Raw genomic sequence first — 51,426 nt, 5'->3', positions numbered from 1 at the left:
AGAGACGATCAGGTTGATAGGTCAGAGGTGGAAGCGTGGTGACACGTGGAGCTGACTGATACTAATCGGTCGAGGACTTAACTAACAAGTTTGATGATGACATTATCTAGTTTTGAAGGTACAAAAATTATTATAAAAAAACTTCAAAAAAGTTATTGACTTTTAAATGAAATTTGATATAATAATTAGTGTCCTAAAGAAAATGAATCAAGTGATGATAGCGAAGAGGTCACACCCGTTCCCATACCGAACACGGCAGTTAAGCTCTTCAGCGTCGATGGTAGTTGGGGGTTTCCCCCTGTGAGAGTAGAACGTCGCTTGGTTTGATGGAGGATTAGCTCAGCTGGGAGAGCACCTGCCTTACAAGCAGGGGGTCGGCGGTTCGAGCCCGTCATCCTCCACCATATGCCGACTTAGCTCAATTGGTAGAGCAACTGACTTGTAATCAGTAGGTTGGGGGTTCAAGTCCTCTAGTCGGCACTCTTTTGAGCCATTAGCTCAGTAGGTAGAGCATCTGACTTTTAATCAGAGGGTCGAAGGTTCGAATCCTTCATGGCTCACCATTTTCTCAAAAGAGAATATTGCGGGTGTGGCGGAATTGGCAGACGCGCTAGACTTAGGATCTAGTACTTCGGTGTGGGGGTTCGAGTCCCTTCACCCGCACCATTTAAATTTATAAGTTAAAGCAGTATACGCGGAAGTAGTTCAGTGGTAGAATACAACCTTGCCAAGGTTGGGGTCGCGGGTTCGAGCCCCGTCTTCCGCTCCACATATGCTGCCGGGGTGGTGGAATGGCAGACACACAGGACTTAAAATCCTGCGGGGGTTGACCCCGTGCCGGTTCGAGTCCGGCCCTCGGTACCATTTATAATATGCGCCCGTAGCTCAATTGGATAGAGCGTTTGACTACGGATCAAAAGGTTATGGGTTCGAGTCCTTTCGGGCGCGCCATATTATTTCACCTGTTATTCTGAACGGGAAGTGGCTCAGCTTGGTAGAGCACCTGGTTTGGGACCAGGGGGTCGCAGGTTCAAATCCTGTCTTCCCGACCATTTAAAACATGGGGCCTTAGCTCAGCTGGGAGAGCGCCTGCCTTGCACGCAGGAGGTCAGCGGTTCGATCCCGCTAGGCTCCACTTAAAGAAACTTAAATTAACTTATTATGGCGGTGTAGCTCAGCTGGCTAGAGCGTACGGTTCATACCCGTGAGGTCGTGGGTTCGACTCCCTCCGCCGCTACTTATTTAAGGACCTTTAGCTCAGCTGGTTAGAGCAGACGGCTCATAACCGTCCGGTCGTAGGTTCGAGTCCTACAAGGTCCACCACTTATAATGGAGTAATACCCAAGTCTGGCTGAAGGGATCGGTCTTGAAAACCGACAGGGGTGTAACAGCCCGCGGGGGTTCGAATCCCTCTTACTCCTCCATTTTTATTAAATTTCATATAACTTTCATGGAACTATATTAAATAGTATCCTCATTATCGCGGGGTGGAGCAGTCTGGTAGCTCGTCGGGCTCATAACCCGAAGGTCGCAGGTTCAAATCCTGTCCCCGCAACCAAAATGGTCCCGTGGTGTAGCGGTTAACATGCCTGCCTGTCACGCAGGAGATCGCCGGTTCGATCCCGGTCGGGACCGCCATTTAAGATGGCTCGGTAGCTCAGTCGGTAGAGCAGAGGACTGAAAATCCTCGTGTCGGCGGTTCGATTCCGTCCCGAGCCACCATCTTAAATTAAAAATGATTATTATAGTAGAGCAAATTATATAAGTAATAAAACTAATTGATTTAGTTAAGTTAATAATATGCCGACTTAGCTCAATTGGTAGAGCAACTGACTTGTAATCAGTAGGTTGGGGGTTCAAGTCCTCTAGTCGGCACTCTTTATGGCGGTCGTGGCGAAGTGGTTAACGCATCGGATTGTGGTTCCGACACTCGTGGGTTCGATTCCCATCGGTCGCCCCATATTATGCGGGTGTAGTTTAATGGTAAAATAGAAGCCTTCCAAGCTTCGGTCGTGGGTTCGATTCCCATCACCCGCTTTTTTATAAAATTTAATGGGCCTATAGCTCAGCTGGTTAGAGCGCACGCCTGATAAGCGTGAGGTCGATGGTTCGAGTCCATTTAGGCCCACCATTAAATTTAAAATTAATTTTTCCGCAGTAGCTCAGTGGTAGAGCACTCGGCTGTTAACCGAGTGGTCGTAGGTTCGAATCCTACCTGCGGAGCCATATGATAGAGAAGTACCCAAGTGGCTCAAGGGGCGCCCCTGCTAAGGGTGTAGATCGGGTAACCGGTGCGAGGGTTCGAATCCCTTCTTCTCTGCCATATTTTTTTTTGGCCCGTTGGTCAAGCGGTTAAGACACCGCCCTTTCACGGCGGTAACACGGGTTCGAGTCCCGTACGGGTCATAACTAAAGCTCAGTTATTTGTGATAACACAGGTAACTGAGTTTTTTATTTGTCTTTTTTATGATTTTAGTGAAAGGGCTTTAATTGAATACGTCTTTTCTTCATTATATTAGAGTATTCTTTGTACGTTTTAGGATTTACAGAGAGTTAACTCTCATAGATTCAATATGGCTTCTGTCTATTTACAAATAAAGTAATGGAAACAGCACATCTCAGTCTTAGTTCTCCACAATCTCGCCCTTCTCCTTTTCCATTAATCTTCATTCGGATCAATATTCTTCATTATCAAAACTTAAAGTCTTTTTCACTCATTTTAAATTCCAACATCATTTTATCCTCACCCTTTAGTTAAAATGTGGTTTAAATCCATTTTTTTAAAGTGTTCTTCAAATAATAAATATTACAAGACCAAAGAAATTAGAAAGCAAGAAATTGAAAGCAAGCGCATGATCTTAGTGTTAAAATGTGAATAGCTAAAGATGAGGTGATTAAATGAACGGATTAAATAATCAGGTCATGTGGGATGCAGTTGAATCATGCGATGAAAACTACGATGGAGTGTTTATTTATGCAGTTAAGTCCACTGGAATCTGTTGTAAACCTTCTTGTAAGTCAAGAACCCCATTAAAAGAAAATGTGTCATATTATCCGTCATTTTCTTTGGCAATTAAAGATGGGTACCGTCCATGTAAAAGATGTCGTCCTGATTTACTTCACTCAAATGAGGAGGATATTATTTTATCTGCCAAACATTTTATTGAAAAAGAATATCGAAATAGTTTAACACTGGATCGGTTAGCAATTGAAGTTGGAGTAAGTAAATTTCATTTGCAAAGATTATTTAAAAAATCCACAGGTTTATCTCCGTTAGAATACGCAACTAGGTTAAGAATGATTGAAGCTTTGAGATTATTACGAGATACTGAGAAAACCATAACTGAAATAGCTCATAATCTTGGTTTTAAAGGTTCTGCACATTTTTCAAGCATGTTTCGTCATCATTTTAATTACACTCCAACTACATTCAGAAAGGGGCTGAATAAATGAAGTTAAAAGATGGAATAGCTTTATTGAGTCTAGCTGCATTATGGGGAGCTTCATTTTTATTTATTCGGATTGCTTCACCTGTTTTTGGACCGATTTTAACAATAGAGGGAAGAGTTACAATTGCTGCGTTTGCTCTGGTGCTATATTTGGTTATTACTAAAAAGTCTTTACACTTTAAAGAGAGATGGAGACAATATTTAATAATAGGGGGATTAAATGGAGCAATTCCATTTACATTAATTGCTACATCAGCATTATATTTGCCAGCCTCAATGTCGTCAATTCTAAACTCTTTGACGCCATTATTTACAGCTCTGGTTGTTTTTTTATGGACGAAAGAAAGGTTGAGTATTCGCAAGTTAACTGGAATAATAGTGGGAGTAATAGGAGTGATCTTGTTAGTAGGATGGAGTTCAATTCCCTTTACTTATGATGTTAAAATAGCAATTGGACTAGCAGTTTTATCGACTATTTCATATGGAATTGCGGGTGTTTATGCAAAGAAGGCATTTGCCTTAGTACCACCACTTTCACTTGCAGCTGGTCAACAAATTGGTGCTGCAATTTTACTTTTACCTTTTACATTTTTAAATTTCACTGAGTCTACAGATAACGTATCAGGAGTTGCGATACTGGCAGTTCTAGGATTAGCATTATTTTGTACTGCTATAGCATATTTATTGTATTTTTATCTTATCGAAAGTGTTGGTCCTACCAAAACATTAAGTGTTACTTTTTTAATTCCAGTGTTTGGAATAATATGGGGTATTCTTATTTTGAAAGAACATATTACATTAGGGATGTTGTTTGGTTTTCTTGTCATTTTATGTGGCGTTTTCCTGATTTCAGATATTCGTTTACGTGTAATAACATCAAATAAGCGAATGCAAGCCTAATAAGCTTTTAAATAATAAGACAAAAAAGGATTTTCGTAAAAACGAAGATCCTTTTTACTATATTACGATTGTTATTTTATTGAGTTAATAATAGGACCTACCTAAGTAGGTAAATATACCCAAGCTTTAGTAACTTTGAAGCGAATCTATATGAATCTCAATAATTTTTGTTGAATTGCCTAAAATGTAAGTCAGGTAATTTAAATTCACTTTTTTGATCAATATGCATTGTTGCATGCTCTTCGATATTACCAAATAAATTGAATTCGGTTTAAAGATTTTTTTATTTTTCATCTAAATTTCCAAATAATTTGCTAATGATTTCTAAATATTTTTCAAAAAAAACTCTCCCCCATAATCCGACAATTTTCTACAATTCTTTTTAAAAATAAAGTTTATATGTTATAAAAGTGTGAAATATGTATGAAATTTTATGAAAAATCAAAAATTTACAAATTGTTACAAGGGAATTTCGAAATACAGTGTATAAATATACATCAATATTCGTTCGACAAATTCGACATTTTTACGACAAACGCAATAATGACAACGGTTTCATGAATGGTTATTCATTTTACGAAAAAAGTTTTTGAATTTTTTTTGCATAAAAACAAGGTGAATAGATATATTTGTAGAATATTAAGAGATAGAAGAATTTAAGAGATTGTAATGAGGTGAGGATGTTGCTTTTGACACGGCCAACTGAGTTTGATGTGCATTTATTCCATGAGGGAAGTTTATTCCATAGCCATGAATGCTTTGGGGCACATGTTGTAAAAAAAGGGAATAAAGTTGGAACTACTTTTACAGTGTGGGCTCCACATGCGAAAGGTGTCTCAGTTGTTGGGGACTTTAATACTTGGAATGGTTCTGAACATAAAATGGAAAAGTTGAACGATCAAGGGATTTGGACGATATATATCCCCGAAATTGGTCATGGGACGATATACAAATATGAAATTTCGACCAAACGTGGTGAAGTTTTATTAAAAAGTGATCCTTTTGCTTTCTATAGTGAACTAAGACCAAGCACAGCTTCGATCGTTTATGATCTTTCTGGGTATAAATGGAAAGATGCAAAATATCGTAAGCAGAAATTTAAAAAGTCTGTTTATGAAGAACCTGTTTTAATTTATGAAGTACATTTAGGGTCTTGGAAAAAGAAGAAAAACGGTGATTTCTACACTTATGCAGAATTAGCGACAGAACTAATTCCATATGTAAAAGATCATGGTTTTACACATATTGAAATCTTACCATTAGTCGAACATCCATATGATCGTTCTTGGGGGTATCAAGGAGTAGGATATTTTTCTACTACTAGTCGATATGGAAATCCTCATGAACTAATGAGCTTTATAGACGAATGTCACCAGAACGGATTAGGAGTCATTATGGATTGGGTGCCTGGTCACTTTTGTAAGGATTCTCATGGATTATACATGTTTGATGGTGAACCGACATATGAATATGAAGGTTATGATGCTAGAGAAAATGAAGTATGGGGAACAGCGAATTTTGATTTATCAAAACCAGAAGTAAAATCATTCCTTATTTCAAACGCCTTATATTGGATGGAGTATTTTCATATTGATGGTTTCAGGGTAGATGCTGTTGCAAATATATTATATTGGAAAAATAGAAATGAAGAGAATCCTTTTGCAACTCAGTTTTTAAGAAAATTAAATGAAGCGGTATTTGAACATGATCCGCAAGTATTAATGATTGCAGAAGATTCTACTGATTGGCCATTAGTTACTGCACCTACATACGAAGGTGGATTAGGTTTTAATTTTAAGTGGAATATGGGTTGGATGAATGATGTTTTGACTTATATGGAGACTCACCCAACGGAAAGAAAGCATCATCATAATAAGATGACTTTCTCGTTTTTATATGCCTTCTCAGAAAATTTTGTTTTACCTTTTTCACATGATGAAGTAGTACATGGTAAGAAATCTTTGTTAAATAAAATGCCAGGTACATATGAGGAAAAGTTTGCTCAATTAAGAGTACTATTTGGTTATTATTTATCTCATCCAGGTAAGAAGCTCCTATTTATGGGTAGTGAATTTGGGCAATTTGATGAGTGGAAGGATTTAGAGCAAGTAGATTGGATGATTAAAGATTATGAATATCATTCCAAAATGAACAAATATTTCAAAGAATTATTATCGATTTATAAAAAAAATAAATCACTTTATGAAGTTGATAATCATTGGGATGGATTTTCATGGATTGATGCAAATAATGCAGATCAAAGTGTATTTTCATTTATCCGTAAAGGAAAAAACAAAGAGGATTATGTCATCGTAATCTGTAATTTTAGAGAAATTTCTTATGACACATATCGAATTGGAGTACCTGCAAAGCATCGATATAAAGAATTGCTCTCAAGTGACTATGTACAATTTGGTGGAGATAGTAAAATAAATCGTTCTGCCATTGAATCAGAAGAAATACCATACCATGGTTTACCATACAGTATTGAAATAGCATTACCTGCCTTTAGTTTTACAATCATTCGTCCAGTTAAAATGCGAAAGGGGATTAGCAGCAATGGTTCAGAAAAAATGCGTAGCAATGTTACTAGCAGGGGGAAAAGGGAGTAGATTAAGTTCTTTAACAAAAGAACTAGCAAAACCAGCCGTAGCTTTCGGAGGTAAATATCGAATAATAGATTTTACTTTAAGTAATTGCACAAATTCAGGTATTGATACTGTTGGGGTGCTAACTCAATATCAGCCACTAGTACTAAACTCATATATTGGTATAGGAAGTGCATGGGATTTAGATCGCTTAAATGGTGGGGTAACTGTTTTACCACCATATTCAGAAGCATCTGGAGTTAAATGGTATACAGGTACTGCAAGTGCAATTTATCAAAACTTAAATTATATAAAGCAATATCAGCCTGAATTTGTTTTGATTCTTTCAGGTGATCATATTTATAAGATGGATTATAGTAAAATGCTAGACTATCACATTGAAAAAGAGGCAGATGTATCGATTTCAGTTATCGAAGTTCCGATTGATGAAGCTAGCCGTTTCGGAATTATGAATACAAATGATGAAATGGATATTATAGAATTTGAAGAAAAACCTCAATATCCGAAGAGTAATTTAGCATCAATGGGAATTTATATTTTTAAATGGAATGTATTAAAAGAGTTTTTAGAGATGGATGATCGTAATCCAGAATCAAGTAATGACTTTGGTAAAGATGTTATTCCGCTTTTATTAGAAGAAAAGAAAAAAGTAGTTGCATATCCTTTCAAAGGTTATTGGAAAGATGTTGGTACAGTAAAAAGCTTATGGGAAGCAAATATGGATTTGTTAAATGAAGATAGTGAACTAAATATTTATGACCGAGATTGGCGCATATATTCAGTTAATCCAAATCAACCCCCACAATATATTGCACCTACAGCAATCGTTGAAGACTCTCTAATTAATGAGGGATGTGTTGTTGAAGGATATATATCACATTCTGTATTATTCCAAGGTGTAACAATCGGAGAAGGCAGTATGATAAAAGATTCTGTCGTTATGCCAGGTTGTGTTATTGGAAAAGATGTTCGAATTGAGAGTGCTGTAGTAGCTCCTGGAATGGTTATTCCTGATGGAAGCCTGTTAGGTCCAGAGAAAGATTATGAAGAGGTAATTCTAGTAACAAGCGAAGAATAAGAGGTGGCTCATTCCTCAAATAGAAAAATAGATTGAGAGGGTTATTTGATGAAACATACTATGCTAGGAATAATTGAGGCGTCAACACATTTTGAATCTTTAAAGCCGTTAACACAGCATCGACCATTAGCAACACTTCCTTATGCAGGTCGATATCGTTTGATCGATTTTATGTTAAGTAATATGGTGAACTCTGGTATTACGAGTGTTGCTGTATTTCCTGATCAACCTTATCGATCAATTATTGATCACTTAGGCTCCGGTAAACATTGGGACTTAAATCGTAAAAAGGATGGATTATTTATTTTTACGCCAGAACCAACTGATGGAGCTTTTGGTACATTCGATTTCATCGAAAAGCATATTCAATTTTTACAACGCTCTACTCAAAAGTATGTAGTAGTAGCAAATACTTATACGATTTGCTCTGTGGATTTTAGACCAGTTTTAAAGAGACATATCGAAACAAATGCACAAATTACTGAGCTAAAGCAGTTCGGTAAATCTTTAAATATCTATATCCTTGAAAAAGAGTTATTGTTAAAGCTTTTTGAAAACTTCCACGAAAAAGGCTATGAAACAATTATGGACGTTGTACGCGATCAAAATAATGAGGTTGAACTAAGTGCGTATGAAATACCTCAACAAGTTTCAATCATTCAAACAATTGAGGATTATTTCGAGCAAAGTATGAAATTATTAAATCCTGAGATATGGAATCAATTATTCTTAAAATCTTATCCTGTCTTTACTAAGGTTAAAGATGAGCCACCAACAAAATATTCAAAAGAAGCAATTGTAAAAAATTCAATTGTAGCTAATGGATGTGAAATTGAGGGAACGGTTGAAAATAGTATTATTTCAAGAGCTGTGAAAATTGGAAAAAATACAATTATTCGAAATTGTGTTGTTATGCAAAAATCAAACATTGGAGATAATTGTATATTAGATGGCGTTATATTAGATAAAGATGTTCGAATAGAAGATGGTGTTGAAATAAAAGGAAGCTTAAGTGAGCCAGTAGTGCTTCAAAAAGGTTCAGTCCAAGGAGCGTTGATTCAGTGGTAAATGTTTTATATATTGTTTCAGAATGTGTACCTTTTGTTAAATCGGGAGGGCTTGCAGATGTTGCAGGCGCTCTCCCTAAGTATTTAAATAAACTAAATACGAATGTAAGAGTAATGCTTCCATTCTACTCGTTAATTCCCGCTAAATATAGAGATGAAGCTAAGCTAGTAAAAGAGCTATCTATAAATCTAGGCTGGAGAAAACAGTATTGTGGTTTATTTGAATTGAAAGTAGAAGGAACAACTTATTATTTTATCGATAACGAGTACTATTTTAATCGTGATAAGTTGTATGGTCATTTTGATGATGGAGAGCGTTTTGCATTCTTTTCACTAGCTGCAATTGAGTGTATTAAAGAATTAGGCTTTAAACCTGATGTCATTCACTGTCATGACTGGCATACTGCAATGATCCCATTTTTCATGAAAGAGTATGGCGCATTAAAAGATATTAATCCAAAAATAAAATCTGTATTTACAATCCATAACCTTCAATTCCAAGGCGTATTTTCAAAAGAAGTAATGGACGATATGTTAGGAATTGATGAACAATATTTTCGCGATGACTATTTAAAATTTTACGATTGTATCAACTTTATGAAAGCCGGAATCATTTCAAGTGATTTCGTAACAACTGTTAGTCCAACATATAAAGAAGAAATTAAGCATGAATTTTTTGGAGAGCAATTAGATGGACTATTACGTGAGCAAGATCACAAACTTTTTGGGATTGTAAACGGAATTGATGAAACAATTTATAATCCAGCTACTGATCGGAAAATACACTCTAATTACGATGAATTTACAATCGAAAATAAGACAGAAAATAAATTGAAATTGCAGGAGTCACTTGAATTAAAAATTGATGAGAATATTCCTATTATTGCAATGGTTTCCCGATTAACAAGTCAAAAAGGTATTGATCTTATTCAACACGTTTTCCCTCAAATTATGGATCATAATGTCCAAGTAGTAATTTTAGGATCTGGCGATGAAGAATTCGAAAACTTTTTTAAAGCAATGGAGCATAACTACTACGATAAAGTTAGAGCTTACATTGGATTTGATGAACGCTTTGCTCACCAGATTTATGCAGGTGCAGATTTATTCCTTATGCCTTCACTATTTGAGCCATGTGGACTAGGTCAGCTTATTGCGATGAAATACGGGTGTGTTCCAATCGTAAGGGAGACTGGGGGGCTAAATGATACTGTCCAGTCATATAATGAAGAGACGAAGAGTGGAAATGGATTTACTTTTACTAACTTTAATGCTCACGATATGCTTCACACAATTGAACGTGGATTGAGTATTTATGAGAATAAAAAACATTGGAAATCAGTCAGAAGGAATGCAATTAGAAAAGATTCAAGTTGGTTAAAATCTGCTAAAGAATATGCAAAACTATATATGCAGTCTTCAAAGTAAAAATCTTTTAGGGCGAGGTGATTCCATGTTTTCTAGTGTGGAGGAGTTTGAGTGGAGTTTTAAAGAGAAGCTAGAAAGTATGCATGGAAAGAGTACTGCAGATAGCACTACTCAAGAGCAATTTCAAACACTTGGAACGATGATTCGTGAACATATAAGCGGTAATTGGTTAGGTACGAGTGAACAATACCGATTAGAGCGAAAAAAACAAGTTTATTATTTATCAATTGAATTCTTATTAGGAAAGCTTATGAAAAGTAACTTAATTCATCTAGGGCTTAGAGAGTTATGTGAATCTGGCCTCAAGAGATTAGGAATTTCTTTAAGTGCTCTTGAGGAGTTTGAAAGCGATGCTGGTCTTGGAAATGGTGGACTTGGACGGCTAGCATCTTGTTTTCTAGATTCGCTAGCATCACAAGACTTGCCTGGTCATGGATGTGGCATCCGCTACAAACATGGCCTATTTGACCAAAAAATTGTTGATGGATATCAAGTCGAGCTACCTGAACAATGGCTGAAATACGGAAATGTTTGGGAAGTTCGAAGAGATGATGAAGCAATTGAAGTTTTATTCGGTGGAGAAGTAGAAACAGTTAATAATAAAAATCGATTGGAATTCCGCCTTCATGGTGCAGAAGCAATCACAGCGGTACCATATGATTTACCAATTATCGGCTATCATACAAACACGGTAAATACATTAAGATTATGGAGTGCTGAAGCGTCTACTCATTCCTCAAATAAATCACTGATGAAATATAAGCGAGAGGCTGAAGCAGTTTCAGAATTCTTATATCCAGATGATACACATGATGAAGGAAAGATTTTACGTCTAAAACAGCAATATTTTTTAGTTTCTGCAAGTATTCAAAGAATAGTAGATTCATATAAGGAGCAGTACGGTAATATTCGTAAGATCCATGAAGAAATTGCTATTCATGTAAATGATACACATCCAGTTTTAGCGATTCCTGAGTTAATGAGAATATTAATCGATGTTGAAAAGTTATCCTGGGATGAAGCGTGGGAAATTACAACTCAAACGATTTCATATACGAATCATACAACTTTATCGGAAGCACTTGAAAAATGGAGAGTTGATTTATTTAAGCCATTATTACCAAGAATTTATATGATTGTAGAAGAAATAAATGAAAGATATTGTAAAGAACTCTGGAACAAATACCCGGGTGATTGGGATCGAATTGAACAAATGGCTATTATTGCTCATGGAGTCGTTAAAATGGCTCATTTAGCCATTGTAGGCAGTAAGAGCGTTAATGGAGTTGCTGAAATCCACACTGAAATTTTAAAACAAAGAGAAATGAAGCTTTTTTATGAGTATGAACCATTCAAGTTTAATAATAAAACAAATGGTATTACTCATAGAAGATGGTTACTCCAATGTAATCCTGAGCTTAGTAGCTTAATAAATGATTCGATCGGAGACGGTTGGATACACGAACCAACTCAACTTGAGAATCTATTAGAATATCAAAATGACGATGCATTCTTAGAGCAATTTATGAATGTAAAGAAAAAGAGAAAAGAAGTTCTCGAAAATTATGTTCACTATACAAATGGAATTGCATTAGATACAGATTCAATTTTTGATATTCAAGTAAAACGGATGCATGCATATAAAAGACAATTACTAAATGTTTTACATATCATGTATTTATATAATCGTTTGAAGGAAGATTCACACTTTAAAATGCATCCTAGAACTTTTATTTTTGGAGCAAAAGCATCTCCTGGCTACTACTTTGCTAAAAAGATCATTAAATTAATTCATTCAGTAGCTGATATTGTTAATAATGATCGCTATATAAGTCAATTTATTAAAGTAATTTTTATTGAAAATTACCGAGTTTCACTAGGTGAAATTATTTTTCCAGCAGCGGATGTAAGTGAACAAATATCGACAGCAAGTAAAGAAGCTTCGGGTACTGGGAATATGAAATTTATGATGAATGGTGCTTTAACGATTGGTACACTTGATGGTGCAAACATTGAAATTTTAAGAGAAGTTGGCGAGGAGAATATTTTTACATTCGGACTTACAGCTGACGAGGTATTAAATTATTACCAATACGGTGGATATAAAAGCAGTGATTATTACCATCATGATCTACGAATAAAAAAGGTGTTAGATCAAATGCTTCACGGGTTATTTCCGTTACCAAGGGAAGAATTTGAACCAATTTTTGATTCGCTCATGTCTTATAATGATGAGTATTTCTTACTTAGAGATTTCTCTTCATATGTAAAAGCTCATGAATGTATTAATCATACGTATCAAAATAAAAGAGATTGGGCTATAAAAAGTCTTAACAATGTTGCGAAATCCGGATTTTTTACGAGTGATCGCACGATTCGTCAATACGCATCAGAAATATGGAATATTCATCAAAGAACATTACACCATTCTTAACCTCCTCTTAGATTATTAGGAGGTTTTTCATATAATGATGCAAAGCAAGAAAGGAGAGATACGTTGAAATTCCTTTCAGTTGACTATGATAAGGCCTTAGAATTATTACTTTGCATTGAACAGGCATATGCTCAGTTTGACAATGATGGTAAATTTATGATTCCTGCAAGCTATTCATTAGTAGATACAATTAAAGCATGTGCAATTAGCCAGCTAGAATGGTTTGGCTATATTATCGAAAATGATGAATCCGTAATCATTGTGTTTCGAGGAACGAAATCAGATTTGGATTGGTTAGCTGATTTAAAAATTGATCAAGACTTATTTCCTTATGTGATGAACGGTGGGAGTGTCCATTCGGGGTTTCTTTCAATTTATCAATCTTGTCGAGAAATGCTTTTAGCAATTGTGAAGGAAAAGGCTCTTTCAAAAAAAATATTCATAACAGGTCATAGCTTAGGTGGTTCATTGGCCACGTTATTAGGATATGAAATAGCAATGACTGGAATTTGTAACCCAAATGTTTATTCATTTGGCTCTCCAAAAGTAGGAAATATAAAGTTTAAAGAAAACTACGATGAAAATGTTAGGCATAGTTTAAGATTTGTAAATTTATATGATATGGTCCCTTTAAGCCCACCCTTTAAAGTAGAAGTGAAGCCATTAAACATTTATTTAGAATACGTTCAAGTGCAACATCCAATCACTTTTTCACTAAATAAAGGGTCTATTAAGAATAGTCACCATTTATCGACTTATATTGAAGGCGTAAAGAAGATGAATTTGGATTATGATTATACTCCAACCTTTACTTACAAATTACGTGAGATTGAACCAGAAGAAGAAGAAGTAATCTAATAGTACAGAAAAAAACTAGTCAAGAATTCGTTGACTAGTTTTTTGTATGTAATCGAAAAAACGTTTTTAAAAACTGAATTAATCATTACCATCCAGTAGATTTCCAAGGCCACCTAATATACTTCCTTCTTCCTTAGAAGAACTTGGTAAGTATTGACCAATTCGAGAAGCTAATCTTGCTAAAGTTAATGATTGAACCCAAATTGTTCCAGGACCTTGTAATGTAGCGAAGAATAGACCTTCTCCTCCAAAAAGTGCAGTTTTTACATTTCCAACATATTCAATTTCATAATTAACATCACCAGTGAATCCAACAATACATCCGGTATCGATTTTAATTTTTTCACCTGGTTGAAGAGTTTTTTGGTAAATTGAACCACCAGCATGTAAGAAAGCAAGACCATCACCTTCGAGTTTTTGCATGATGAAGCCTTCGCCACCAAATAGGCCGGTACTTAATTTCTTTCTAAACTCGATCCCAACTGAAGTGCCTTTTGCTGCGGCTAAGAAAGAATCCTTTTGACAAATAATTTTATTTCCATACTCATGTAGATCTAAAGGTATGATTGTTCCAGGGTATGGTGCTGAGAAACTAACTGTTTTTAATGAGCTTGATCGGTTTGTAAAACTAGTCATAAACAAGCTCTCACCTGTAACTAGGCGCTTACCCGCTCCAACCAATTTTCCAAATAATCCACCTGATTGCTGTGAACCGTCACCAAAAATTGTTTCAAGTTCGATCCCATCATCCATCATCATCATTGCTCCAGCTTCAGCAACGACTGTTTCCTTTGGATCAAGCTCTACTTGTACAAACTGCATATCATGGCCATGAATTTTATATGTAACATCATGAGAATTTTTCATTTTTATGCCTCCTTTTAGTTTAACTATACAAATATTGTAATACTAAAATCTAGTTATTTAATAATAAAAAATTTGATAAATTATTACATAATCCTCATTTATTTCAACTGTTTAATGAGAAAATATTCCATTTTTATAAGAAGCTAGGTAGGTCAAAATGTATAAAAGATAAATTATAAGAATTATATAAAAAATTCTCTCAATTAAGCCTAAGTGTCATTGACGCACTTTTTTAGATATGATATATTTAGGTTACTATTAACTGCATATTTATTTGAAGGTAAGAAATTAACGATACATTTGCACTACAAAATTTTTAGTAACGCTCATTTTTCTTTGTCTTGAAAAGAAGTTTTGACCACTTTCAATGTTGTAGCAATCCTTTAGCCGATTGGACAATGACGTTCTTTTTCTTTATCCCTCTTTTATGCACGCATTAATAGTGTATATATGTATTTTTAGGAGGTATTATCGATGGAATTCGGTAAAGTTAAATGGTTTAACAGCGAAAAAGGTTTTGGATTCATCCAAACTGAAAGTGGAAACGACGTATTCGTACACTTCTCTGCAATTCAAGGCGAAGGTTTCAAAACTTTAGAAGAAGGTCAAGAAGTTCAATTCGAAATCATCGAAGGAAACCGTGGACCACAAGCAGCTAACGTAAACAAAAAATAATTTTTGTTATGTTCAAGGCATCCTTTTTAGGATGCCTTTTTTATATTAATCTAAAAATCTATCTATTTAGTACGTAGATATTGTAATTTAAAAAGGTTGCAAATAATGACCAAATAGAATAGGGAATGAGTAATACAAATGAAGTTTTTGAATGTTTATATGCGATCATCGTTAAAAGAATTGCTGTAACAAAGACGAGTCCACAGTCAATTGTAGCCATAAGTAAATCTTTTTGTTTGAATTGAAAATAGCTAAACGACTGGTTAAAAACATAATTAATAATAAATAGAATATAAAACCATTTTGCTTTTTTAAAGGATTCTCCTAAAGAAACGATTATACATACGCTTAAAGAAATGAAAGAATACAAGAATGCCCAAATGATTCCGATTGTTTTTCCAGAAGGAGTATAGCTAGGTTTAATTAGGTGACTATACCAATCATAGTCGATCGGAAATAAAATAGAAGAAATAAAAAATAAACAGTATAAGGAGAAAAATAAAACAATTAACTTAATATTCATAAAACCTCCTCAAGTAAGTTGTCTTGATTAAGTATATGTAATTAATTTCAAAATATAAAAAAAACGACTACATTAGAGTAATCGTTTTTTAATGAAATATTAACTCATTTAGTACTTTTCAATGTCTTTCACATCAATTTCAGATAATTCTCCGTTTAAAGCTTGTTCTTCATAGTCATCAAGATCTTGTTCATATTGTTCATGTTTTCTTGTAGGGTAGACAGTTCGATTTTTTCCATAAATATCAGTTCCGATAAAGTTTTCAAATTCCTCAACATAACCAACATTTTCATAGCTCTCAGTATATGCGCTTCCATACTCCTCGATATTATTAAATTCAAAATCTGACGGAGTTTGAGAATTTCCATATCTTTCAACATCTTGTAAAGCGTCTTCAGCGTCATACATCATTGAGCGGTCTTTAGGATCTCTACTAAATGGTGGGTTTAATACTTCTTCCTCAACCGGGCGATCGTATCTTATACTTGAACTTGAAATATGCTGATCGTGAGTATGTTCGATCATCGCTTTTGCTGTAGGAAGAGCTTGTAACCGTTCAAAAGGTATTTCTTCACCACTTACTTCACATATGCCATATGTTCCGTTTTCAATTTTTTGTAACGCTGTATTAACGTCATCTAGTTCGTTTCTTAAATGCTCATGAAGAGATATGTCCTTTTCACGCTCAAATAATTCAGTACCCATATCACCTGGGTGGTTGTCTGCAAGTGAAAGCTCATCAACAGAATCTCTAAGTGAGTATGGTGTAAATGCTGGGTCTTTTAGTCTTTCTTCTATATGTTCTTTTTGTTTAAGTAGTTCGTTTTTAAATGTTTGGATTTGTGATTGTGAAAGCATCATGCTCCCCCTTTTCAATAAATGAATATGACTATCCATATTTTGTTCAAAAAGGAGGAAAACATGAATTAAGTTTTTTGAGGAATTGTTCTGCCTTAATTAGGAAAAAATATTTCCAATTATTAAGCCTATAACAAGAAGGAATCCCATTATAGTATTTGTTTTTGCTGTTGCTGCCATGGCTGGCATCATTTCCATTGGTTGGGTCTTACCTATAAATCCTTTTGTTGCTTTTATTGCAACAGGAAAACTTATTAATGAAATAAGTGCAAAAGGTGTAATTAAATTCATGATAACAAATAAAATAACTAAAGCATATGCAACTGCAAATAATGAACCAATAAAGATAATTGCATTCTTTTTACCTAATAAGATAACAAGTGTTTTACGTCCATTTTCTTTGTCATTATCTAGGTCACGAATATTATTTGCTGTTAAGATTGCTCCAATTGTAATTGAAGTAGGGATCGAAAGTAAGATCACATTTGATGGTAAATTTCCAGCTTGAATATAGTAAGTAATACCAATAATTACAACTCCCATAAAAAAGCCCGCTACTAACTCACCAAATGGAGTGTATGCGATTGGAAGTGGTCCACCAGTATAAAAATAAGCTGCTGCCATACAAATAAGTCCAATAACTGCGATCCACCAGCTACTTTGAGTACAAATATAAATGCCTAATAGAAGAGCGATACCAAAAAAAGTAAAAGCAAGATTTAAAACAGTTGAAGGTTTAATACCATCTCTTACGATTGCTCCACCGATACCGACAGAACCTTCATGATCTAGCCCTCTTTTATAATCATAATATTCATTAATCATATTTGCAGCGGCTTGGATTAATAAACTTGCAATAAGCATTGAAAGAAATAAAAGTAAATGAAATGAGTGAGCTATGTGCGCTAACATTGTTCCAATCGCAACAGGAATGAACGCTGCGGTTAATGTATGTGGTCTTAATAAATTCCACCATGTTCTAAAACCTGTTGAGGAAGTTGGAGATTGAACAGTTGGTTGCATTTTAACATCCTCCTTTTTAATATTATTTGAAAATGTAGGTCATTTTACTTTAAAAAAGTATGGACGAACTTCATAAAATTGACAGTCTACATTCATCGTTGTATCTTTAGTTATATCATGTATTTAACGTATATTTAAGCTAGGGGGAACTATTATGCTTAGAACAGGTCAACTGGAATCGATTGCCTTCTTTGAGCATTCTCTTCAAAAGGCAAAAGCTTGTTCAAAACGCTTCATTTGTAAAGTGGAAAAAATAATGAATATCCATCCCCTAAGTGTTTACCATTTTTATCATGAATTGGGTTTTACTGAACGCTTTTATTGGTCAAACCAAGAAAACTCGTTAATTCTCACAGGAATTGGTACTTTAGTTCCTTTTCATCATAGTACAGAAGAACAGTATTCTGCAATAGAAAAAGAATGGAAACGCTTTGGAGAGCAAGTGTATATCGAGCAAGAAAATTGCTTTGGTACAGGACCGATAGCTCTTGGGGGTTTCTCTTTTTTTGATAACTATAAAAATGATCAAGATTGGAAGAATTTTGGTACTTCTCATTTCTATGTACCCAAATTAATGGTGACGGTTACAAACGAAGGGACATTCATCACCTCTAATTATGAAATTAATGAACAAACTACAGTAGAGGATTTATTGCTTCAATATAAAGAATATGATGACTTTTTAGAAAAGTTTGGAATGAAGCAACCAAGCTTTACACAATCAGAATGTATTAACAAAGATGAATTTGAACCAAATGAATGGATTCAAAGCGTAAAAGAAGCAATTCATCAAATGAAAAACGAAGAATTAGAAAAAGTTGTTTTAAATCGAACTTTAGATGCAACATTTTCTGCAGAAGTAAATTCAACAAAAGTAATTTATGAATTAGAAGCAACAAGAAATGTTAACTATGTTATTTCTTATCAATTAAAAGATACTGTATTTATTAGCGCTACACCTGAGCGATTAATTTCAAAGAAAAATAATACAGTTTCTTCGATGTGTCTTGCGGGATCTGCCGCAAAAGGAATAACTAAGGAAGAAAACACAGAAGCCGCCAATTGGTTATTAAATAGTAAAAAAAATAATGGTGAACATGCTTTTGTTGTAAACTATATACGAGAAACGCTACAACAATATTGTAATGAATTATCAATACCTTCAACACCAAGAATAATGGCGACTAAAAGCTTATTGCATTTATTCACGCCAGTTGAAGGGAAATTATATAATCATGTTTCTTTATTTGAATTAATTCAAGCATTACATCCAACCCCTGCACTTGGAGGATTTCCTAAGGAAGAGGCATGTAAATTAATTCGTGAACTTGAACCTGTGGACCGGGGATGGTATGGTGCACCGATTGGGTGGATTGATTTAAACGGAAATGGTGATTTTGCTGTAGGCATACGTAGCGCCTTAATTAAAGAAGATAAAGCAAAATTATATGCCGGTTGTGGTGTTGTAAAAGATTCAAAACCAGAGGAAGAATTTTTTGAAACTGGTGTAAAGTTTCTGCCAATGCTAAATGCATTAGGAGGGTTACGAAATGAAAGATAATGAAGCACTAACAAAGTATATTGGTGCTCTTGTAGATGAAATAAGTGCATTAAATATAAAAAACGTTGTAATAAGTCCTGGATCACGCTCTACACCAATATCGATGTTAGTAAATGAACATCCAAAATTAAAGTCTTATATTGCAGTAGATGAAAGAGGGGCAGCATTTTTTGCTTTAGGAATCGCTAAAAGTACGAAACAGCCTACAGTTTTAATTTGTACTTCTGGAACTGCTGCTGCTAATTATATGCCAGCCATTTCTGAAGCAAAGGAATCAAGAATTCCATTAATCGTACTGACAGCCGATCGACCACATGAGCTTAGAGATATAGGTGCACCACAAGCTATGAATCAGATTGGTTTATACGGTTCATTTGTAAAAAAATTCATTGAACTAGCCTTACCAGAGGCTTCGGAAGCTATGTACGGATACGCACGGTCAAGCGTAAATCGACTGTACCGTTCATGTGTGACCGCTCCAATGGGGCCCGTACATATGAATGTGCCACTTCGAGAACCTTTAGTTCCTAATTTTACGATTGATGACATATACTCAGCAGGAAAGCGTAAAAATTCTGCTCACACAATACTTACTGAAACTCTTGCAACAATTTCAAATGAAACAAGTAATGAGTTCACGAAGCTTTTTCAATCAAAAAGAAAAGGCTTATTAGTTTGTGGTCCTTATGTTGAAGAAGGAGCTTTAAAGAAGATTAAAGCTTTAGGGAATTTATTAGACTATCCAGTTCTATGTGATCCTCTTTCAAATGGAAGAACAATTAATGGGAATGAAGACTCGAATGTAATCGATACATATGATACATTTCTTCGTTTTGAAGACATTGTTGATACGCTTGATTCTGAAGTTATCGTACGATTCGGAGCAATGCCTGTATCTAAAACGTTTAGCCAATATATTCAAAAGCAAAAAGATTGCGAGCTAATTGTAATTGATGAAGGAGACCTATGGAGGGATCCGACATTAAAAACAACTCAAATGATTTCTTGTGATGATATCCAGTTTTGTAATGCAATTTTGGAGTCATACGAGAAAACAAGTAGTCATGAAATAGATTGGTTGAATAAATGGATAAAAATTAATGAAAAAACAAAAAATGGACTAGGACAAGCAGAACAGTTTGATGAACTTTTTGAAGGGAAAATCGTTCAAGTTTTAGCAAAAAATTTACTTGAAGAAAGTACATTGTTTGTTTCAAACAGTATGCCTATTCGTGATGTGGATACGTTTTTACATAATCAATCTAAAAAGTTAAAAATTGCTTGTAATCGAGGGGTAAATGGAATAGATGGGACAATTGCAACTGCATTAGGGATGGCAGCAGCTGGAGAAAATGTCACATTATTAATTGGAGATTTATCTTTCTATCATGATTTAAATAGTTTAGTCCTTTCTAAACTACATAATTTAGATTTAAGAGTGATCCTAGTTAATAATGATGGGGGTGGAATCTTCTCATTCTTACCTCAATCAAAAGAAGAAAAACATTTCGAAGATTTATTCGGAACCCCTTTAGGATTGGAATTCGAGCATGCAACTGCCCTTTTCGGTGGAGTTCATACAAAAATTCAAAATTGGTTTGATTTTGAAGCTGAATTAGCTAAAAAGAATAGTGGATTGCATGTTATTGAAATTCAGACAAATCGTAAAGAAAATTATGATCTTCATCAAAAAGTTTGGAGCATTGTAAAAGCAGAATACGAGAAATGAAATTAGGTGTTCTTGTTCATGGAGATTAAAATAAATGAAGTCACATATTCATACATTGAATCTGGCCTAGGGCAAACTATATTATTATTGCATGGTTTTACAGGTTCAAAGGAGACATGGGGAAGTTTAATAAGTAAACTAGAACGAAATTATCATGTAATAGCAATTGATTTATTAGGACATGGGAAAACAGATTGTCCAATTAATGATGAACGGTACAGAATGGAATTTGCTGCGAAAGATTTACATGATTTTTTAGTAAAAAAGCAAATTGATTCGGTGCATCTATTAGGCTATTCGATGGGAGGTAGACTAGCCCTCTATTTCGCTTTAGCCTATCCAACAAAAATTAAATCGCTTATGTTAGAAAGCTGCACAGCTGGTCTTAAAACTGAAAATGAAAAATTAGCTCGAATCGAACAAGACAATCATTTATCTTCAATGATCCTAAATGAAGGTATTGAAGTATTTGTTAATTATTGGGAAAACATTCCCTTATTTGCAACTCAAAAGAATTTGACATCAGAGTCACAACAAAAGATTAAACAAGGAAGATTAAATCAGTCACCAATTGGCTTAAGTAATAGTCTAAAAGGGATGGGCACGGGCATTCAACCATCTCTATGGAGTGACTTGAAGCAATTTAAAAAACCTACTTTATTAGTTTGTGGAGAATATGATGAAAAGTTTTGTTTAATAATGGGGAAAATGAACAAGAAACTAGAAAATAGCCAAATTATTAAAATTCCACACGCAGGCCATGCAATTCATGTGGAACATTCGGAAAAATTTGCTACAATAGTAATTGGGTTTTTATTGAAAAGTGAAAAGGAGGAAATTTCATGACTATTGAATGGGTACAAGAAAGAAAGTATGAAGAAATTTTATATTCTACATATAATGGAATTGCTAAAATTTCAATCAATCGTCCGCACGTACATAACGCATTTACACCATTAACAGTATCAGAAATGATTGATGCTTTTGCTTATGCAAGAGACGACGAAAAAATTGGTGTTATTATTTTAACAGGTGAAGGTGGAAAAGCATTCTGTTCTGGTGGAGACCAAAGTGTTCGCGGACACGGTGGTTATGTTGGACAAGACCGCATTCCTCGCCTGAATGTATTAGATTTACAACGCTTAATTCGCGTTATTCCAAAGCCTGTAATTGCAATGGTAGCTGGTTATGCAATTGGTGGAGGTAACGTATTAAACGTAGTATGTGACTTAACAATCGCAGCTGAAAACGCTAAATTTGGACAAACTGGTCCTAAGGTTGGTAGCTTTGATGCTGGTTATGGCTCAGGCTATTTAGCTCGTATTGTAGGGCACAAAAAAGCTCGTGAAATTTGGTACTTATGCCGTCAATATAATGCACAAGAAGCATTAGATATGGGCTTAGTTAATAAAGTAGTACCTTTAGAAGAATTAGAAACTGAAACAGTTAAATGGGCAGAAGAAATGCTTGAAAAAAGTCCAACTGCACTTCGCTTCTTAAAAGCAGCAATGAATGCAGATACAGACGGTTTAGCTGGACTTCAACAGCTAGCTGGAGATGCAACACTTCTTTACTACACAACTGAGGAAGCAAAAGAAGGTCGCGATGCATTTAAAGAAAAACGTACACCTGATTTCGATAAATTCCCACGTTTTCCTTGATTTGGAAGAACTTAAAAGCTTGATGAGAAATCATCAAGCTTTTTAAGTTTATAATCAAGATATCCTAAAAATTTGATTTTCAGACTGATTGAAAACGCTTGTCTTTCGAGCCGCGAAGCCAGATGAGGAGCGGAGTTACCTTTGACGGTAATGAGCACCGTAGGCAGGCGAAGCAACGAAGAAAGCGAGCGTTTGCCAACAGTCTGAAAGCTTGATGAGAAATCATCAAGCTTTTTTGCACATTAAGAAAGTATAAATTGGTAGCGGAGATGAAACCTAGACGTAGTTGTCCATCTAGGAATTAAGTATAAATGCAACTACGCCTCTATCTTCGCCAATCGAAGAGTTTTCTTTAATGAACTTTTGTAAATTTAGATATTAGTCAGGAAGTGTTTTTGATGAATCAAATTCCGAATTTTTTGCTTGAGAGAGTCAGATTAACTCCTAATCGAATAGCAATTTCAACAGATGGGGAAGAAATTACGTTTAAGGATTTACATGAACGAGTTATAAATCTTGCATATGAATTTCACCATTTTGGCATAAAAGACGGATCTCACGTTTCGGTTTTAATGAATAATTCTGTTGAATTTATAGAAGTTGTTTATGCACTTCATTATATTGGAGCAACATCAATTTTATTGAATATAAGATTAAGTGATGACGAAATAGTATATCAATTAGAAAATAGTGATTCTGAATTTTTAATCGTAGCGAAATCAAATACGGTGAAAATTCCTGAAAATATAAAACTGTTAAATATAAATGAAATGGAGAACAGCGAATCAAAGGAATTACCAATCAAGTCTAATTTTGATGGCGATAAAATCGCAACTATGATGTACACATCTGGTACTACTGGTTTCCCCAAAGCAGTTTTACAAACTTATTTTAATCATTGGAGCAGCGCAATTGCTTCAGTATTAAATTTAGGATTAGATCATAAAGATGTGTGGCTAGTCTGTTTGCCAATGTTCCATGTGGGTGGTTTATCTACTGTATATAAAAGTGCCATTTATGGAATGAAAATAGTGTTAACGAATAAAGCTGATGCTCATACCATTAGGGACTGTGTCATAAAGCATAAAGTAACAATTCTATCTGTTGTAACAAAAGTATTAAATGACCTATTAACCATTGTTGAAGGTACAAATGATTTAAACAGCGTAAGGGCAGCTTTACTTGGTGGAGGGCCTGCCCCGTTACCACTTTTACAAAAGGCAAGAGCATTAAATGTGCCAGTCTATCAAACATACGGAATGACTGAAACTTGTTCACAAGTTGCAACGCTTTCTCCTGAATATATGCTTTCTAAAATTGGTTCGGCAGGTAAAGCTTTATTTGGATGTACGCTAGAAATAAGAGACAATCAACGAACTTGTTTACCAAAAGAAGTAGGAGAAATTGTAGTCAAGGGGCCGAACGTGAGTAAAGGTTATTATAAACTTACCAAGTTAACTGATTCATCTGAGTATCTTTATACAGGTGATTTGGGTTATGTAGATGAGGATGGTTTTTTATTTGTAGTTGACCGTAGAAGTGACCTAATTATTTCCGGTGGAGAAAATATATATCCAGCAGAGATTGAATCAGTACTATTATCGCATCCAGATATCATTGAAGCTGGTGTAACAGGCAAAGAAGACCCGAATTGGGGAAAAGTACCTGTTGGATTTGTTGTTAGTAAATCCTCTAATCCTCCGTCTCAAGAAGAACTAATCGAGTATTGTCGAGATAAAATCGCAGGGTATAAAATTCCAAAGGAAATATTTTATGTAGACAACCTACCAAGAAATGCAACAAACAAGCTAGTTAGAAGAGAACTACTTAAGCTTCTATAAGGGGAATAAACATGTTGATAAGGCAAATAGAATTATTTTTAATTGAACAGCCTCTAAAAGTACCTTTTAAAACAAGCTATGGTACATATGAAAAACGTGAAAGTATAATTGTTAAAATTTTAGATGCAAACGGAATATACGGTTATGGAGAAGTCGTTGCTTTTTCAGAGCCTTGGTATACAGAGGAAACGATCCAAACAGCTCAACATACTTTACAGGATTTCTTTATACCGATCTTATTAAATAAGCAGTTTAACCATCCAAGTGAAGTTGCTACACATTTAAATCAATTTAAAGGTAATCAAATGGCTAAATCTGGGCTTGAAGGTGCATATTGGGATTTGTATAGTAAACTACATTCAATCACTTTAGCACAAGCTTTAGGGGGCAATAAGGCAGAGATACCAGTTGGGGTGGTAATTAGTATAGACGAGCCAATAAAAATGTTGAAACAAATTAGTGCATATATAAAAGAAGGCTATGAAAGATTTAAAGTTAAAGTTTCAAAAGAAAATGATTACGAAATTGTCTCAACTATACGAAATAACTATCCAACAATCCCTCTAATGATTGATGCCAATTCAGATTATTTGATTGAGGACATTCCGAAACTAAAAAAATTAGATGAATTTAATCTGTTAATGATCGAACAGCCCTTCGGCGAACGCCAATTCATCGAGCACGCTATTCTTCAAAAGGAAATTTCTACTCCAGTCTGCTTAGATGAAAGTATATGTTCCATAGAGGATGTTCAAATTGCGTATGAATTAAACGCATGCAAAATCATTACCGTAAAGCCTGGGAGAGTCGGAGGATTAACTAAATCAATTGAAATTCATGATTATTGTGTTGAAAAGAATATTCCAATTTGGGTTGGAGGCATGATTGAAACCGGGATTTCTAGAATTCAAAACGTTGCACTAGCATCTCTTCCCGGATTTACAATACCAGGAGATATTTCGGCTTCATCTAGGCATTGGGAGCATGATCTTATTTTTCCAGAGGTAGCTTTAATAAATGGAAAAGTTAAAGTACCAGTTGGCCCTGGTTTAGGGGTAGAAGTGGATGAAGAGAGAATCCGAAGCATTTCTAAAAAGATTTATCAATATACTTTTCAATAAAAATAACTAAATAGAAAATACGATCAAATTAAACTTGTTATTCATTTCAAGTTTCTTTGACCGTATCTTTTTTTGTTTCCTTATTTATTTTATCAGGTACTGGATCATATCCACCTGGATGTAGTGGGTGACACTTAAGTATTCTTTTAGTCGTTAAATAAGTTCCTTTAAGCGCACCATGAGTTTGTATTGCCTCTAGTCCATAACTAGAGCAAGTAGGATAGAATCTACATGATGGTGGCGTTGCAGGTGAAATCCATTTTTGATAAAATCTAATGATTCCAATTAAAATTTTATTCATATACAAACCTTTCGTCTGCTAGAATTATTTCTCATCATGGTTATTTTTCATTTTTACGTCTTCTAGCTTATCGACTTTATGTTGTACACCATAGCCTTTATTTACAGTAAGAACGAAAGCACCGAATACAACAACGATAATTATTCCACTAACAATAAATACTCCAGTCATACTATATCCTCCTAAATAGTTATACTACTATGATATAGTATACTGTCCAATATGCAAGGCAATCAAATATTTTCATAAAGTTTCAGGAATATTATTTCAATAATGATGAAACATTTTAATAGAAATAGTACAATGGAAAAACAAGTATGAATGTAGGAAGGTTAAAATGTACATATTTAAAGATTTTTACCATAATACAGTTGAATTATCGTTTGAGAAACATCCATTTTCACTCAATCCAAAACATGTTTGGGTTATTTGTAAATACAAAGACCAATGGTTACTCACAGACCATCAAAGAAGAGGATACGAATTCCCAGGTGGAAAAGTCGAGGAAGGCGAATCACCTGAAGAAGCAGCTAAACGTGAAGTTTTAGAAGAAACAGGTGGAAATGTATCTAAAATTAATTATTTAGGGCAATACCGAGTTACAGGTAAGGATAAAATTATTATAAAAAATATTTATTTTGCCGAAATAGGAGAACTTTTAACACAAAAGCACTATTTTGAAACAAACGGCCCAGTATTGTTAGACGAATTTCCACCAAACATAAAAAAAGATCGCCGATTTAGTTTTATCATGCGTGACGAAGTATTTTCACAAAGTTTAAGTTACTTGAATACTAAAAAAAGCTCACTTTTATAAGGTGAGCTTTTTTAGGTTCCTATACTTTTTCTCATATTACCTCAAATTATTTCTTTATAGTTTTTCTCTCAATAAATTCAACAATAATATACATCAAAGCAGCACATACACTTATGATTAATACACTCATTAGAACAAGAGTGAAATTAAATACTTGGAAGCCATAAACGATTAAATAGCCAAGTCCGCTTTTTGAAACTAAGAACTCTCCGACAATCACTCCTACCCAAGCTAATCCGACATTTACTTTTAATGTGGAAATGACGGTAGGTATACTAGCAGGAAAGATCACATTTTTAAAGATTTGAGTTTTAGTAGCTCCAAAACTTTTAATGACTTTTACGTAATTTTCATCTACCTGTAAGAAGGCTTGATAAATGACCAGCGCTGTTATGACAAAACTTATTATGATCCCCATCGCAATAATGGACGAATATGAAGGACCAAAAATTACAATGATGATTGGACCAAGCGCGACTTTTGGCATGGCATTAAAGACTACTAAAAATGGATCAAGGACTTTCGAGGCAAATGGATACCACCAAAGAATGATTGCCAGAATGACCCCGATAATTGTTCCTAAAATAAATCCTACGAGAGTTTCAGTGATTGTAGTCATAGCATCATGATAAATGGAACCATCTCCCAATTTTGCGCTGAGTAAATCGTAAATTTTAGTAGGTGAACTAAACAATAAAGGATCAATTACTCTTCGATGACTTAAAAGCTCCCAAGCTATAAAAAAGACAATAATAATTAATAGTTGGAAGAAAAATATGAGTAGCTTTTTACGGCGATTTTTTTTGACGATACTGGCGTGATAGGATTTTAGTTCGTCATTTACTTTAGCCACGTTTCTCCAACTCCTTCCAAATCGCAGAAATATAAGAAGAAAAGAGTGATTGGTGTCGTGTTTCAAAAGGTGAATGAGCACGTAATTCTTCTGGTAAATTGAAAATTTTTGATATTTTAGTAGGAGCATTTGTTAGCGTAATAACCCGATCACACATCGCTACTGCTTCTTCAATATCGTGTGTTACTAAGATAGCAGTAGTATTTAACTTCTTAAATAAGTTGAAAACTAGTTCTTCAAGCTTTACTTTATTTTGATAATCTAGAGCGGAAAATGGTTCATCTAATAATACAATTGATGGACTTGTAGAAAGAGTTCTTACTAATGCAACGCGTTGTCTCATCCCACCGGATAGTTCTCTTGGGTATGCATTTTCATAATCCTTTAATCCAACTTCATTTAACAATTCTAGCGTTCGATTTTTATTTTCTTCTGTATCCTTATCTAGAATCTGAAGACCTAGAAAAATATTTTCTTTAATTGTTTTCCAAGGGAATAAATAGTCATGCTGAAGCATGTAACCAATTTCTCCCGATTTTATATCATAAGGCTTCCCTTTAAACTTCACTGTACCATCATAGGGTGTAAGCAATGAGGAAATAATCGATAAAAGTGTGCTTTTTCCACAGCCACTTGGGCCTAATACAGATACAAATTCACCTTTTTCAACTTCAAACGTTAAGCCATCCAATATTTTAATTGCCTTTTCCTTCGATAAAAATACATGAGAAATATCATTAACTGTTAAATAACTCATTTTGTTAACCAACTACTTCTCCGTAGATTTTTCGGCAAATTTTGTATCAACTAAAACTGAGTGTGGAACTTCTTTTGGTAATACACCAGAGTTCTTCATAATCTTTTGGAGATTATTCCACTCATCTTCTTCTAATATTGGATTTGTTGAATAAGAATTTTGAGACTTATAACGATCAATAACTTTTATTGAAATGTCTAAAGGCGTATCTTTAAAGAATGGTGCAACACTTTTTGCAATCTCTTCTGCAGAATGAGTATCAACCCATTGTTCAGCTTCATAAATTGCATCTGTAAACTTTTGAGCTGTTTTCGCATTCTTCTTCAAATAACTTTCTTTTGCTATAAAAGCAGTGTAAGGAACTTTTCCAGACTCCAAGCCGAATGAGGCAACGATTTTACCTCTTCCTTCTTTTTCCATAATACTTGCTGTAGGTTCAAACAATTGAACATACTCTCCAGTACCTGAAGCATATGCATTTGCGATATTTGCGAAGTCAATATTCTGAATAAGGTTCAAATCTTTATGTGGATCGATCCCATGTTTACTTAGGACGTATTCGCCAACCATTTGTGGCATTCCACCTTTTCTTTGACCTAAAAATGTTTTGTCTCTTAGTTGATCCCAATTAAATGGTACAGTTTGATTTCTAGCTACTAGAAATGTTCCATCAGTTTGAGTCAATTGGGCAAAGCTTTTTACTGGGTCATTTGCACCTTGAGCGTATACATATATTGTTGTTTCTGGCCCAACTAATCCTATATCTGCACCGTTTGACAATACAGCAGTCATCGTTTTATCTCCACCAGCAGTAGTTGTTATTTCAACATCCAATCCATGCTTTTTGAAGATTCCTTCACTAATGGCCACATATTGAGGTGCATAAAATAATGAATGGGTCACTTCTGCAACTCTAACCTTTGTGGTACCATCTTTAGGTTTATCTTTCGAACATGCACCTAAAATAGAAGCAACTAATAAAAACAAAATAACGAGCCATTTGATTTTCATTTAATCCCTCCTAATCGAAAATATACAATTAGCCTATGCAATAGGAGAAAATGGGTGAATGCGGAGTAAAATGTGCTAAAATCGCTCGGTTAGATATGAGTTATCTGATGTGGTTGAACAAAGAAAAACCTCTCTTACTTCCTTTTTTAGGAAATTAGAGAGGTTTTTATCTACTCTTTGAAAAATATTTTCGAGTATCTTCACGTATTTCGTTAGGCAAGACACTTTCTAATTCTTTGTTTAACCATGACAGTGTTTTACTACGTAAATACTCATGCATTTTTTCTTCGGCAGAGAGCATGACTAAATTGATCGTGCAGGTGGCACTTGGAGTACAACCTTTTTCTCTAATAAGATAGCCGTTATCTTTAATATTTTTACATTGAAATATAGGCTTAGAACCTTCAATTGCTTCAATTACATCCCAAAAAGAAATTTCTTCTGGAGATTTAGCTAGTTTAAAACCACCTTTAACTCCTGGAACTGAACTGACAATACCAGCTTTAGAAAGCTTACTAAAAATCTTTGAAAGATATGTATCTGAAACACCTTGAAAGAAGGATAGGTCCTTTATTCCAATCGGAGAATCTTCAGGAGTGTCAATTAAATAAACAAGGCAATGAAGTGCATACTCAACTCCAACGCTATACTGCATCAAAACACCTTCTTCATAAATGAGATTATTTTTAATTAATCTTAGAAATGTTTTATTTCTTTGTCAAACATTTACTTTTAGGAGTAATTCAAGTTAAAAGAAGTTTTCAGGATTAAACATTATTTATAATGATAATTATAATGTATACATATATTTTGTTGTATATGTCGATTTATTGATTTATCGAGAACAATTGGAAAGTAGAATATTTTGAGAGGATTATCCTACAAATCTGAATTTTCATTAGAGTTATTCTAAATAGCTAAGAATTTAAGAAACCTTTTTTGGTTATAAATCAAAATATCATCTGTTTTTTAGATGTTTTTTCATATGACTGTGATTAACAAAGAAGTTTTCTTAATAATTTGAGTTATTTTAAAAAAACGTTGAAGCGTTTCCAATAGCATGATAAGATTATCCCATAAAGTCGTTGAAACGTTTCCAATTGAAATTAAATAATTTAGTGAATTTGTTAAAATTTTGGGGGTATTTGTAGTGCCAAGTATTAAAGATGTTGCAAACTTAGCAGGTGTGGGAGTTGGTACTGTTTCAAGAGTCATTAATAATCATCCAAACGTTACGCCTGAAACACTTGATAAAGTGAATGCGGCTATCAAACAATTGAATTATATTCCGAATGAAGTAGCTAGAAACTTTAAAATGCAAAAATCAAACATGGTAGCCCTTGTCTTACCAAGTATTTGGAATCCTTTTTTTTCTGAGCTTGCTTATTATATTGAAGATGAACTTGATAGAAAAGGATATAAATTGATGCTCTGCAATAGTGGAGGTAGACCAGACAAAGAACTTTATTATTTTGATAAGCTCAATCAGAATAAAGTAGCAGGCGTTGTTGGGATAACCTATAACGACATTGAAGAGAGTATAAGTGCAGATATACCTATTATCAGCATCGATAGGCATTTTGGAAAAAAAATCACATGTGTAACCTCAGATAACTATACTGGCGGACGTATTGCTTTAAATGAGCTGGTAAATGCAGGAGCCAAAAAAGTGGCCTATCTTGGAATAGCAAGTTCTGTTTATAGTGAGGTTATACTTCGAAAAAACGGATTTATAGATGAAGCAAAGGCTAAAGGTGTTGAATATTTCATCCATGAAGAACATGATAATGTTTACAATGATGATCTATTCTTTGAGAATTTCTTTGCAAAAAAAATACATCAAGGTGTAGATGGAGTATTTGCAAATACTGATTTGCTTGCTGCAAAATATATCGATCGAGCAAAACGACTAGGGATCAGAACGCCAGAAAATGTAAAAGTGATTGGTTATGATGGAATTCAAGATAATACATTGTTTCATCCTGTCTTGTCCACAATCCGACAGCCGGTGGAGGAAATGGCTAGAATGTCTGTAAAACTTCTAGTAAAAAAGATTGAAGGTGAAGATCTAGATCAAGCGATATATCGAGTTCCTGTAAAGTACAGAGTAGGTGAAACGACTTAACTGATAAAAAAATTAGAATTTATTGGAAACGACGAAGTAAATTATTTAAAAAATAAATAAAATAAGAAAACCACTAAGTAAAATATATTTTTTTAGCCTTAATTGGAAACGTTTCAATTGGTACAGCTTATTGTAATATGACTAAATCTGAAATGAAGGAGATAATGATGAAATTAAAAATCAAAGGTTCCAATAACCCTTTAAAGCCATCCACTATTCGTTTGGAAACGCTTAACAAAAAAAGTCGGATCAAACGTATACTCGAAAATTATGAGCTTTACCTTTTCTTACTGCCAGCAGTTATCTATTTTATTGTTTTTCAATACGTTCCAATGTATGGAGTTGTAATTGCTTTTAAAGATTATGTACCCTCTTTGGGCATACTCGGAAGTCCTTGGGTAGGTTTTGAAAATTTCCAGCGATTCTTCGACTCTTATCAATTTTGGACACTAATAAAAAATTCTTTAGGTTTAAGCATCTTGCAATTAGTTATTGGGTTTCCGATGCCAATCATTATTGCTTTACTTTTAAATCAAATGATTCACCAGAAGTATAAGCGTTTTGTCCAAACAGTTATTTATGCACCACATTTTATCTCAATCGTAGTTTTAGCTGGTATGGTATTTGTCTTTTTCTCAGATAAAGGATTAGTTAATAGTGTGATAACACTATTTGGCGGGTCAACAATATCGTTTATGTCAGAACCAAGTTGGTTTAAGGCTCTATATATAGGATCTGGCGTATGGCAAGAAACGGGTTGGGCATGCATTGTTTACTTAGCTGCTTTAGCTGGGGTAAATCCCGAAGTTCACGAAGCTGCAACCGTAGATGGTGCAAATAAGTGGCAGAGAATTTTACACGTGGATATTCCTGCCATTATGCCGACAGCTATTATACTTCTTATTTTATCAGTAGGGAATTTAATGAATATAGGATTTGAAAAAGCATTTTTATTGCAAACACCATTGAATCAGCCAGCAGCAGAAATTATTCCTACTTACGTCTATAAAGTAGGTTTACAGCAATCAGAATATAGCTTTGCTTCTGCCGTAGGATTATTCAATTCGGTTATTAACTTAGTTTTACTTTGGATTGTAAACAGAACTGCAAAGAAAGTTTCTGGTTCAGGACTATGGTAGGAGGCTTCGGAAATGAGAAAAAATCAAAAAAATAATAGTGCAAAAAAAATAAAATCAAAAGAAGATAAAATATTTGACACTATTAACTTTATATTTTTAACTTTCATTTGTTTAGCAGTGTTATATCCTTTATATTTTGTGATCATTGCCTCAATAAGTAATCCAGATTTAGTTTATAACGGAAGTGTTTGGTTATTACCTAAAGAAATCACATTTGAAGGATATAAGAGGATTTTCAGTGATTCTAAAATTTTGATAGGGTATAAAAATACCATTATTTATACGGTTTTAGGAACTGCGGTACAAGTATCCCTGACATTGATGGCTGCTTATGCCTTATCCCGTAAAGAATTATTTGGTAGATCCTTCTTTATGTTGATGATAGTATTCACGATGTTCTTTTCTGGCGGGTTAATTCCTACATATTTAGTTGTAAAAGATTTAGGGATGCTGAATACGATGTGGGCAATGATTATTCCAAAAGCTATCGCCGTTTGGAATTTGATTGTAGCGAGATCCTTTTTCGAATCTTCTATTCCAAATGAATTACTAGAAGCAGGTAAAATCGATGGTTGCTCGAACACAAGATTTTTTTTGAAAATTGTTCTTCCATTATCCAAACCGATTATCGCTGTTATGGTTCTATTTTATGCAGTAGGTAATTGGAATTCATATTTTGATGCTTTGATCTATTTAAATGATGAAAGTTTGTATCCTTTGCAATTAATTTTGCGCAATATTTTAATTCAGAATCAATTGAGTGTACAAATGTTAAGTGATTTAAATAATCTTGCGTCACAGCAACACGTTGGAGAGATTATTAAGTATGGCGTTATCATTGTTGCCGCAATTCCATTATTAATCGTTTATCCATTCGTCCAAAAATATTTTGTAAAAGGAGTACTAATTGGCGGTGTGAAAGGGTAATCCTTCCAAATACCAAGACTAAAAAATATTCCTTTAAAGGGGTGACGATAAGGGGTTCCTAAAAGGTAGTTCATATAAAAAACTGTTTGATTATGAGGAGGAAATATTAATGAAAAAGTCATGGTTTACGAAATCAATCGTTTTATCCGTTGGTCTTTCGACGATTCTTGCTGGATGTTCAAGTGATAAAAGTGCATCAGAAGAAACTAAAAAAGTGAATGTGAAAATAAATTCTACTGGACTACCGATTGTTGATAAAACAGTTAAACTTAATTTTGTGTCACCGAAATCACCTTTAGCTCCTAATTTTGCCGATATGACCATTTTTAAAGAACTTCAAAAAACAACCAATGTTCAAATTAAATGGAATAACATTCCCGGTGATGGTTATCAAGAAAAGAAAAACTTATTACTTGCAAGTGGAGATCTTCCAGATGCCTTTTATAATTCAGGTTTTAGCGATTTGGATATTGAGAAATATGCAAAGGATGGTACCATTATACCTTTAGATAACCTAATAGATAAATATATGCCAAACTTAAAGAAAAGACTCGAAGAAAGACCTGAATTAAGGCGGGTCATTACAGCTCCAGATGGACATATTTATTCTTTGCCTAGAGCAGAAGAGATGGACTTAGTTGGACTGCCTAACACGATGTATATCAATAAAAAGTGGCTAGATAAGCTAGGGTTAAAATTGCCAACAACGCTTGAAGAGTATCATGATGTTTTGAAAGCATTTCAAGATAAAGATGCAAACGGAAATGGTAAAAAAGATGAGATTGGTTTAACTTACTTATTCAACGGATGGACTGGAAACTTCGGTGATATGATTGCACCTTTCGGCGTTCCTGATAACAACGACCACCGTATCGTCCGTGATGGAAAAGTAATCTTTACTGCTGTTCAACCAGAATATAAAGAAGCTATTCAGTATTACCATAAATGGGTGAAGGAAGGATTAATTGATCCAGAAGCAACCACACAAGATATGGCAAAGATGTTTGCAAAAGGGAAAACAAAAGATGAGACATTAGGTTCCTTCATTTGGTGGGAAAATACAGAAATGGTCGGCACTGATCGTCAAAATGATTATGTAGTCTTACCACCGCTTGTAGGTCCAAAAGGAAAACCAATCGTAGGACGCTCAAATTATTCTGAGTATGGTCGTGATGCATTTGTTATTACAAAAGCAAATATGTATCCAGAAATTACTTCAAGATGGGTAGACCAATTATATGCTCCGAAAGAATCTGCTCAAGTGAACTGGGGTCCTATTGGTGAGATTTATAAAGAGGACAGTAACGGTATGTTAGTAAATAAAGAATTACCTGCTGGAGAAGCAATGGGCGAGTACCGTCAAAAAGTGGCTCCTGGCGGTCCATTCATCGTTTTAAAACAAGACTTTGGTAAAGTGGTCGATATGGAATCACGTGCTAAAGAACGTCTGCAAATTCTGGATAAATACTATCGTCCTTACGAAGAAAAAGAGAATTATCCGCAAGTTTTCTTTAGTGAAGAAGATTCACAAAGAATTAATCAGATTCAAACGGATATTACCCAATTTGTTAACCAAAAGCAAGCGCATTGGTTACAGGATGGTGGAATTGAAAAAGATTGGAAAAGCTATATAAAACAATTAGATCAAATGGGTCTTCCTGAATTGATGAAATTGTACCAAAAGGGATTAGACGATTTTAATAAAACTAGTAAATAACCATTCCATTTCTAAAAATAAGGCAGAACATATTGGTGTAGCCTAATAGTCTGCCTTATTTTTTATATCAAACTACTAAAGAGTTAGGTGAAAAAGAATGTACGATATTACAGCTCTAGGAGAGTTACTTATTGATTTTACCCCCTCTGGATTCCAGCAAAGCGGAAAAATTTTGTTTGAACAAAATCCTGGTGGGGCTCCTGCTAACGTTTTAGCAGCTTTATCTAAATTGCAAAAAAAGACTGCATTTATCGGGAAAATTGGAAATGATCAATTTGGTTTATTTCTAAAAAATGTATTGGATCAAATAAATATAGATACTTCTGGGCTAGTTTTCTCAGAAAATACAAAAACAACTTTAGCATTTGTCCATTTAGATGGTAAGGGTGATCGAACGTTCAGCTTTTATCGTAACCCTGGAGCTGATACCACATTATCCATAGAAGATGTTGATTTTGGTTTGATAAAAAATTCTAAAATTTTTCACTTTGGATCTCTCTCTATGACTCATAATCCTGCTGCTGAGGCCACTCTCGCTGCCGTTGCTTTTGCAAAAGTAAATGGAGTTATTATTTCTTTCGATCCTAATTTAAGAGAATCGTTATGGAATAGTTTAGACCGTGCTAAAGAAATGATGTATAAAGGACTTGAATATGCTGATATGGTAAAAATTTCTGAAGAGGAACTAGTTTTTCTTACTGGTGTTAGAGATCTTGAAGAAGGCACTCGAATTTTAAGTAACACATACAATGTTCCCTTGATTTTTATCACTTTAGGTGAAAATGGCAGTTACTTTAGACTTGGAGAAAAAATAGGTTATGTACCGGGATTTGTAGTGGACGTTCAAGATACTACAGGAGCAGGAGACGGGTTCCTTGGAGGAGTTCTTTATAAGATCCTTCAAAAAGAATGCCAGATTGATAGTTTAACATTCAAAGACTTAGAAGAAATAGCGTCTTTCGGAAATGCTGTAGGCGCATTAGCTACAACAAAAAAAGGTGCTATTGGTAGTATGCCTACTCTCGACGAAATTTATACATTAAGCAACTCAAGGTAAGTAACAAAGGAGAACCTTAACAATGAAAATAGAAGAACATAAAACATCCAGTTCAGAAAAATATTACTTAGAACTTCATAGACCACAGTTCCATTTCACACCAGAAGCCAATTGGATGAATGATCCTAACGGAATGGTTTATTATGAGGGAGAATACCATCTTTTTTATCAGTACCATCCACATGATACGATATGGGGCCCGATGCATTGGGGACATGCTGTAAGTAAGGATTTAATTCATTGGGAGCACTTGCCAATAGCTTTGTCCCCGGATGAAAATGGGGCTATATTTTCTGGCAGTGCTGTTGTAGATTGGCATGATTCAACTGAATTTTTTAATGGTGAATCTGGGCTTGTTGCCATTTTTACGCATTCAGACCAATATCCGGGTTCAGACCGTCCTAGACAAAGACAAAGTCTAGCTTACAGTACTGATAAAGGGCGAACTTGGAACATGTATAAGGGAAACCCAATCTTATCAGACATAAAAATCACAGATTTCCGTGATCCCAAAGTGTTTTGGCATGAAAATACTAAAACGTGGATCATGATTCTTGCAGCAAGTAATCATGTCAGGATTTATACCTCGCAAAATTTAAAAACATGGGAATTTGCAAGTGAATTTGGTAGTAAATCAGGTTCTCATGCAGGTGTTTGGGAATGTCCTGACCTATTTGAATTACCGGCTGACGGAAAAAATGAAAATAAAAAATGGGTAATGATAGTTAGTATAGGAAATGAAGCCGCATATGCAGAAGGTTCTAGAACTCAATATTTTATAGGAGATTTTGATGGTTCAACTTTTACAAATGATAATCCAGAAGAAATGATCTTATGGCTTGATCATGGAAGAGATAACTATGCAGGAGTCACTTGGTCAGATGTACCTGCTAAGGATGGGCGACGTATTTTTATAGGTTGGATGAGTAACTGGAAATATGCAAATGAAACTCCAACAAAAGTTTGGAGAAGTGCAATGACACTTCCTCGCGAATTAAAACTCGTAACGACAAATGATGGTGCGCGGTTATCTCAAACTCCAATTACGGAATTAGAGTCTCTTCGAGAGGGAAATACAAAATTGGAAAATAGCATTATTAATGAAAACGCAGCTAGTGTGCTTTCGAATTTAAAGGGTAAAGCGTTTGAATTAAGAGCGGAATTTGAGTTGGATACAGCATCTGAATTCGGTTTTAAGGTACGAATGTCAAAAGATGAGAAAACCATAATTGGATATAATGTAAATGAGAAAAAGTTATTTATTGATCGACAGAGTTCTGGGGAAGCATCATTTAATTCATTTTTTGCATGTAATCACTCTGCAATTTTAGAACCAATACAAAATCGAATAAAAATGCTTATTTTTGTTGATTGGTCTTCCGTTGAGGTATTTGCAAATAATGGAGAATTGGTAATGACTGATTTAATTTTCCCAGATAGTAATAGCCAAGGTTTAGAAGTATTTGCTGTTGATGGCAATGTCAAACTAACATCTCTAGATTTTTACGATTTAAAATCATGTTGGCGCAAAAAATAATAAAACCATTATAATTTTGAATGGAATTTTTTGTGAAAAAAATCAATCTGTTCTTAAAAAAGGGGAAATACAATGAATATCCTTAATAGTAGATTTTTGCAATTTGCCGAAAAAATAGTTGACCTATTCTTATTAAATATATTATGGCTGATAATGTGTATCCCTGTTATAACAATTTTTCCGGCAACAGTATCCATGTATGGTGTAATAAGAAAGTGGACAATGGGGAAAGAAACGAATGGGGTTTTCCGTACTTTTTTATTGTTATTTAGAGAATGTTTTTTGCAAAGTTTTGGACTTTCTGTATTATGGGTAACCCTAGGTTTTTTTATCTATATAGACTTTCGCATATTACATTTTGATGGTTCATTGATGCATCTTATATTGCTGGGTATTCTTTGCTTATTATCTCTATTTTTCATATCAATTACTGTTTATCTTTTTCCTATTATGGCTCACTTTGATACAAATTGGAAAAATGTAATTAAAAATTCAATAACGTTAGTAACCAGATATCCTTTGTTAACCATCTTATTAATAATGATTTCTTTCATATCATTGTATCTAGTTTATTTGCTTCCCCTATTCATTTTTATATTAGGTAGTGTTACTGCTTATTTCTCATATACCATTTGCCATAAATTATTTTTAGGTATTAAGAAGAATTAACCGTAGTTATAGCTGATTTTTAATGGAGCCTTCAAGAAGCGGAGTATGTAAGAAGAAGAGCTTCATTTGCGTACGAGAAAATAGAAAATTGATAATTTCTTATTTCAACTAAACCAGCTAATCGTGAACTTATCAAAATTCGTGCTTCACAAATAAATGGTTGTGCTTTTTTCCTTGATATGCATACATCTGAAGCGAGAGAAATAGGAGAAATGGAACAACGTTTATATTGTATTAGTGCATGGAGAGATTGCGATTTTTACACAGATGTGGAAAAAGCAGCTTTAGAGTTAACTGAGCATAATACAGAAATTTCGAATAAAGGTGTATCTGAAGAAATATATAATCGTGTATGTAAACACTTTAGCGAAGAAGAATACGTAAATCTTGTATTCATAATCAATCAAATTAACAGTTGGAATCGTATTTCTATTTCTATGGGGAATAGACCAGCTGAAAAATAATATCTTAATAAAATTTAAAAAATAAAAATGAGCCGAAGATTGGCTCATTTTTTTAATGAAATTTTCAATTCTTATTAAAATTTTGTACTTTTATAACATCGCTTTTTATTAATTGTTTATTAGAATAAATTTTAATAGTGTAAAGATCATGATTATTTTTAATATAATTTTTTTGATCCATTGTCATGTTTAAAGTAGCAATGGAGCTAGATAAACTAAAATTGGCTCTTCCATTATTGATTTTGTAACTTTGATTATGATTGATTTCTTCAATATTGACTCCAAATATTGATTGGACTTTTTTAGGTAGTAGGATTTCTATTTGAGCATTTTCTATATCGTTTTTATAACGTTCTGGTACTGATACGACTAAATAATATTCAACTCCATAAAGTAATTGATTATCCACAGAATCTTTGATCTCATAATATCTTTTGGATAATGATTCAATTTTTGGCTCAATTTCTTTAGAAGATAGTGAAACATGCTTATCTAAATTTTTAGACAAGGTACCAGTATTAAATAAAAACAAGGTAGTTAATAAAATTGCAGTAAATGAAAAAATCAGAGTTAATATCTTTATGGATCTCATTTTAATCCTCCATTTAATTCGATAAATAAATAGTGATTATTATTCATGTTTAGTTACTTTAATCTTACTTTAAACTTATTCTTTAAATGTTAATATTTTCCTTTTAATGAGTGAGGTTGTTTTTTAATACTGAAAATAAAAAAAGGCTGCCAATAAGTCATAAATCCCGACTTATTGGACAGCCCTTACATTTTACTTTATTAGATTATTTTAAAGGTCCGCCAAGTTCAGCTAATTGAGCATCAAAGCCTTCAAACTTTTTGAAGTTTTCTTTGAATTTAGTTACTAATTCAAGAGCTTTTTGATCATAAGCTGATTTATCTTCCCAAGTTGTTGAAGGGACTAATACGCTATCAGGTACACCAGGTACATGAGTTGGAATTGCTAAACCGAAAAACTCATCTTGAGTAGTTTCAATGTTGTTTAAATCACCTTCAAGTGCAGCGTGAACCATTGCTCTTGTGTAAGATAGATTCATACGTTTACCTACGCCGTATTCTCCACCAGTCCAACCAGTGTTTACTAAGAATACATTTACATTATGCTTTTCAATTTTTTCACCAAGCATTTTTGCATATTCTACAGCTGGAAGCGGTAAGAATGGTGATCCGAAACATGTTGAGAATGTTACTTGTGGAGAAGTAACACCACGCTCAGTACCTGCTAATTTACTAGTAAATCCACTTAAGAAGTGGTACATAGCTTGCTCTTTTGTTAATTTACTGATTGGAGGTAATACTCCAAATGCATCAGCAGTTAAAAAGATAATTGCATGCGGATGACCAGCAACACTTGGCTCAATGATATTTTGAATTGCTTGCATTGGGTATGCAGCACGAGTATTTTCTGTTAAAGTTGTATCATCATAGTCAGCTAAACGGCTATCAGATTTAACAACAACATTTTCTAACACTGTACCAAATTTAATTGCAGAGAAAATTTGTGGCTCTTTTTCAAATGTTAAATTGCTACATTTAGCGTAGCAACCGCCTTCAATATTGAATACACCATTATCTGACCAGCCGTGCTCATCATCACCGATTAACTTACGGTCTGCATCAGCAGATAATGTAGTTTTACCAGTTCCTGAAAGTCCAAAGAATAATGCTACATCGCCTTCGCTACCTACGTTAGCAGAACAGTGCATTGGTAAAACATTATTTTGTGGTAATAGGAAATTCATGATTGAGAAAATAGATTTTTTCATTTCTCCAGCATATTCCGTACCACCAATTAAGATAATTTTCTTTTCAAATGATACAATAACAAATGCCTCTGAATTTGTTCCATCAACTACTGGGTCTGCTTTAAATGTTGGAGCAGAAACAATTGTAAATTCTGCTTCATGAGTTTGAAGCTCTTGCTCAGTTGGGCGAATAAATAATTGATGAGCAAATAAGTTGTGCCATGCAAATTCGTTAATTACTTGGATTGGTAAACGATACTCCGTGTCAGCACCAGCAAATCCTTTAAATAAGAATAATTCGTTACGATCTTTTAAGTAATTAAGTACTTTGCTATATAATTTTTCGAATACGTCAGCAGAGATTGGTTGATTTACTGAACCCCAATCGATTAAATTTTCAACAGATGCCTCTTGAACAATAAATTTATCTTTAGGTGAACGTCCAGTATATTTGCCTGTTGAAACGCTAACTGCTCCTGTTGACGTTAAAATTCCTTCTTGTCTTGTTAGGACTTTTTCAACTAACTCAGAAACGCTTAGTTGGTTATACACTTGATTACTAGTAAGTAATTCGTTTAATTCAAAGTTTACATCAACTGTCTTCATATACTAATACCATCCTTTAAATATAATTTGTCTGCCATGTAGGTATCTCGATAAATAGTATAACACATTTATTTTAATAGTGTATACTATTAGTTGGCAAAATGTGTTATGAATTTGATTAAAAAATAAATTTGAGTAAACTTTACTTATCAAATGATGTAAGTTATTAAATGTAAGTATAATAATTAGTAATTTCCCATTAAATAGAAATGAATGTAGAGATAAAGTTATTGTAGAATTATGTTTAAGTTATGATGAAAATTGTTGACAAGAAAGTGAAATTTTAATATGATACTTTTCATACGGATACTCTCTTATCCCGAGTAGGTGGAGGGATACAGGCCCTACGAAGCCCAGCAACCTCACTTTTAGTGAAAGGTGCTGAACCTGATGCAAGACTTTTTTATGTCTTGGACGATAAGAGCGAAAGGCAAATAACCAAGAACCCTTTCCTCATGTAATATTTGATAAGAGGAAGGCTTTTTTTTTGCTCAAAACTTAAATACAGTGGCAATTTCGTAATTTACACTGAGTTATCTTTATCTTAAATGGGAAACATAGGAATAGGAACAAACTTTTTATTCTTATGTTGAGAAAAAAGAGATCCGTCACATTCAATTTAGGAGGGGACTCAATGTCACAACGTCGTTTATTTACTTCAGAATCAGTTACAGAAGGACATCCAGATAAAATCTGTGACCAAATCTCAGATTCAATTCTTGATGCAATTTTAGCAAATGATCCGAATGCTCGTGTAGCAGCGGAAACTTCAGTTACAACAGGTTTAGTACTTGTTGCAGGTGAAATTACAACTTCTACTTATGTAGATATCCCAAAAATCGTTCGCGAAACAATCCGTGAAATCGGTTATGACCGTGCAAAATACGGATTTGATGCAGATACATGTGCAGTTTTAACTTCTATCGATGAGCAATCAGCAGATATCGCTCTAGGTGTAGACCAAGCGTTAGAAGCTCGTGAAGGTAGCATGACAGATGAAGAAATTGAAGCAATCGGTGCAGGAGACCAAGGTTTAATGTTCGGTTTTGCTGTTAATGAAACACCTGAATTAATGCCACTTCCAATTTCATTATCTCACAAAATTGCTCGCCGTTTAACTGAAGTTAGAAAAAATGAAACAGTTTCTTACTTACGTCCAGACGGAAAAACTCAAGTAACAGTTGAGTATGATGAGAACAACAAACCAGTTCGTATTGATGCAATTGTTGTATCAACACAACATGGTCCAGAAGCTACTCAAGCTCAAATTGAAAATGATATTAAAGAACTTGTAATTAAACCAGTGGTACCAGCTGAGTTAATTGATGAAAACACAAAATTCTTTATCAACCCAACAGGTCGTTTCGTTATCGGTGGACCTCAAGGGGATGCTGGTTTAACAGGTCGTAAAATTATTGTTGATACTTACGGTGGATATGCTCGTCACGGTGGTGGCGCATTCTCTGGTAAAGATGCAACTAAAGTTGACCGTTCTGCTGCTTACGCTGCACGTTACGTTGCGAAAAACATCGTAGCTGCTGGCTTAGCTGATAAAGCTGAAGTTCAATTAGCATATGCAATTGGTGTAGCTAAACCAGTTTCAATCGCTATTGATACTTTTGGTACAGGTAAAGTTTCAGAAGAAAAATTAGTTGAAGTAATTCGCAACAACTTCGACCTACGTCCAGCTGGAATTATTAAAATGCTTGACCTACGTCGTCCAATTTACAAACAAACTGCTGCTTATGGTCACTTTGGCCGTACAGATATCGATCTTCCTTGGGAGCGTACTGATAAAGCAGAAGTTTTAAAAACTGATGCAGGTCTATAATAAATGATTAAGGCTGAATATGGCATATGCTATATTCAGTCTTTTTTGTTTAGTTAGATGCACACTGTTTTTTCTACATATAGGTATACTTAAAAATCATTTTTCATAGGTTTAAATGACTCAATTAAAGTTTGTAATGGAGGAACCTATGAAAGCGATTATATGTACAAAATATGGTCCACCAGAAGTTCTTCAAATAACAGAAGTTGAAAAACCAAAAATAAAAGATGATGAGGTATTAATTAAAATACACGCAACAACTGTAACCGCAGGAGATGTAAAACTTCGAAGCTCCGATTTTCCTTTTATGTATTGGCTACCTTCACGACTTATGTTTGGCCTCACTAAGCCGAAAAATCAAATACCAGGTTGTGAGCTTGCTGGAGAAATAGTCACAGTTGGCAAAAACGTAAGAAATTTTAAAACAGGTGATCAAGTTTTTGGATATAGTGGATTTACTTTTGGAGCTAATGCTGAATATATCTCTTTACATAAAGAAGGTGTTCTAGCTAAAAAACCAATAAATATGTCCTTTGAGCAAGCTGCAGCTGTACCTGTTGGGGCGCTTACTGCATTACACTTTCTAAGGAGAAGTATTATTCAAAATGGACAAAAAGTACTTATTTATGGTGCTTCAGGAAGTGTTGGAACATATGCAATTCAGTTAGCTAAATATTTTGGTACAGAAGTTACCGCATTATGTAGTACATCAAATTTAGAATTGGTAAGGGCTTTAGGCGCAAATGAAGTAATTGATTATACAAATAAAGATTTTGCTAAGAGTAAGAAAACTTATGACATTATTTTTGATACGGTAGGAAAGAGCTCCTTTTCAAATTGTAAAAGATTGCTTAACAAAGATGGCGTTTATTTATTAAGTGCTGTATGGAAGCTTTCAGTTTATTTTCAAGCAATATGGAGTAATTTGATTAGTGATAAAAAAGCTATTTTTGGTGTAGCAAATATGAACAATGAAGATTTAAATTATATAAAAGCACTTATTGAAGAGGATAAGTTAAAAACTGTTATTGATCGACAGTACCCGCTTGATCAAATTGTTGAAGCACATCGTTACGTAGAAAAAGGGCATAAGAAGGGGAATGTTGTTATTAACATTCGAGGAATTTCAGACTGTTGACAAACGCTCGCTTTCTTCGTTAAACGCCTGCTTGTTCCGTGCTCATTACCATTTTCGGTAACACTGCGCCTCGAAAGCCTACACAAAGAAATCCCTCAAAATGACCTTTTGAGGGATTTTTTTTATAGATTTTCATTTTGCTGTCTGATTTCTTCTCCAGCTAACATTATATTAGTCGTTTCAATTTTACGGTGCTCATCCACAGAATGCCCTGGATCGAGATTATTAAGGTCTGCTTGTATTTTCATTTGCTCTTCGTTTATGAGGGGTTTATTTTTTTTACTCAATTATATTACCTCCATATAAATAGTAGAAAGTCGATGAAATTCATCGTTGTTTTAGTCTTAACGAATTGACTAACTTCATTCAACTTTATGGAAGTAATTGATTTACTCGCTTAATTCATTAATTAATTTTTGAAAGGTGAGATAAGAAGGCTTAATAGTATAATCATCCTTCATAATTCCAAATTGATGAAATAGGTCGTCTTTTGAACTATCAGCATCCCTTAAACCAAAAAATTCATAATGAGTGATATTTAGTTCCTGACGCAATGAATAGACTGTTCGAATAATTTTCTCAAGTACGATTGATTGTTGCTCATATGACCTTTCAATTTGTATAAACGGATTTTTCCCGGTTGGCCATCCATTCTCTGTAATGTGAATTGGAAGAGTGGAAGGGAAACCATTACTATTCAATGTTTCTCGAAATTTGCGTAGTATGTTTTCTACTGAAACAGCAACTTCCTCAATTTTTAATGGTTCCTCAAATACATCCACATAAAAATTATGGCCTACATAATCAATTGAATGAATTAATTCGTCCCCACCAATTTTCATTAGATTTTCCCAAAAATGTGGAATCGTCTTTTCACCCTCAGGAACCGAGCCAAATCCAATTTTAATAGGTAAATTGCTTTTTTCAATTTCTTCTTTTACAGTTAGAACGCCTTGTACAAGCGCTTCTAATACATATGGTTTGGATCCATCCATAAACGATAAATTAGGCTCATTCGTTATTTGAATTGAATCAATGAAAATTCCATATTCTTTAATTACTTTACGAACAAAATTCAACCAATAATCCAATGACAGGCTTGGATCCATAAGGCAGCCAATTGTTAAATCACCTAATAAACCTGCTTTTTTATATCGATTTAGAGCGTTAAATACTTTTTCTTCTGTTTCTGGTCCCATATAGACAGCATACATTCTTGGTAAAAGCTGATTAGCATTACCCTTTAGCTCTTTAAGAGCAGATGATATTTTTTTATAATTATCATCGGGACCTGTAGCTAATCCTATAGGAGTACCAGCTAAGCTAAGTGGATAGATACCAAAAGTTAATCCAGTTGAATTCATCTACATCACCCCTTCATTTAAATAGTAAATAAATATTTACTTATTAAATTGGTTTTATTTATTTAAATATGATAATATCGAATTATATCTCGGGTAAATAATAAACTTTTATTTACCATATGTCAATTTATAAATTTTTTCCTAGAAAGGTTTGTAATAAAATGAATTCAAATCCAAATCAAATTGCAGAGAAGTTTATTCAACTACTTCCTCTAGTTTTTAATAAGTTTAACAAGCCGGGCTCAAAAAACTATTTAAAGAATAAGCAGTCCGAGTTAACGCATTTACAAAGTCATATACTAGAAGAATTGTTTCAAACAGCAGATGGAATCTCAATTACAGAGCTAGCTCAAAATATAAGCATTTCTAAACAGCAAATGACTCCATTAATTATGAAATTAGAAGAAAAAGAATATGTATCTAAAATTCAGGATCTGAATGATAAACGAAGTGTAAAAATTATACTTACTGAAAAAGGAAAAAAAGTTGTCACAAAACGATGGGAAGATTTTTATCATATTTTTTGTGAACGGATTGGACAACTTGATGAGGAGGACTTGCTTGATTTAGATTATTCAATGCACAAGATCATAAGAATACTTGGCAAATTAGAATAGAGAATATATCGAAGGGGAGTAATCTTGATGACTCCTCGGTTTGTTAAATTATGGAAACGCTTGAACAAAACTTACTAATCATTTATTATGTTTTAATATAACAACATACAAAACTTGTATAACCTCATTGATATGGTATGAGGGTCTCTACCAGGAACCGTAAAATCCTGATTACGAAAAAGAATGTAATTTTATTTACATCCTTCTTCGTAATCAGGATTTTTTTTATTTTCAAACAATTTTAAAGAGGATTAGGGAGGAAAAATAATGAAAACAGTCTATATAAATGCAACATTTTTTACAATGGATCAAGAAAATAAAATCTTTGAAAACGGTATGATGATCGTTCAAGATCAATTCATTACTTATGTCGGAAATCATTCTGAAGAGTTAGTTAAGGATGCGGATCAAGTAGTTAATCTTCAAGGGAAATGGGTAATGCCAGGACTTGTAAATACACATTCTCACATTCTTATGACGCTTTTACGTGGTATTGGTGATGACATGCTGTTAAAGCCTTGGTTAGAAACTAAAATATGGCCAATCGAAAGACAATATACAACTGAAATTGCTTCTGTAAGTGCACAGCTTGGAATTTTAGAAATGGTTAAGTCGGGAACTACAGCATTCTCAGATATGTTTAACCCTAATGGAATCGATCCAAATGTTGTCATGGAGACAATTGGTGAAACTGGCATTAGAGGAGCATTTTCATATTCAATATTTAGCTTTGGAACAGAAGAAGAGCAAAGATTGAATCTTAAAGGTGCTGAGCAATTTTCAAAAGACTACAAAAGATTTGCTGATGGCCGTCTAACAACGATGGTTGCACCACATAGTCCATATGCATGTACGCCAGAAGCTTTAATTGAAAGTGCACGTATTGCAAAAGAAAATGATTTAATGATGCACATTCATGTATCTGAAACAGATTATGAAATTCAAGATATTGAAACTCGTTATTCTAACCGACCTGTCGAACATCTTCGCCAATTAGGTGTATTTAATCAGCCGACAGTAATGGCTCACGGTGTAGTTCTAAATGATGAAGAAAGAGCGATTCTAAAAGAATATGATGTACGAGTTGCTCATAATCCAATTAGTAATTTAAAGTTAGGTTCTGGGGTTGCTGATGTGGTTAGTTTATTAGACGCTGGAGTAAAAGTAGGTATAGCTACGGATAGCACAGCATCTAATAACAATCTTGACATGTTTGAAGAAGTGAGAATAGCTGCACTGCTACAAAAAGGAATGTATAAAGATGCTACGAAATTCTCAGCACAAACTGCATTAACTTTGGCTACTCGAGGTGGCGCAGAAGCGATAGGAATGGGACATACTGGCTCACTTGAAGCTAATAAAAAGGCAGACTTTATTACAATTTATCCATATGATAAAGAGCATTTACAACCATTAAGTAATGCCTATTCACATTTACTATACGCTGCACGTGGTAGCGATGTATGTGATGTTTTCATTGATGGGAAAGCAATTGTAAAAGACCGTATTAGTTTAACAATTGATGAAGAAAAAGTAATCGCAGAAGTAAATCGATTACAGAGTAGATTTGCTTAAAAGCAAGATACAAAGAAGAGCAGGAAAAGATATTCCTGCTCTTTCTATTTTAAAAATATCGTTCATTAATGATTTTTAAATGATGTAACTCATGGCCTGCAATAATATAAGCAATAGCACGAGGTGTCGTTGGGTGATTTAGAACATTTCCCTCATTTTCTAACGTTTCATTAGATAAGTTTTCTAGCAAAGATAAAGTTGCTTGACGAACAGTTTGATATTCATAAATAATTTGCTCTAGCTTTAGTCGATTAAAATTTGCATTTTCATTATAGGCATTCTCATCAAAAGATGGTAAAGGATTGTAATCCCCTCTTGCAATTGCCAAAAGACGATAGCACATTATTCTTTCAGTATCTACTAAATGTCCAAGAACTTCCTTAATACTCCATTTTCCTTCCGCGTATCGATATTCAGATTTTACTTTCGAGAGAGCTTTAAAAAAATTCATTGATTCCTCTAATTGCTTCTTCAATATAGTCTGTAAGTCCCCTTCAGGAACTAGCTGAATATAACCTTTAAAGTGTGGATTATATTCGTTTGAATTTGGTCTGGACATCAATTAATCACTCCAAAGTTTTTATTTAAGATTCAAAGAGTAAGTAGTACAATAAAGAAATTATAACGAATGGCAAAATTTTGTAAATAGAAGTTTGAAAAATAAAAATATTATTAAAATATTAAGGATGATTAATATGAATATTCAGCTGGAGGAACGTTTTACGCAATTTGCAAAAAATGAATGTGAAAATTCTAGTAGAGATTCAATTCTATGTATTTTTCATACACATGTTGCAAATCAAATTCCAGTTGATGGAAAACAAAGTTTATTAAAAACTATAGAAGTTATTAGTGAAAATAGAGATGTGTTTCATCTATATAACAATATTTGGGATCGAATGCTACATCTTGACTATTATATTGATGGGGTAAAGCATGAAGAAGTTATTGGTGAAACAGAAGGTCATGGGAAATGGTTTGAATGGAGGATTTAGAAAAACATTAATAAATCGCAATGAAATGAGGGAGAAAATGGAGATAAAAGGGATCAATCATTTGTTGTTTTCGGTATCTAAGCTTGATTTAGCGATCGACTTCTATAGAGATGTATTTGATGCAACTCTTTTAGTGAAAGGTACAACAACAGCCTATTTTGATTTGAATGGAATGTGGCTGGCATTAAATGAAGAGAAAGCTATTCCTAGAAATGAAATTCATCATTCATATACCCATTTGGCTTTTACAATAGACGAAGACTCTTTTGAAAAAATGTATGATAAATTAGTTAAACTTAAGGTGAATATATTGAATGGTCGTGACAGAGATAAACGAGATAAAAATTCAATTTATTTTACTGATCCAGATGGACATAAATTCGAATTTCATACTGGTACCATGCGAGATCGGATTGAATATTATAAGCAAACAAAGCCACATATGGATTTTTATATTTAGTTATTGGATAGAAAGTTTAAATAAACTTTCTACGAAAAAATATCTTGAATTAAAGATATTTTTTGATACAATATAGTTAAGAGCTCGGTAAGGTGATTTAGAAACTATCGTATTAATCAGATGGATTAATACGATAGTTAGGTAGGTAATTCTTTAATAAGTATCTCGAATTAAAGATAAAAGTAAAAGGAGCGATAAACTATGTTCGAAAAAATCAATAGTAAACAATTAGGTCACGCTGATCACGGTTGGTTAAAAACCATTCATCATTTTTCATTTGCAAATTATTATGATCCAAGTAATATGAACTTTGGTGTATTAAGAGTATTAAATGATGATTTAATTAAAGCGCACAGAGGATTCGGTACTCATCCACATAGTGATATGGAAATCATAACATATGTCATTAATGGGAATTTAACTCACGCTGATAGTATGGGGAATAAACATGAAATTGGACGTGGTGATATTCAGTACATGAGTGCAGGAACGGGTGTGTATCACAGTGAACACAATATGGGCAGGGATTTATTAAGATTAATTCAATTATGGATTATTCCTGACAAGGCAGGTCATACTCCAAATTACGGAGACTTAATATCAGATTGGGAAGAGAGAGAAGGAAAATGGTATCATATGGTATCTCCTGTTGAAGGAAGTGCCCCAATTAAAATTCACCAAGATGCAAATATTTACTCGCTTACATTAAATGAAAATGAAGAAATTACTTTTGAAATGAAAAAGGATCGCCAAGCGTATTTAGTCTTATTAGAAGGAAATGCCATTGTGAATGGAGAACTAATGGAAGCTAGTGATGCTGCAAAAGTAATTGAAGAAGATATTAAAATAAAATCAAAAGATTTTTCACATTATTTAGTAGTAGAAATGAAAAAATAATAGATGAAATGATCTAATTATGGGAGGGGAAATAGGCAATGAAAACAAGTATTAAATGGGATGGCAAGTTAGCCTTTTCAGGAATTGCACCATCTGGCCATGAGATAAAAATGGATACTGCTGAGTCTTTAGGTGGAGACAATAGTGCACCTACACCAGTTGAACTATTAATTAATGCAGTCGCAGGATGTACAGCGATTGATATCGTATTAATCCTAGAAAAAATGAGATTAAAGTTAACTTCATTCGAAATTGAAGTAAATGGTGAGCGAGCTGAGGAGCATCCTAAGCGTTTTACTGACATTCACTTGCATTATATATTAGGTGGAGAATTAGATACAGAAAAAGTTCGAAAAGCGATCAAATTATCAAAGGATAAATATTGCTCAGTAGCTCATTCTTTAAACGCTAACATTACAGCAAGTTTCACTTTAAATGGAACGAAGGATGATGAAGTACTATAATAAAATGTAGCTGTCCCTAAAGTAATTTGGGGCAGTTTTTTTATTGTAATTAAAAAACCAGCAGTTTGCTGGTTTTTGTTTGTAGACAAAGTACATTAAATATGATTTTCAGACTTACTCTTCATTATCTAATTGTTTTTTTACATAAGTAGGAAGCATAAAGCACCCAACATGTAAATCTGTATTATAATATTTTGTTTCGATCCCTAGTTTATTCCATTCATCAGCTTTAATGTCTTTAATTGGATCGTATTTTTTTGAAGCAAATCCGAATAACCAATGTCCTGATGGATAAGTTGGCATATGGAATTGATAGACTTTTGAAATCGGAAATGTTTCTTTAATTTTGGAATGTGCACGTTTCATTTCGTGCGCGTAACTAGCGTAATATGGACTTTCATGCTGGTTAATTAGTATACCTTCTTCACTTAATACCCGACTGCAATTGTTATAGAAAGCAACTGTAAAAAGCCCCTCACCAGGTCCAATAGGATCAGTTGAATCTACCAAAATCAGATCGTAATAACCTTCATCAGCTTCTTGTACGAACTTTAGGCCATCTTCGAAATATAAGGTTAATCTTTTATCTTGATCTAATTTTGAAGCAGTTAAAGGTAAGTATTGTTGGCATAGCCTTACTACTCG

Annotated in this window: 47 protein-coding genes, 22 tRNA genes, 2 rRNA genes, 1 pseudogene and 2 riboswitches (1 of these 74 running past the window's edge); of the genes and pseudogenes, 56 read left to right on the top strand and 16 right to left on the bottom strand. The window is 34.0% G+C overall.

Annotated features, from left to right (window positions below; translation table 11 throughout):
- The 32 genes from ACFVRR_RS11555 to ACFVRR_RS11400 all read left to right on the top strand — a co-directional run.
- A 23S ribosomal RNA gene (locus ACFVRR_RS11555) occupies window positions 1–85 on the top strand; the annotation flags it as partial.
- 122 nt (window positions 86–207) lie between these two features.
- A 5S ribosomal RNA gene (rrf, locus tag ACFVRR_RS11550) occupies window positions 208–323 on the top strand.
- A 5-nt stretch (window positions 324–328) separates the two neighbouring features.
- Window positions 329–404 (top strand) — tRNA-Val (locus ACFVRR_RS11545).
- A 3-nt stretch (window positions 405–407) separates the two neighbouring features.
- Window positions 408–480: transfer RNA gene (locus tag ACFVRR_RS11540), tRNA-Thr, on the top strand.
- A gap of 7 nt (window positions 481–487) precedes the next feature.
- Window positions 488–563 (top strand) — tRNA-Lys (locus ACFVRR_RS11535).
- Window positions 564–583: 20 nt separating this feature from the next.
- Window positions 584–666: transfer RNA gene (locus tag ACFVRR_RS11530), tRNA-Leu, on the top strand.
- 28 nt (window positions 667–694) lie between these two features.
- Window positions 695–769, top strand: a tRNA-Gly gene (locus ACFVRR_RS11525).
- 8 nt (window positions 770–777) lie between these two features.
- Window positions 778–864 (top strand) — tRNA-Leu (locus ACFVRR_RS11520).
- Between the two features lie 10 nt (window positions 865–874).
- Window positions 875–951 (top strand) — tRNA-Arg (locus ACFVRR_RS11515).
- A gap of 24 nt (window positions 952–975) precedes the next feature.
- Window positions 976–1,052 (top strand) — tRNA-Pro (locus ACFVRR_RS11510).
- A 10-nt stretch (window positions 1,053–1,062) separates the two neighbouring features.
- Window positions 1,063–1,135, top strand: a tRNA-Ala gene (locus ACFVRR_RS11505).
- A 28-nt stretch (window positions 1,136–1,163) separates the two neighbouring features.
- Window positions 1,164–1,237, top strand: a tRNA-Met gene (locus ACFVRR_RS11500).
- Between the two features lie 9 nt (window positions 1,238–1,246).
- Window positions 1,247–1,323 (top strand) — tRNA-Ile (locus ACFVRR_RS11495).
- An 8-nt stretch (window positions 1,324–1,331) separates the two neighbouring features.
- A tRNA-Ser gene (locus tag ACFVRR_RS11490) sits at window positions 1,332–1,424 on the top strand.
- 57 nt (window positions 1,425–1,481) lie between these two features.
- A tRNA-Met gene (locus tag ACFVRR_RS11485) sits at window positions 1,482–1,558 on the top strand.
- Between the two features lie 4 nt (window positions 1,559–1,562).
- A tRNA-Asp gene (locus ACFVRR_RS11480) sits at window positions 1,563–1,638 on the top strand.
- Between the two features lie 8 nt (window positions 1,639–1,646).
- A tRNA-Phe gene (locus ACFVRR_RS11475) sits at window positions 1,647–1,722 on the top strand.
- An 80-nt stretch (window positions 1,723–1,802) separates the two neighbouring features.
- Window positions 1,803–1,875 (top strand) — tRNA-Thr (locus tag ACFVRR_RS11470).
- 9 nt (window positions 1,876–1,884) lie between these two features.
- A tRNA-His gene (locus ACFVRR_RS11465) sits at window positions 1,885–1,960 on the top strand.
- A 6-nt stretch (window positions 1,961–1,966) separates the two neighbouring features.
- Window positions 1,967–2,037, top strand: a tRNA-Gly gene (locus ACFVRR_RS11460).
- Window positions 2,038–2,054: 17 nt separating this feature from the next.
- Window positions 2,055–2,131: transfer RNA gene (locus ACFVRR_RS11455), tRNA-Ile, on the top strand.
- Window positions 2,132–2,151: 20 nt separating this feature from the next.
- Window positions 2,152–2,226, top strand: a tRNA-Asn gene (locus tag ACFVRR_RS11450).
- A 6-nt stretch (window positions 2,227–2,232) separates the two neighbouring features.
- Window positions 2,233–2,323: transfer RNA gene (locus ACFVRR_RS11445), tRNA-Ser, on the top strand.
- A gap of 11 nt (window positions 2,324–2,334) precedes the next feature.
- Window positions 2,335–2,406: transfer RNA gene (locus tag ACFVRR_RS11440), tRNA-Glu, on the top strand.
- 492 nt (window positions 2,407–2,898) lie between these two features.
- Entirely contained in the window at window positions 2,899–3,453 is a 555-nt protein-coding gene (locus tag ACFVRR_RS11435; RefSeq protein ID WP_097979329.1) for a bifunctional transcriptional activator/DNA repair enzyme AdaA, read from the top strand.
- A complete protein-coding gene (locus tag ACFVRR_RS11430; protein WP_387328325.1) occupies window positions 3,450–4,349 on the top strand; it encodes a DMT family transporter in 900 nt (299 codons plus the stop codon). The genes ACFVRR_RS11435 and ACFVRR_RS11430 overlap by 4 nt, the downstream gene beginning before the upstream one ends.
- Before the next feature lie 680 nt (window positions 4,350–5,029).
- Window positions 5,030–6,961 carry a 1,4-alpha-glucan branching protein GlgB gene (gene glgB, locus ACFVRR_RS11425; protein ID WP_387328322.1) on the top strand — a complete coding sequence of 644 codons (1,932 nt, stop codon included), beginning with the start codon at window positions 5,030–5,032 and terminating at the stop codon, window positions 6,959–6,961.
- Window positions 6,909–8,036 (top strand): glucose-1-phosphate adenylyltransferase, encoded by a 1,128-nt coding sequence (locus tag ACFVRR_RS11420; RefSeq protein WP_387328319.1) that lies wholly within the window; start codon window positions 6,909–6,911, stop codon window positions 8,034–8,036. The genes glgB and ACFVRR_RS11420 overlap by 53 nt, the downstream gene beginning before the upstream one ends.
- A gap of 48 nt (window positions 8,037–8,084) precedes the next feature.
- Window positions 8,085–9,104: a GlgC family sugar phosphate nucleotidyltransferase gene (locus ACFVRR_RS11415; protein ID WP_097979327.1), complete on the top strand. Its 1,020-nt coding sequence runs from the start codon at window positions 8,085–8,087 to the stop codon at window positions 9,102–9,104.
- Window positions 9,098–10,531, top strand: a complete 1,434-nt coding sequence (gene glgA / locus ACFVRR_RS11410) for a glycogen synthase GlgA (protein WP_387328316.1) — start codon at window positions 9,098–9,100, stop codon at window positions 10,529–10,531. Before ACFVRR_RS11415 ends, glgA begins: the two co-directional genes overlap by 7 nt.
- Before the next feature lie 25 nt (window positions 10,532–10,556).
- Window positions 10,557–12,965: a glycogen/starch/alpha-glucan phosphorylase gene (locus tag ACFVRR_RS11405; protein ID WP_387328313.1), complete on the top strand. Its 2,409-nt coding sequence runs from the start codon at window positions 10,557–10,559 to the stop codon at window positions 12,963–12,965.
- A gap of 63 nt (window positions 12,966–13,028) precedes the next feature.
- A complete protein-coding gene (locus tag ACFVRR_RS11400) occupies window positions 13,029–13,823 on the top strand; it encodes a lipase family protein (protein ID WP_387328310.1) in 795 nt (264 codons plus the stop codon).
- Between the two features lie 78 nt (window positions 13,824–13,901).
- Here the strand turns inward: ACFVRR_RS11400 and ACFVRR_RS11395 are convergent, their stop codons facing one another.
- Entirely contained in the window at window positions 13,902–14,690 is a 789-nt protein-coding gene (locus ACFVRR_RS11395) for a TIGR00266 family protein (protein ID WP_387328307.1), read from the bottom strand.
- Between the two features lie 474 nt (window positions 14,691–15,164).
- Between ACFVRR_RS11395 and ACFVRR_RS11390 the strand changes: the two genes are divergently transcribed.
- Window positions 15,165–15,365 (top strand): cold-shock protein, encoded by a 201-nt coding sequence (locus ACFVRR_RS11390; RefSeq protein WP_056473269.1) that lies wholly within the window; start codon window positions 15,165–15,167, stop codon window positions 15,363–15,365.
- Window positions 15,366–15,423: 58 nt separating this feature from the next.
- Here ACFVRR_RS11390 and ACFVRR_RS11385 read toward each other — a convergent pair whose 3' ends face one another.
- The 3 genes from ACFVRR_RS11385 to ACFVRR_RS11375 all read right to left on the bottom strand — a co-directional run bounded on the left by ACFVRR_RS11385 (window position 15,424) and on the right by ACFVRR_RS11375 (window position 17,769).
- Complete coding sequence (locus ACFVRR_RS11385; protein WP_387328303.1) at window positions 15,424–15,888, bottom strand: TspO/MBR family protein; 465 nt, start codon at window positions 15,886–15,888, stop codon at window positions 15,424–15,426.
- A gap of 108 nt (window positions 15,889–15,996) precedes the next feature.
- Window positions 15,997–16,746 (bottom strand): TraR/DksA C4-type zinc finger protein, encoded by a 750-nt coding sequence (locus ACFVRR_RS11380; protein WP_387328300.1) that lies wholly within the window; start codon window positions 16,744–16,746, stop codon window positions 15,997–15,999.
- Between the two features lie 99 nt (window positions 16,747–16,845).
- A complete protein-coding gene (locus tag ACFVRR_RS11375) occupies window positions 16,846–17,769 on the bottom strand; it encodes a 1,4-dihydroxy-2-naphthoate polyprenyltransferase (RefSeq protein ID WP_387328297.1) in 924 nt (307 codons plus the stop codon).
- Between the two features lie 154 nt (window positions 17,770–17,923).
- Between ACFVRR_RS11375 and ACFVRR_RS11370 the strand changes: the two genes are divergently transcribed.
- From ACFVRR_RS11370 to menC, 6 genes are all read left to right on the top strand, one after another.
- A complete protein-coding gene (locus tag ACFVRR_RS11370; RefSeq protein ID WP_387328294.1) occupies window positions 17,924–19,330 on the top strand; it encodes an isochorismate synthase in 1,407 nt (468 codons plus the stop codon).
- Complete coding sequence (menD, locus tag ACFVRR_RS11365; protein WP_387328291.1) at window positions 19,320–21,059, top strand: 2-succinyl-5-enolpyruvyl-6-hydroxy-3-cyclohexene-1-carboxylic-acid synthase; 1,740 nt, start codon at window positions 19,320–19,322, stop codon at window positions 21,057–21,059. Before ACFVRR_RS11370 ends, menD begins: the two co-directional genes overlap by 11 nt.
- An 18-nt stretch (window positions 21,060–21,077) precedes the next feature.
- Complete coding sequence (gene menH, locus ACFVRR_RS11360; protein ID WP_387328289.1) at window positions 21,078–21,905, top strand: 2-succinyl-6-hydroxy-2,4-cyclohexadiene-1-carboxylate synthase; 828 nt, start codon at window positions 21,078–21,080, stop codon at window positions 21,903–21,905.
- Entirely contained in the window at window positions 21,902–22,720 is an 819-nt protein-coding gene (menB, locus tag ACFVRR_RS11355) for a 1,4-dihydroxy-2-naphthoyl-CoA synthase (protein ID WP_097979316.1), read from the top strand. Before menH ends, menB begins: the two co-directional genes overlap by 4 nt.
- A gap of 398 nt (window positions 22,721–23,118) precedes the next feature.
- Window positions 23,119–24,561: an o-succinylbenzoate--CoA ligase gene (locus ACFVRR_RS11350; protein WP_387328285.1), complete on the top strand. Its 1,443-nt coding sequence runs from the start codon at window positions 23,119–23,121 to the stop codon at window positions 24,559–24,561.
- A gap of 11 nt (window positions 24,562–24,572) precedes the next feature.
- A complete protein-coding gene (menC, locus tag ACFVRR_RS11345) occupies window positions 24,573–25,682 on the top strand; it encodes an o-succinylbenzoate synthase (RefSeq protein ID WP_387328282.1) in 1,110 nt (369 codons plus the stop codon).
- A gap of 46 nt (window positions 25,683–25,728) precedes the next feature.
- Here the strand turns inward: menC and yidD are convergent, their stop codons facing one another.
- On the bottom strand, window positions 25,729–25,983 hold the full coding sequence (gene yidD / locus ACFVRR_RS11340; protein ID WP_098233478.1) for a membrane protein insertion efficiency factor YidD: 255 nt from the start codon (window positions 25,981–25,983) through the stop codon (window positions 25,729–25,731).
- A gap of 24 nt (window positions 25,984–26,007) precedes the next feature.
- Window positions 26,008–26,154 (bottom strand): YtzI protein, encoded by a 147-nt coding sequence (ytzI, locus tag ACFVRR_RS11335; RefSeq protein ID WP_097979312.1) that lies wholly within the window; start codon window positions 26,152–26,154, stop codon window positions 26,008–26,010.
- 166 nt (window positions 26,155–26,320) lie between these two features.
- Between ytzI and ytkD the strand changes: the two genes are divergently transcribed.
- On the top strand, window positions 26,321–26,800 hold the full coding sequence (ytkD, locus tag ACFVRR_RS11330) for an RNA deprotection pyrophosphohydrolase (protein WP_097979311.1): 480 nt from the start codon (window positions 26,321–26,323) through the stop codon (window positions 26,798–26,800).
- 46 nt (window positions 26,801–26,846) lie between these two features.
- On the opposite strand, the gene ACFVRR_RS11325 is transcribed toward ytkD, so the two are convergent.
- From ACFVRR_RS11325 to ACFVRR_RS11310, 4 genes are all read right to left on the bottom strand, one after another.
- Window positions 26,847–27,653: an ABC transporter permease gene (locus ACFVRR_RS11325; RefSeq protein ID WP_387328277.1), complete on the bottom strand. Its 807-nt coding sequence runs from the start codon at window positions 27,651–27,653 to the stop codon at window positions 26,847–26,849.
- Window positions 27,646–28,410, bottom strand: coding sequence for an ABC transporter ATP-binding protein (locus ACFVRR_RS11320; RefSeq protein ID WP_387328351.1), 765 nt, complete (start codon window positions 28,408–28,410; stop codon window positions 27,646–27,648). The genes ACFVRR_RS11325 and ACFVRR_RS11320 overlap by 8 nt, the downstream gene beginning before the upstream one ends.
- 12 nt (window positions 28,411–28,422) lie before the next feature.
- A complete protein-coding gene (locus tag ACFVRR_RS11315) occupies window positions 28,423–29,415 on the bottom strand; it encodes an ABC transporter substrate-binding protein (RefSeq protein ID WP_387328348.1) in 993 nt (330 codons plus the stop codon).
- A gap of 172 nt (window positions 29,416–29,587) precedes the next feature.
- A complete protein-coding gene (locus ACFVRR_RS11310) occupies window positions 29,588–30,076 on the bottom strand; it encodes an RrF2 family transcriptional regulator (protein WP_098233902.1) in 489 nt (162 codons plus the stop codon).
- Window positions 30,077–30,571: 495 nt separating this feature from the next.
- On the opposite strand from ACFVRR_RS11310, the gene ACFVRR_RS11305 reads away from it, so the two are divergent.
- From ACFVRR_RS11305 to ACFVRR_RS11270, 8 genes and pseudogenes are all read left to right on the top strand, one after another.
- Window positions 30,572–31,546 carry a LacI family DNA-binding transcriptional regulator gene (locus tag ACFVRR_RS11305; protein ID WP_387328274.1) on the top strand — a complete coding sequence of 325 codons (975 nt, stop codon included), beginning with the start codon at window positions 30,572–30,574 and terminating at the stop codon, window positions 31,544–31,546.
- Between the two features lie 167 nt (window positions 31,547–31,713).
- Window positions 31,714–32,685, top strand: coding sequence for an ABC transporter permease (locus ACFVRR_RS11300; protein ID WP_387328271.1), 972 nt, complete (start codon window positions 31,714–31,716; stop codon window positions 32,683–32,685).
- Window positions 32,686–32,697: 12 nt separating this feature from the next.
- The gene (locus tag ACFVRR_RS11295; protein WP_387328268.1) at window positions 32,698–33,612 is read left to right on the top strand and encodes a carbohydrate ABC transporter permease; all 915 of its coding nucleotides are present in this window, start codon (window positions 32,698–32,700) and stop codon (window positions 33,610–33,612) included.
- 109 nt (window positions 33,613–33,721) lie between these two features.
- Complete coding sequence (locus ACFVRR_RS11290) at window positions 33,722–35,329, top strand: ABC transporter substrate-binding protein (protein WP_387328265.1); 1,608 nt, start codon at window positions 33,722–33,724, stop codon at window positions 35,327–35,329.
- 97 nt (window positions 35,330–35,426) lie between these two features.
- Entirely contained in the window at window positions 35,427–36,386 is a 960-nt protein-coding gene (locus tag ACFVRR_RS11285) for a carbohydrate kinase family protein (RefSeq protein WP_387328262.1), read from the top strand.
- 22 nt (window positions 36,387–36,408) lie between these two features.
- Window positions 36,409–37,923, top strand: a complete 1,515-nt coding sequence (locus tag ACFVRR_RS11280; protein ID WP_387328259.1) for a glycoside hydrolase family 32 protein — start codon at window positions 36,409–36,411, stop codon at window positions 37,921–37,923.
- Window positions 37,924–37,995: 72 nt separating this feature from the next.
- The gene (locus ACFVRR_RS11275) at window positions 37,996–38,592 is read left to right on the top strand and encodes a YesL family protein (RefSeq protein ID WP_387328256.1); all 597 of its coding nucleotides are present in this window, start codon (window positions 37,996–37,998) and stop codon (window positions 38,590–38,592) included.
- Between the two features lie 119 nt (window positions 38,593–38,711).
- A pseudogene (locus ACFVRR_RS11270) lies at window positions 38,712–39,056 on the top strand (carboxymuconolactone decarboxylase family protein); the annotation flags it as partial.
- Between the two features lie 64 nt (window positions 39,057–39,120).
- Here ACFVRR_RS11270 and ACFVRR_RS11265 read toward each other — a convergent pair.
- Together ACFVRR_RS11265 and pckA are read right to left on the bottom strand one after the other, a co-directional pair.
- The gene (locus ACFVRR_RS11265; protein ID WP_387328253.1) at window positions 39,121–39,648 is read right to left on the bottom strand and encodes a hypothetical protein; all 528 of its coding nucleotides are present in this window, start codon (window positions 39,646–39,648) and stop codon (window positions 39,121–39,123) included.
- Between the two features lie 205 nt (window positions 39,649–39,853).
- Entirely contained in the window at window positions 39,854–41,440 is a 1,587-nt protein-coding gene (pckA, locus tag ACFVRR_RS11260) for a phosphoenolpyruvate carboxykinase (ATP) (RefSeq protein WP_387328250.1), read from the bottom strand.
- A 311-nt stretch (window positions 41,441–41,751) separates the two neighbouring features.
- A riboswitch (SAM riboswitch) is annotated at window positions 41,752–41,864 on the top strand.
- Window positions 41,865–42,074: 210 nt separating this feature from the next.
- Between pckA and metK the strand changes: the two genes are divergently transcribed.
- Complete coding sequence (metK, locus tag ACFVRR_RS11255; protein ID WP_387328247.1) at window positions 42,075–43,271, top strand: methionine adenosyltransferase; 1,197 nt, start codon at window positions 42,075–42,077, stop codon at window positions 43,269–43,271.
- Window positions 43,272–43,419: 148 nt separating this feature from the next.
- On the top strand, window positions 43,420–44,409 hold the full coding sequence (locus tag ACFVRR_RS11250) for an NAD(P)-dependent alcohol dehydrogenase (protein WP_387328243.1): 990 nt from the start codon (window positions 43,420–43,422) through the stop codon (window positions 44,407–44,409).
- A 122-nt stretch (window positions 44,410–44,531) separates the two neighbouring features.
- On the opposite strand, the gene ACFVRR_RS11245 is transcribed toward ACFVRR_RS11250, so the two are convergent.
- On the bottom strand, window positions 44,532–44,696 hold the full coding sequence (locus ACFVRR_RS11245; RefSeq protein WP_387328240.1) for a hypothetical protein: 165 nt from the start codon (window positions 44,694–44,696) through the stop codon (window positions 44,532–44,534).
- A gap of 102 nt (window positions 44,697–44,798) precedes the next feature.
- Window positions 44,799–45,773 carry a hypothetical protein gene (locus ACFVRR_RS11240; RefSeq protein ID WP_387328237.1) on the bottom strand — a complete coding sequence of 325 codons (975 nt, stop codon included), beginning with the start codon at window positions 45,771–45,773 and terminating at the stop codon, window positions 44,799–44,801.
- Between the two features lie 161 nt (window positions 45,774–45,934).
- Here ACFVRR_RS11240 and ACFVRR_RS11235 point away from each other — a divergent pair, with 161 nt between their 5' ends.
- Together ACFVRR_RS11235 and ACFVRR_RS11230 are read left to right on the top strand one after the other, a co-directional pair.
- A complete protein-coding gene (locus ACFVRR_RS11235) occupies window positions 45,935–46,390 on the top strand; it encodes a MarR family winged helix-turn-helix transcriptional regulator (protein ID WP_387328234.1) in 456 nt (151 codons plus the stop codon).
- A 94-nt stretch (window positions 46,391–46,484) separates the two neighbouring features.
- Window positions 46,485–46,584: riboswitch (purine riboswitch) on the top strand.
- 73 nt (window positions 46,585–46,657) lie between these two features.
- Complete coding sequence (locus ACFVRR_RS11230) at window positions 46,658–47,965, top strand: amidohydrolase family protein (protein ID WP_387328231.1); 1,308 nt, start codon at window positions 46,658–46,660, stop codon at window positions 47,963–47,965.
- 49 nt (window positions 47,966–48,014) lie between these two features.
- Here the strand turns inward: ACFVRR_RS11230 and ACFVRR_RS11225 are convergent, their stop codons facing one another.
- The gene (locus tag ACFVRR_RS11225; RefSeq protein WP_387328228.1) at window positions 48,015–48,524 is read right to left on the bottom strand and encodes a DinB family protein; all 510 of its coding nucleotides are present in this window, start codon (window positions 48,522–48,524) and stop codon (window positions 48,015–48,017) included.
- Between the two features lie 136 nt (window positions 48,525–48,660).
- Here ACFVRR_RS11225 and ACFVRR_RS11220 point away from each other — a divergent pair, with 136 nt between their 5' ends.
- From ACFVRR_RS11220 to ACFVRR_RS11205, 4 genes are all read left to right on the top strand, one after another.
- Complete coding sequence (locus ACFVRR_RS11220) at window positions 48,661–48,960, top strand: DUF2332 family protein (protein WP_387328225.1); 300 nt, start codon at window positions 48,661–48,663, stop codon at window positions 48,958–48,960.
- A 37-nt stretch (window positions 48,961–48,997) separates the two neighbouring features.
- Window positions 48,998–49,420, top strand: coding sequence for a metallothiol transferase FosB (fosB, locus tag ACFVRR_RS11215; RefSeq protein ID WP_387328345.1), 423 nt, complete (start codon window positions 48,998–49,000; stop codon window positions 49,418–49,420).
- Between the two features lie 201 nt (window positions 49,421–49,621).
- On the top strand, window positions 49,622–50,317 hold the full coding sequence (locus ACFVRR_RS11210; protein ID WP_387328222.1) for a pirin family protein: 696 nt from the start codon (window positions 49,622–49,624) through the stop codon (window positions 50,315–50,317).
- A 38-nt stretch (window positions 50,318–50,355) separates the two neighbouring features.
- On the top strand, window positions 50,356–50,781 hold the full coding sequence (locus ACFVRR_RS11205) for an OsmC family protein (RefSeq protein WP_097979296.1): 426 nt from the start codon (window positions 50,356–50,358) through the stop codon (window positions 50,779–50,781).
- Window positions 50,782–50,895: 114 nt separating this feature from the next.
- Here the strand turns inward: ACFVRR_RS11205 and speE are convergent, their stop codons facing one another.
- Window positions 50,896–51,426, bottom strand: partial view of a polyamine aminopropyltransferase gene (speE, locus tag ACFVRR_RS11200; protein ID WP_387328218.1) — the 3' portion only. The gene runs 1,800 nt beyond the window's last position; the window shows 531 of its 2,331 coding nt (coding positions 1,801–2,331); its start codon lies beyond the right edge, outside the window; its stop codon occupies window positions 50,896–50,898.

It is taken from the genome of Gottfriedia sp. NPDC057948, from assembly GCF_042887255.1.
Lineage (GTDB): Bacteria > Bacillota > Bacilli > Bacillales > Bacillaceae_G > Gottfriedia.
This window is presented reverse-complemented; position numbering and strand designations above follow the sequence as displayed.

Coding starts and splice junctions, on each gene's coding strand:
- ACFVRR_RS11435 (WP_097979329.1), top strand. CDS start 2,899: ATGAACGGATTAAATAATCAGGTCATGTGGGATGCAGTTGAATCATGC.
- ACFVRR_RS11430 (WP_387328325.1), top strand. CDS start 3,450: ATGAAGTTAAAAGATGGAATAGCTTTATTGAGTCTAGCTGCATTATGG.
- glgB (WP_387328322.1), top strand. CDS start 5,030: ATGTTGCTTTTGACACGGCCAACTGAGTTTGATGTGCATTTATTCCAT.
- ACFVRR_RS11420 (WP_387328319.1), top strand. CDS start 6,909: ATGGTTCAGAAAAAATGCGTAGCAATGTTACTAGCAGGGGGAAAAGGG.
- ACFVRR_RS11415 (WP_097979327.1), top strand. CDS start 8,085: ATGAAACATACTATGCTAGGAATAATTGAGGCGTCAACACATTTTGAA.
- ACFVRR_RS11405 (WP_387328313.1), top strand. CDS start 10,557: ATGTTTTCTAGTGTGGAGGAGTTTGAGTGGAGTTTTAAAGAGAAGCTA.
- ACFVRR_RS11395 (WP_387328307.1), bottom strand. CDS start 14,690: ATGAAAAATTCTCATGATGTTACATATAAAATTCATGGCCATGATATG.
- ACFVRR_RS11390 (WP_056473269.1), top strand. CDS start 15,165: ATGGAATTCGGTAAAGTTAAATGGTTTAACAGCGAAAAAGGTTTTGGA.
- ACFVRR_RS11385 (WP_387328303.1), bottom strand. CDS start 15,888: ATGAATATTAAGTTAATTGTTTTATTTTTCTCCTTATACTGTTTATTT.
- ACFVRR_RS11380 (WP_387328300.1), bottom strand. CDS start 16,746: ATGCTTTCACAATCACAAATCCAAACATTTAAAAACGAACTACTTAAA.
- ACFVRR_RS11375 (WP_387328297.1), bottom strand. CDS start 17,769: ATGCAACCAACTGTTCAATCTCCAACTTCCTCAACAGGTTTTAGAACA.
- ACFVRR_RS11370 (WP_387328294.1), top strand. CDS start 17,924: ATGCTTAGAACAGGTCAACTGGAATCGATTGCCTTCTTTGAGCATTCT.
- menD (WP_387328291.1), top strand. CDS start 19,320: ATGAAAGATAATGAAGCACTAACAAAGTATATTGGTGCTCTTGTAGAT.
- menH (WP_387328289.1), top strand. CDS start 21,078: ATGGAGATTAAAATAAATGAAGTCACATATTCATACATTGAATCTGGC.
- menB (WP_097979316.1), top strand. CDS start 21,902: ATGACTATTGAATGGGTACAAGAAAGAAAGTATGAAGAAATTTTATAT.
- ACFVRR_RS11350 (WP_387328285.1), top strand. CDS start 23,119: ATGAATCAAATTCCGAATTTTTTGCTTGAGAGAGTCAGATTAACTCCT.
- menC (WP_387328282.1), top strand. CDS start 24,573: ATGTTGATAAGGCAAATAGAATTATTTTTAATTGAACAGCCTCTAAAA.
- yidD (WP_098233478.1), bottom strand. CDS start 25,983: ATGAATAAAATTTTAATTGGAATCATTAGATTTTATCAAAAATGGATT.
- ytzI (WP_097979312.1), bottom strand. CDS start 26,154: ATGACTGGAGTATTTATTGTTAGTGGAATAATTATCGTTGTTGTATTC.
- ytkD (WP_097979311.1), top strand. CDS start 26,321: ATGTACATATTTAAAGATTTTTACCATAATACAGTTGAATTATCGTTT.
- ACFVRR_RS11320 (WP_387328351.1), bottom strand. CDS start 28,410: ATGAGTTATTTAACAGTTAATGATATTTCTCATGTATTTTTATCGAAG.
- ACFVRR_RS11310 (WP_098233902.1), bottom strand. CDS start 30,076: ATGCAGTATAGCGTTGGAGTTGAGTATGCACTTCATTGCCTTGTTTAT.
- ACFVRR_RS11300 (WP_387328271.1), top strand. CDS start 31,714: ATGAAATTAAAAATCAAAGGTTCCAATAACCCTTTAAAGCCATCCACT.
- ACFVRR_RS11295 (WP_387328268.1), top strand. CDS start 32,698: ATGAGAAAAAATCAAAAAAATAATAGTGCAAAAAAAATAAAATCAAAA.
- ACFVRR_RS11290 (WP_387328265.1), top strand. CDS start 33,722: ATGAAAAAGTCATGGTTTACGAAATCAATCGTTTTATCCGTTGGTCTT.
- ACFVRR_RS11285 (WP_387328262.1), top strand. CDS start 35,427: ATGTACGATATTACAGCTCTAGGAGAGTTACTTATTGATTTTACCCCC.
- ACFVRR_RS11280 (WP_387328259.1), top strand. CDS start 36,409: ATGAAAATAGAAGAACATAAAACATCCAGTTCAGAAAAATATTACTTA.
- ACFVRR_RS11275 (WP_387328256.1), top strand. CDS start 37,996: ATGAATATCCTTAATAGTAGATTTTTGCAATTTGCCGAAAAAATAGTT.
- ACFVRR_RS11265 (WP_387328253.1), bottom strand. CDS start 39,648: ATGAGATCCATAAAGATATTAACTCTGATTTTTTCATTTACTGCAATT.
- pckA (WP_387328250.1), bottom strand. CDS start 41,440: ATGAAGACAGTTGATGTAAACTTTGAATTAAACGAATTACTTACTAGT.
- metK (WP_387328247.1), top strand. CDS start 42,075: ATGTCACAACGTCGTTTATTTACTTCAGAATCAGTTACAGAAGGACAT.
- ACFVRR_RS11250 (WP_387328243.1), top strand. CDS start 43,420: ATGAAAGCGATTATATGTACAAAATATGGTCCACCAGAAGTTCTTCAA.
- ACFVRR_RS11240 (WP_387328237.1), bottom strand. CDS start 45,773: ATGAATTCAACTGGATTAACTTTTGGTATCTATCCACTTAGCTTAGCT.
- ACFVRR_RS11235 (WP_387328234.1), top strand. CDS start 45,935: ATGAATTCAAATCCAAATCAAATTGCAGAGAAGTTTATTCAACTACTT.
- ACFVRR_RS11230 (WP_387328231.1), top strand. CDS start 46,658: ATGAAAACAGTCTATATAAATGCAACATTTTTTACAATGGATCAAGAA.
- ACFVRR_RS11225 (WP_387328228.1), bottom strand. CDS start 48,524: ATGTCCAGACCAAATTCAAACGAATATAATCCACACTTTAAAGGTTAT.
- ACFVRR_RS11220 (WP_387328225.1), top strand. CDS start 48,661: ATGAATATTCAGCTGGAGGAACGTTTTACGCAATTTGCAAAAAATGAA.
- fosB (WP_387328345.1), top strand. CDS start 48,998: ATGGAGATAAAAGGGATCAATCATTTGTTGTTTTCGGTATCTAAGCTT.
- ACFVRR_RS11210 (WP_387328222.1), top strand. CDS start 49,622: ATGTTCGAAAAAATCAATAGTAAACAATTAGGTCACGCTGATCACGGT.
- ACFVRR_RS11205 (WP_097979296.1), top strand. CDS start 50,356: ATGAAAACAAGTATTAAATGGGATGGCAAGTTAGCCTTTTCAGGAATT.